47 protein-coding genes (1 of these 47 running past the window's edge) are annotated in these 57671 nt (G+C 71.2%); 29 read left to right on the top strand and 18 right to left on the bottom strand.

What is annotated here, in order from left to right; genetic code table 11:
- The 3 genes from uraH to ACIBSV_RS16790 form a co-directional block, all read left to right on the top strand.
- Positions 1-220 carry the 3' portion of a hydroxyisourate hydrolase gene (gene uraH, locus ACIBSV_RS16800; RefSeq protein ID WP_395863568.1) on the top strand. Its footprint begins 122 nt before the window's first position, so 220 of the gene's 342 nt are visible here — the last part of the coding sequence; its start codon lies beyond the left edge, outside the window; the stop codon is at positions 218-220.
- 5 nt (positions 221-225) lie between these two features.
- Positions 226-1140: a factor-independent urate hydroxylase gene (gene pucL / locus ACIBSV_RS16795; RefSeq protein ID WP_395863566.1), complete on the top strand. Its 915-nt coding sequence runs from the start codon at positions 226-228 to the stop codon at positions 1138-1140.
- Between the two features lie 121 nt (positions 1141-1261).
- Entirely contained in the window at positions 1262-2692 is a 1431-nt protein-coding gene (locus tag ACIBSV_RS16790) for an 8-oxoguanine deaminase (protein ID WP_395863564.1), read from the top strand.
- A 124-nt stretch (positions 2693-2816) separates the two neighbouring features.
- On the opposite strand, the gene ACIBSV_RS16785 is transcribed toward ACIBSV_RS16790, so the two are convergent.
- The 3 genes from ACIBSV_RS16785 to aceB all read right to left on the bottom strand — a co-directional run bounded on the left by ACIBSV_RS16785 (position 2817) and on the right by aceB (position 5558).
- Positions 2817-3182 (bottom strand): SseB family protein, encoded by a 366-nt coding sequence (locus ACIBSV_RS16785; protein WP_395863562.1) that lies wholly within the window; start codon positions 3180-3182, stop codon positions 2817-2819.
- A gap of 146 nt (positions 3183-3328) precedes the next feature.
- Positions 3329-3718: a gamma-glutamylcyclotransferase gene (locus ACIBSV_RS16780; RefSeq protein WP_395863560.1), complete on the bottom strand. Its 390-nt coding sequence runs from the start codon at positions 3716-3718 to the stop codon at positions 3329-3331.
- 220 nt (positions 3719-3938) lie between these two features.
- The gene (gene aceB / locus ACIBSV_RS16775) at positions 3939-5558 is read right to left on the bottom strand and encodes a malate synthase A (protein ID WP_395863558.1); all 1620 of its coding nucleotides are present in this window, start codon (positions 5556-5558) and stop codon (positions 3939-3941) included.
- 107 nt (positions 5559-5665) lie between these two features.
- Here aceB and ACIBSV_RS16770 point away from each other — a divergent pair, with 107 nt between their 5' ends.
- From ACIBSV_RS16770 to ACIBSV_RS16760, 3 genes are all read left to right on the top strand, one after another.
- A complete protein-coding gene (locus ACIBSV_RS16770; protein ID WP_395863556.1) occupies positions 5666-6481 on the top strand; it encodes an IclR family transcriptional regulator in 816 nt (271 codons plus the stop codon).
- Positions 6482-6659: 178 nt separating this feature from the next.
- The gene (gene moaA, locus ACIBSV_RS16765; protein ID WP_395863554.1) at positions 6660-7673 is read left to right on the top strand and encodes a GTP 3',8-cyclase MoaA; all 1014 of its coding nucleotides are present in this window, start codon (positions 6660-6662) and stop codon (positions 7671-7673) included.
- A 4-nt stretch (positions 7674-7677) separates the two neighbouring features.
- Positions 7678-8151: a molybdenum cofactor biosynthesis protein MoaE gene (locus ACIBSV_RS16760; protein WP_395863552.1), complete on the top strand. Its 474-nt coding sequence runs from the start codon at positions 7678-7680 to the stop codon at positions 8149-8151.
- A 13-nt stretch (positions 8152-8164) separates the two neighbouring features.
- Here ACIBSV_RS16760 and ACIBSV_RS16755 read toward each other — a convergent pair whose 3' ends face one another.
- Complete coding sequence (locus ACIBSV_RS16755) at positions 8165-9373, bottom strand: TetR/AcrR family transcriptional regulator (RefSeq protein ID WP_395863551.1); 1209 nt, start codon at positions 9371-9373, stop codon at positions 8165-8167.
- A gap of 218 nt (positions 9374-9591) precedes the next feature.
- Here ACIBSV_RS16755 and ACIBSV_RS16750 point away from each other — a divergent pair, with 218 nt between their 5' ends.
- A complete protein-coding gene (locus ACIBSV_RS16750; protein WP_395863549.1) occupies positions 9592-10371 on the top strand; it encodes an SDR family NAD(P)-dependent oxidoreductase in 780 nt (259 codons plus the stop codon).
- Between the two features lie 204 nt (positions 10372-10575).
- Here the strand turns inward: ACIBSV_RS16750 and ACIBSV_RS16745 are convergent, their stop codons facing one another.
- The gene (locus ACIBSV_RS16745) at positions 10576-10749 is read right to left on the bottom strand and encodes a hypothetical protein (RefSeq protein ID WP_395863547.1); all 174 of its coding nucleotides are present in this window, start codon (positions 10747-10749) and stop codon (positions 10576-10578) included.
- Between the two features lie 160 nt (positions 10750-10909).
- Between ACIBSV_RS16745 and ACIBSV_RS16740 the strand changes: the two genes are divergently transcribed.
- The 7 genes from ACIBSV_RS16740 (at position 10910) to ACIBSV_RS16710 (ending at position 17720) form a co-directional block, all read left to right on the top strand.
- Entirely contained in the window at positions 10910-11944 is a 1035-nt protein-coding gene (locus tag ACIBSV_RS16740; RefSeq protein ID WP_395863545.1) for a glycerophosphodiester phosphodiesterase, read from the top strand.
- 251 nt (positions 11945-12195) lie between these two features.
- Positions 12196-13353: an NAD(P)/FAD-dependent oxidoreductase gene (locus ACIBSV_RS16735; RefSeq protein ID WP_395863543.1), complete on the top strand. Its 1158-nt coding sequence runs from the start codon at positions 12196-12198 to the stop codon at positions 13351-13353.
- Complete coding sequence (locus ACIBSV_RS16730) at positions 13350-13637, top strand: (2Fe-2S)-binding protein (RefSeq protein ID WP_395863541.1); 288 nt, start codon at positions 13350-13352, stop codon at positions 13635-13637. The genes ACIBSV_RS16735 and ACIBSV_RS16730 overlap by 4 nt, the downstream gene beginning before the upstream one ends.
- Entirely contained in the window at positions 13634-14947 is a 1314-nt protein-coding gene (locus ACIBSV_RS16725) for an FAD-dependent oxidoreductase (RefSeq protein WP_395863539.1), read from the top strand. Before ACIBSV_RS16730 ends, ACIBSV_RS16725 begins: the two co-directional genes overlap by 4 nt.
- Positions 14944-15876 carry a dihydrodipicolinate synthase family protein gene (locus tag ACIBSV_RS16720; RefSeq protein WP_395863537.1) on the top strand — a complete coding sequence of 311 codons (933 nt, stop codon included), beginning with the start codon at positions 14944-14946 and terminating at the stop codon, positions 15874-15876. Before ACIBSV_RS16725 ends, ACIBSV_RS16720 begins: the two co-directional genes overlap by 4 nt.
- Positions 15876-16877, top strand: coding sequence for a 4-hydroxyproline epimerase (locus ACIBSV_RS16715; protein ID WP_395863535.1), 1002 nt, complete (start codon positions 15876-15878; stop codon positions 16875-16877). Before ACIBSV_RS16720 ends, ACIBSV_RS16715 begins: the two co-directional genes overlap by 1 nt.
- 159 nt (positions 16878-17036) lie before the next feature.
- Positions 17037-17720: a GntR family transcriptional regulator gene (locus tag ACIBSV_RS16710; protein ID WP_395863533.1), complete on the top strand. Its 684-nt coding sequence runs from the start codon at positions 17037-17039 to the stop codon at positions 17718-17720.
- Between the two features lie 123 nt (positions 17721-17843).
- On the opposite strand, the gene ACIBSV_RS16705 is transcribed toward ACIBSV_RS16710, so the two are convergent.
- On the bottom strand, positions 17844-19115 hold the full coding sequence (locus tag ACIBSV_RS16705) for an alpha/beta fold hydrolase (RefSeq protein ID WP_395863531.1): 1272 nt from the start codon (positions 19113-19115) through the stop codon (positions 17844-17846).
- A 361-nt stretch (positions 19116-19476) separates the two neighbouring features.
- Here ACIBSV_RS16705 and ACIBSV_RS16700 point away from each other — a divergent pair, with 361 nt between their 5' ends.
- Positions 19477-20661, top strand: a complete 1185-nt coding sequence (locus ACIBSV_RS16700; RefSeq protein ID WP_395863529.1) for a lactate 2-monooxygenase — start codon at positions 19477-19479, stop codon at positions 20659-20661.
- A 209-nt stretch (positions 20662-20870) separates the two neighbouring features.
- Positions 20871-22046 carry a low temperature requirement protein A gene (locus ACIBSV_RS16695; protein ID WP_395864057.1) on the top strand — a complete coding sequence of 392 codons (1176 nt, stop codon included), beginning with the start codon at positions 20871-20873 and terminating at the stop codon, positions 22044-22046.
- A gap of 29 nt (positions 22047-22075) precedes the next feature.
- On the opposite strand, the gene ACIBSV_RS16690 is transcribed toward ACIBSV_RS16695, so the two are convergent.
- Positions 22076-22582: an Lrp/AsnC family transcriptional regulator gene (locus ACIBSV_RS16690; RefSeq protein ID WP_395863527.1), complete on the bottom strand. Its 507-nt coding sequence runs from the start codon at positions 22580-22582 to the stop codon at positions 22076-22078.
- Between the two features lie 216 nt (positions 22583-22798).
- Between ACIBSV_RS16690 and ACIBSV_RS16685 the strand changes: the two genes are divergently transcribed.
- Positions 22799-24061: a trans-sulfuration enzyme family protein gene (locus tag ACIBSV_RS16685; protein ID WP_395863526.1), complete on the top strand. Its 1263-nt coding sequence runs from the start codon at positions 22799-22801 to the stop codon at positions 24059-24061.
- 96 nt (positions 24062-24157) lie between these two features.
- Here the strand turns inward: ACIBSV_RS16685 and ACIBSV_RS16680 are convergent, their stop codons facing one another.
- Positions 24158-25396: an FAD-dependent oxidoreductase gene (locus ACIBSV_RS16680; protein WP_395863524.1), complete on the bottom strand. Its 1239-nt coding sequence runs from the start codon at positions 25394-25396 to the stop codon at positions 24158-24160.
- A gap of 209 nt (positions 25397-25605) precedes the next feature.
- Between ACIBSV_RS16680 and ACIBSV_RS16675 the strand changes: the two genes are divergently transcribed.
- Both ACIBSV_RS16675 and ACIBSV_RS16670 read left to right on the top strand, forming a co-directional pair.
- Entirely contained in the window at positions 25606-26214 is a 609-nt protein-coding gene (locus ACIBSV_RS16675; protein ID WP_395863522.1) for a TetR family transcriptional regulator, read from the top strand.
- A gap of 293 nt (positions 26215-26507) precedes the next feature.
- Positions 26508-27497, top strand: a complete 990-nt coding sequence (locus ACIBSV_RS16670; protein ID WP_395863521.1) for a transporter substrate-binding domain-containing protein — start codon at positions 26508-26510, stop codon at positions 27495-27497.
- Between the two features lie 75 nt (positions 27498-27572).
- Here ACIBSV_RS16670 and ACIBSV_RS16665 read toward each other — a convergent pair whose 3' ends face one another.
- The 4 genes from ACIBSV_RS16665 to ACIBSV_RS16650 form a co-directional block, all read right to left on the bottom strand.
- Entirely contained in the window at positions 27573-28271 is a 699-nt protein-coding gene (locus ACIBSV_RS16665) for a response regulator (protein ID WP_395863520.1), read from the bottom strand.
- 414 nt (positions 28272-28685) lie between these two features.
- Positions 28686-29921, bottom strand: a complete 1236-nt coding sequence (locus tag ACIBSV_RS16660; RefSeq protein ID WP_395863519.1) for a sensor histidine kinase — start codon at positions 29919-29921, stop codon at positions 28686-28688.
- On the bottom strand, positions 29918-32032 hold the full coding sequence (locus ACIBSV_RS16655) for an MMPL family transporter (RefSeq protein ID WP_395863518.1): 2115 nt from the start codon (positions 32030-32032) through the stop codon (positions 29918-29920). The genes ACIBSV_RS16660 and ACIBSV_RS16655 overlap by 4 nt, the downstream gene beginning before the upstream one ends.
- Before the next feature lie 738 nt (positions 32033-32770).
- Positions 32771-33196: a MarR family winged helix-turn-helix transcriptional regulator gene (locus ACIBSV_RS16650; RefSeq protein WP_395864055.1), complete on the bottom strand. Its 426-nt coding sequence runs from the start codon at positions 33194-33196 to the stop codon at positions 32771-32773.
- Between the two features lie 309 nt (positions 33197-33505).
- On the opposite strand from ACIBSV_RS16650, the gene ACIBSV_RS16645 reads away from it, so the two are divergent.
- Positions 33506-33922: a cupin domain-containing protein gene (locus tag ACIBSV_RS16645; protein WP_395863517.1), complete on the top strand. Its 417-nt coding sequence runs from the start codon at positions 33506-33508 to the stop codon at positions 33920-33922.
- Between the two features lie 754 nt (positions 33923-34676).
- Here ACIBSV_RS16645 and ACIBSV_RS16640 read toward each other — a convergent pair.
- Complete coding sequence (locus ACIBSV_RS16640) at positions 34677-35600, bottom strand: ADP-ribosylglycohydrolase family protein (RefSeq protein ID WP_395863515.1); 924 nt, start codon at positions 35598-35600, stop codon at positions 34677-34679.
- On the opposite strand from ACIBSV_RS16640, the gene ACIBSV_RS16635 reads away from it, so the two are divergent.
- The 4 genes from ACIBSV_RS16635 to ACIBSV_RS16620 all read left to right on the top strand — a co-directional run bounded on the left by ACIBSV_RS16635 (position 35583) and on the right by ACIBSV_RS16620 (position 42003).
- Positions 35583-36704, top strand: coding sequence for a hypothetical protein (locus ACIBSV_RS16635; protein ID WP_395863513.1), 1122 nt, complete (start codon positions 35583-35585; stop codon positions 36702-36704). The two genes, ACIBSV_RS16640 and ACIBSV_RS16635, sit on opposite strands and share 18 nt — an antisense overlap.
- 1046 nt (positions 36705-37750) lie before the next feature.
- A complete protein-coding gene (locus ACIBSV_RS16630; RefSeq protein WP_395863511.1) occupies positions 37751-38275 on the top strand; it encodes a DUF6643 family protein in 525 nt (174 codons plus the stop codon).
- A 213-nt stretch (positions 38276-38488) separates the two neighbouring features.
- Positions 38489-39301, top strand: coding sequence for an MOSC domain-containing protein (locus ACIBSV_RS16625; RefSeq protein ID WP_395863510.1), 813 nt, complete (start codon positions 38489-38491; stop codon positions 39299-39301).
- Between the two features lie 1604 nt (positions 39302-40905).
- Entirely contained in the window at positions 40906-42003 is a 1098-nt protein-coding gene (locus ACIBSV_RS16620) for an ABC transporter ATP-binding protein (RefSeq protein ID WP_395863508.1), read from the top strand.
- A gap of 158 nt (positions 42004-42161) precedes the next feature.
- Here the strand turns inward: ACIBSV_RS16620 and ACIBSV_RS16615 are convergent, their stop codons facing one another.
- Positions 42162-46160 (bottom strand): helix-hairpin-helix domain-containing protein, encoded by a 3999-nt coding sequence (locus ACIBSV_RS16615; RefSeq protein ID WP_395863506.1) that lies wholly within the window; start codon positions 46158-46160, stop codon positions 42162-42164.
- Between the two features lie 1152 nt (positions 46161-47312).
- Positions 47313-48293 carry an aldo/keto reductase gene (locus ACIBSV_RS16610; RefSeq protein WP_395863504.1) on the bottom strand — a complete coding sequence of 327 codons (981 nt, stop codon included), beginning with the start codon at positions 48291-48293 and terminating at the stop codon, positions 47313-47315.
- 498 nt (positions 48294-48791) lie between these two features.
- Here ACIBSV_RS16610 and ACIBSV_RS16605 point away from each other — a divergent pair, with 498 nt between their 5' ends.
- Positions 48792-49841 (top strand): LLM class F420-dependent oxidoreductase, encoded by a 1050-nt coding sequence (locus ACIBSV_RS16605; RefSeq protein WP_395863502.1) that lies wholly within the window; start codon positions 48792-48794, stop codon positions 49839-49841.
- A gap of 347 nt (positions 49842-50188) precedes the next feature.
- Here the strand turns inward: ACIBSV_RS16605 and ACIBSV_RS16600 are convergent, their stop codons facing one another.
- Complete coding sequence (locus tag ACIBSV_RS16600; protein ID WP_395863500.1) at positions 50189-50812, bottom strand: hypothetical protein; 624 nt, start codon at positions 50810-50812, stop codon at positions 50189-50191.
- Between the two features lie 366 nt (positions 50813-51178).
- Positions 51179-52153, bottom strand: a complete 975-nt coding sequence (corA, locus tag ACIBSV_RS16595) for a magnesium/cobalt transporter CorA (protein WP_395863498.1) — start codon at positions 52151-52153, stop codon at positions 51179-51181.
- A 729-nt stretch (positions 52154-52882) separates the two neighbouring features.
- Here corA and ACIBSV_RS16590 point away from each other — a divergent pair.
- From ACIBSV_RS16590 to mshC, 4 genes are all read left to right on the top strand, one after another.
- Positions 52883-53608 carry a histidine phosphatase family protein gene (locus ACIBSV_RS16590; protein WP_395863496.1) on the top strand — a complete coding sequence of 242 codons (726 nt, stop codon included), beginning with the start codon at positions 52883-52885 and terminating at the stop codon, positions 53606-53608.
- Between the two features lie 310 nt (positions 53609-53918).
- On the top strand, positions 53919-54488 hold the full coding sequence (locus ACIBSV_RS16585) for a DUF3090 domain-containing protein (protein WP_395863494.1): 570 nt from the start codon (positions 53919-53921) through the stop codon (positions 54486-54488).
- Positions 54458-55306 carry an SCO1664 family protein gene (locus ACIBSV_RS16580; protein ID WP_395864053.1) on the top strand — a complete coding sequence of 283 codons (849 nt, stop codon included), beginning with the start codon at positions 54458-54460 and terminating at the stop codon, positions 55304-55306. Before ACIBSV_RS16585 ends, ACIBSV_RS16580 begins: the two co-directional genes overlap by 31 nt.
- Positions 55307-55582: 276 nt before the next feature.
- Positions 55583-56809 (top strand): cysteine--1-D-myo-inosityl 2-amino-2-deoxy-alpha-D-glucopyranoside ligase, encoded by a 1227-nt coding sequence (gene mshC / locus ACIBSV_RS16575; RefSeq protein WP_395863492.1) that lies wholly within the window; start codon positions 55583-55585, stop codon positions 56807-56809.
- A gap of 496 nt (positions 56810-57305) precedes the next feature.
- On the opposite strand, the gene ACIBSV_RS16570 is transcribed toward mshC, so the two are convergent.
- A partial coding sequence (locus ACIBSV_RS16570) for a class I SAM-dependent methyltransferase (protein WP_395863490.1) occupies positions 57306-57671 on the bottom strand: 366 nt, incomplete at its 5' end.

Below are 57671 nucleotides of genomic sequence, written 5' to 3'. Positions count from 1 at the left end.
CGACGGACGCTGCCCGGATCTGCCGCCGCTGGGCGTGGATCCCGCCGCCGGCCCGGTCGACGTACGACTGGTCTTCGACGTCGCCGCGTACCGCCGCGCCCGCGGCGAGACGCCGTTCTTCCCGGAGGTGCAAGTGGTCTTCACCGCCGACCCCGGAACGCACTACCACGTACCGCTTTTGCTCAACCCGTACGGATATTCCGTCTATCGAGGGAGCTGACAGGCATGCCGATGGTGCTCGGCCAGAATCAGTACGGAAAGGCGGAGACCCGCGTGGTCCGGGTCCGCCGCGACACCGAACGGCACGAGATCAAGGACCTCAACGTCAGCGTCGCACTGTCGGGCGAGTTGTCCGACACCCACTTCACCGGCGGCAACGGCAACGTGCTGCCCACGGACACCATGAAGAACACCGTGTTCGCGTTCGCGCGAGAGCACGGCATCGACTCGGCCGAGGCCTACGGCATACGCCTGGCCCGGCACTTCGTCGAGTCGCAGCCCTCGATCACCCGGGCCCGGGTGCGGATCGAGGAGTACCCCTGGAACCGCATCCCCGCCGCCGAGGCGCGCAATCGCTTCGTCGGCGCGGACGAGATCCACCACTCGTTCGTCCGGGACGGCGGCGAGACCCGGACCACCGAAATCGTCTGGGAGCACGGCCGGGTCCGGGTGATCTCCGGACTCAAGGACCTGGTCGTGATGAACACGACGGCCTCCGAATTCTGGGGCTACATCAAGGATCGGTACACCACCCTCCAGGAGGCGTACGACCGGATCCTGGCCACCCAGGTCACCGCGCTCTGGCGGTTCTCCTTCGACGCGGCCGACGGCGCGAGCGAACCGAACTGGGAGCGCTCGTACGCCCAGGTCCGCCGGCACCTGCTGGAGTCCTTCGCCGAGACGTACTCCTACTCGCTCCAGCAGTCCCTGTACGCGATGGCGAACCGCGTGCTGACCCATCGGCACGAGGTGGACGAGGTTCGGCTGTCGCTGCCGAACAAGCACCACTTCCAGGTCGACATGGACCGGATGGGCGTCAAGAACGACAAGGAGGTGTACTACGCCGCCGACCGGCCCTACGGTCTGATCGAGGGCACCGTGCACCGCGAGGGTGTCATTCCGCTGATTCCGGTGGACTGACCTCGCTCGTCGGGCATAACCCCCGGAGGATTCTTCATCCGCCGTCCCGCCTCCGGGGCCCGCGCGCAGGACCAGACGGCGGTTCGTTGGCACATTGGACCGCTGCCGCAAGGGACTGCCCATGTCTGTAGGAAACTCCGCGCGGAACTCCGCCGGCTCCGCCCCCTCCGTGGCGGACTCCGCCCGCGCCGCCGGTTCCGGGCGCATCGTGATCGAGAACTGCGCGGTCGCGACCGTCGACGCGCGGGACACCGAGTACGCCTCGGGCCACGTCGTGGTCGCGGACAACCGGATCGAGTCGGTCGGCGCGGGTGCCGCCCCGGCCGGCCTGGAACACGTCGTCCGCCGGATCGACGGCACGGGCCACCTGGTCACCCCGGGGCTGGTCAACACGCACCACCACTTCTACCAGTGGATCACCCGCGGCCTGGCCCAGGAGTGCAACCTCTTCGACTGGCTCGTGACGCTCTACCCCACCTGGGCGAAGATCGACGACGAGATGTGTTACGCCGCCGCGCAGGGCTCGGCCGCCGCGCTGCTGCGCTCGGGGTGCACCACCTCCACCGATCACGCGTACGTCTTCCCCAAGGACGGCGGCGACATCCTGGGCGCGGAGATCCGCGCGCTGGCCGAACTGGGCATGCGTTTCCAGCCCACCCGGGGCTCGATGGACCTGGGCGAGTCGCAGGGCGGGCTGCCGCCGGACGCGTGCGTCGAGGACACCGACGCCGCGCTGGCCGCGACCGCCGAGGCGATCGACACCTGGCACGACCCGTCCTTCGACTCGATGGTGCGGATCACCGCCGCGCCCTGCTCGCCCTTCTCCGTGACTCCCGAACTCCTGCGTGGTGCCGCTCAGTTGGCCCGCGCCAAGGGAGTGCGACTGCACACCCACGGCTCGGAGACGGTGGAAGAGGAGGACTTCTGCCACGAGAAGTTCGGCATGGGGCCCACCGACTACCTGGAAAGCGTCGGCTGGTTGGGCGAGGACGTGTGGATGGCGCACTGCGTCCACATGAACGACTCGGACATCACCAAGTTCGCCGCCACCGGCACCGGCGTGGCGCACTGCCCGTCCTCCAACGCGCGGCTCGCCGCGGGCATCGCACGCGTTCCGGAGATGCTGGCCGCCGGCGTCCCGGTCGGCCTGGGCGTCGACGGCACCGCCTCCAACGAGTCGGGCGAGTTGGGTACGGAGTTGCGCAACGCGCTGCTGATCGCCCGACTGCGCCGCGGCCCGGCGGCGATGACGGCCCGCCAGTCGTTGCGGCTGGGCACGATGGGCGGCGCCAAGGTACTCGGCCGCGAACGCGAGATCGGCTCGCTGGAGCCCGGCAAGCTCGCCGACCTGGCCATGTGGCGCGTGGACGACGTCCTGCACGCGGGCATCGCCGACCCGGTCGCGGCCCTGGTCCTGGGCGCGGCGGCACCGCTGACCCTGCTGCTGGTCAACGGCCGCGAGGTGGTCGAACAGGGACACCTGTCCCGAGTCGACGAGGAGCAGATCGCCCGCAACGTGGCCCACGCGGCGGCCCGCCTGCGCGCCGAGTAGCCGACGGGAATCCCGGACACACCGTCACGCGGCCGAAGGTCCACCGGACTTCGGCCGCGTTTCGGCGTGTCCGGGGCACTCGGCCGGTCCGGTCGATCCGCCGTGGTCCCGATCCCGGGTGCCGTCAGTCGCGCGTCGTCGCGGCCTTCGCGACCAGGGCCAGCGGTACGGTCGCGCACCGGGTGGCGGACGCCACGGTCATGGTGCGCACCCCGGTGCGCCCGGCGATGTCGACCAGGCGCGCCGCGTCGCACAGGTAGGCCCGCGCGTGCGGGACGTCTCGGGCGCACGTGGCCGCGTCGACGAAGGCGGGCAGCCACGGTCGGCCGTCCTGCCCGTGGATGAAGACCACCGACTCGTCATCGTCGATCGGGACCACCACGCCGCCGGCCACGATCGCGGCGAGCAGGTCGGCGGGATCGGCGGGCTCGGTCCCGCTCTCGTCGGCGCGGTCGAGGAGGGCGGCCAGGGCCGGGTTCGCGGCAGTCATGCCATGATCATATGGGCCCTGATTGTCGGGATTCGGCACCGCCGACCGGCGGGCTCCCGGGGCACGCGAAACGGGCGGGTCCGACCTGGATCGGACCCGCCCGTCACCTTCCGCACGCCGTCCCGACACCTCGGGAGCCGGGACCGCTACGCGTCGCGCCCCAGCGTCCGCAGATACGCCCGCCAGCCGCCGAACTCGGTGATCTCCTTGTGCCTGCCCGACTCCGACTCGCCGCGGCGCAGGATCATCGAGAAGCAGGCCGAGCCGTCCTCGAGCTTGATGATCCCGAACTCCAGTTCGGCTGGCTCGGTGGGCAGCAGGTTGTCGCGCAGCACCTCGTCCGGGACCTCGTACACCTCGCCCGCGATCTGCGCCTCGCTCGCGGGATCGGGCAGCAGGCCCGGGCAGCGGTCGCCGATCGAGAAGAAGCGATAACCGGGCGCGGTACGGGTCTTGGCGACCAGCGGCGCACCCTCCAGGTGGTGGTGGAACGGACCACCCTCCATCGCCTGGCCGTTGAGGAACATCCGTGCCATGTGCTGCCTCCTGTTCGATGCCCGCGCGAGAACCGTCGGCGGCGCTCGGCGCCGCAGACGCAGGCGACGAGGTTTCGCCGTCGCCGAGATATCCCGAGAAGAAAAAGATGTAGAAGATGGGGATGCGGAACGACCGGGCCCGCCCGATTGGACGCGCCCCACGACCGCCGGGGTGGGCCCGGCCGTTCCGCGCTTGTGGGGTTTGTGCGAACGGCCCTATTCAGTCGAGGAGTTCGCATCCCGGCAGGGTGAGGAATTCGACGAACTCGTCGGCGAGGGCCACCTTGAGGAACAGGTCGCGCGCGTCCGTCCAGCGGCCGGCCTCGAACCTGTCGTCGTCGATGTCCTCGCGCAGCGCGCCCAGTTCCTCGACGACCAGACGCCGGACCAGGTCCGAGGTCACCTTGTCACCGGTGTCCGCGAGCACCACACCGTTGTTGATCCACTGCCACACCTGGGACCGGGAGATCTCCGCGGTCGCCACGTCCTCCATCAGGCCGAAGACGGCGACCGCGCCGTATCCGCGCAGCCACGCCTCCAGGTAGCGCAGCCCGACGCCGACCGCCGCGTGCAGCCCGGCGTTGGTCGGCGAAGCGTCCGCGGACGCCACGTCCAGGAGCTGATCCGCCGTCACCTCGACGTCGTCCCGGGTGCGTTCGATCTGGTTCGGCCGCTCGCCGAGCACCGTGTCGAACGCCTCGCGGCAGACCGGCACCAGGTCCGGGTGGGCCACCCAGGACCCGTCGAAGCCGTCCCCGGCCTCACGGTCCTTGTCGTCGCGCACCTTCGCCAGCGCCGCCGCGTTGGCCGCAGCGTCGCGTCGCGAGGGAATCACCGCGGCCATCCCGCCGATCGCGTGCGCGCCGCGCCGGTGGCACGTACGCACCAGCAGGTCGGTGTACGCGCGCATGAACGGCGCGGTCATGGTGACCGCGTTGCGGTCCGGCAGCACGAACGCGTCTCCCGCGTCGCGGAAGTTCTTCACGATGCTGAACAGGTAGTCCCAGCGGCCCGCGTTCAGGCCCGACGCGTGCTCGCGCAGTTCGTAGAGGATCTCGTCCATTTCGAACGCGGCCGTGATCGTCTCGATCAGCACGGTCGCGCGGATCGTGCCGCGCGGGATGTCCAGCAGGTCCTGCGCGTGCCGGAACACGTCGTTCCACAACCGGGCTTCGAGGTGGCTCTCGATCTTGGGCAGGTAGAAGTACGGGCCCAGGCCCCGGTCGAGCAGGCGGGCCGCGTTGTGGAAGAAGTAGAGCCCGAAGTCGACCAGCGCGCCGGCCGCCGGGACGCCGTCGACCAGGATGTGCCGCTCGTCCAGGTGCCAGCCGCGCGGGCGCATCACCACGGTGGCCAACTCGTCGTCCGGACGCAGCGCGTACGTCTTGCCCTCGGCGGTGGAGAAGTCGATCCGCCGGTCGTAGGCGTCGATCAGGTTGAGTTGGTGGGCGACGACGTTGTGCCAGGTCGGCGCCGAGGCGTCCTCGAAGTCGGCGAGCCAGATCTTCGCGCCGGAGTTGAGCGCGTTGATCGTCATCTTGCGATCGGCCGGACCGGTGATCTCCACCCGTCGGTCGCGCAGTGCGGGCGGCGCCTCGGCCACCCGCCAGTCGGCGGCGCGTACGTCGGCGGTCTCCGGCAGGAAGTCGAGCCGGCCGGTGCGGGCGATCTCCTCGCGTCGGGTCCGGCGCAGGTTCAGCAGTGCGTCGCGACGGCCGCCGAATCGGCGTTGCAGGCTCGCCACGAAGCGCAGCGCGTCGGTGGTGAGCACTTCGTCCGCTCGCGGCACGGAGCCGCCGGTCACTGTGCTGTGCTTGACCACGATGGCCGGTGCACTCATGGGTGGCTCTCCTTCGCCGTCGACGCTCTTTTGTAGAGTGGACATTAGTTTCCGGGAAACGGAAGTTCAACAACTTGTTGAATAAATTCTCGACGGAGGATCACGCCGTGGCCGCAGTCAACTCGAGCACCAACGGCACAGCCAACGGCGCGAGTGGTGGTGTCCAGTCGCTGGAACGTGCGTTCGACCTCCTCGAACTGCTCGCCGACGCCGGCGGAGTGCTGACGCTCAGCGAGCTCGCCGCGCGTTCAGGATTGCCCATGCCCACGATCCACCGCCTCGTACGCACGCTCGTTTCGCTGGGTTATCTGCGCCAGGACGCCTCGCGGCGATACACGCTCGGCCCGCGACTGATCCGACTGGGCGAGACCGCGGGCCGGCTGCTCGGCAGTTGGGCCCGGCCGTACCTGGCCGAACTGATGGAGACCACCGGCGAGACCGCCAACCTCGCGGTGCTGGAGGCGGGCGAGGTGGTCTACGTCGGCCAGGTGCCCAGCCGGCACTCGATGCGGATGTTCACCGAGGTCGGCCGCCGGGTCCAGCCGCACTGCACCGCGGTCGGCAAGGTCCTGCTCGCCCACCTGCCCGAGGCCGACGCCGCACGGGTCCTCGGCGGCCGGCCGCTGGCCTCGCACACCGAGCACACGGTCACCGATCCGGCCGCGCTGCTCGCCCAGTTCCCGCTGATCCGGGCGCAGGGCTACGCGGTCGACGACCAGGAGCAGGAACTGGGCGTGCGCTGCGTCGCCGTGGTGGTGCCGGGCGCGCCGACCGCGACCGCGCTGTCCGTGTCCGGACCCGAGGGCCGGATCCGGGCGATGGAGGAGCACTGGATGACCACCCGGATGCGGGAGATCGCGTCCCGCCTGGGGCAACGCCTGGGCGGGACCGAGTCGGACCCCGAGGCGATGCCCGCCCCTTGAGCCGTCCTCGACACCGAACCGGGCCGCCCCCGGCCCGCGCCCGACCGCACCCGGGCACGCCGGACCGCCCGGAGCGCGCCTTCGGACGAATCCACCAGACCGCGCGCGGCGTCGCCGGCCGCCTCTCGTACGTTCCGCCCGTGGACCGTGGGCGGCACGGACGGCTCTACTGACGGGCATGTCCCACCCCATCGCGCCGCCCGCCCCGCTGCTCGACCGGTTCGGTCGGGCGCACACCGACCTGCGTGTGTCCCTGACCGACCGGTGCAACCTGCGCTGTACCTACTGCATGCCCGCCGAGGGTCTGCCCTGGCTGCCCGCCGGCGAATTGCTCACCCGGGCCGAGACCACCCGCCTGATCCGGATCGCGGTGGACCGCCTCGGTATCCGCACCGTCCGGCTCACCGGCGGCGAGCCGCTGCTGCGGCCGGACCTGCCCGCGCTGATCGCCGACCTGGCCGGCCTGGACCGAGCCCCCGAGTTGTCGCTGACCACCAACGGCATCCGGCTGGCCGCACTGGCGCCCGCGCTGCGTGCGGCTGGACTGCGCCGGGTCAACGTCAGCCTGGACACCCTGCGGCCCGAACGGTTCGCGCTGCTCACCCGCCGGGACCGGATCGAGGACGTGTTCGCCGGACTGCGCGCGGCACGCGCGGCCGGCCTCGCGCCGGTCAAGGTCAACACGGTGCCGGTGCGCGGGATCAACGACGACGAGATCGTGCCGATGCTCGAGTGGGCGATCGAGCGCGGCTACCGGCTGCGCTTGATCGAGCAGATGCCGCTGGACCCGCAGGGCGCGTGGGATCGCGACCTGATGGTCACCGCGGCCGAGGTACTGGAGCGGCTGGCCGCCCGGTTCACGCTGACCGCCGTCCCGCGCGACGACGCGTCCGCGCCCGCCGAGGAGTGGCATGTCGACGGAAGCGCCGCCACCGTCGGGGTGATCGCGAGCGTGACCCGGCCGTTCTGCGGCGCGTGCGACCGGGTCCGGCTCACCTCCGACGGGCAGTTGCGCACGTGCCTGTTCGCCCGGGACGAGTCCGATCTGCGCACCCTGCTGCGCTCGGGCGCGGACGACGCCGAGATCGCCTCCGCGTGGCGGATCGCGCTGTTCGGCAAGGGCCCGGGACACGGCATCGACACGCCCGGCTTCCTCGCCCCGGACCGCCCGATGTCCGCGATCGGCGGCTGACCCGATGACCGCCGAAGCCGTACGCCGGCCGTCCGCGACCACATCCGCCGCGCCGGTCGTGCGCCTGTGCGCCATCCGCGACACCGCGCCGAGCGTCGACGAGGTGCTCGCCGCCATCGCCCACCCGGCGGCCGGCGGCACCTCGGTGTTCGTCGGCACGGTGCGCGACCACGACGCGGGCCGCGCCGTGCGCGCACTGTCCTACTCCGCCCATCCCCTGGCCGTCGACCGGCTCCGCGAGGTGGCAGAGCGCCTCGCCGCCGAGGAACCGGACATCCTGGCCGTCGCCGCGCTGCACCGGATCGGCGACCTCGTGGTCGGGGACACCGCGATCGCGGTGGCGGTGGCCACGGCGCACCGCGCGCGGGCCTTCGCCGCGTGCCGTGAACTGGTCGAGCGGATCAAGCACGAGGTACCGATCTGGAAGCAACAGACCTACACCGACCACTCTCGGGGCTGGGTCGCCTGCGAGCACTGACCGACGGGTTCGACTACCCGACCGGATCCAGTCCGAGCACCGCGCCGGCCACCGCCGCGAGGGTGGGCGCCACACCGGCGGTGTCCCGCAGATGACGCGTGCGGGCCACGTCGTTGATCGCGGTCAGCGCCGCGTGCACCCGGATCCGGGCCTGCGCCGCGCCGTACTCCGGTCGTACCGCGCACAGCAGGTGCGCCCACTCCATGAGGTAGTCCGCCTGCGCCTGGCGGGCCCGATGCCGAGCCTGCGTCGGCAGGTGCGACACCTCCGCGAGGAGCAGTGTGACCAGGTCGCTGTACTCGGCCGCGAACCGGATGTACGACCACAGCAGTACCCGCAGCGCGCCCTCGTCGTCCTCGGCGCCGGCCAGCGCGCGGGTCATGTCCATCGACAACCACTCGATACCCCGGGTCACCGCCGCCGAGAGCAGGTCCGCCTTGCTCTCGAAGTGGTTGTACACGCTGGGGCCGGCGATCCCCGCCGCCGCGCCGATGTCCTCGATGGCCACCCCGGCGTACCCGTGCTCGGCGAACATCCGTACGGCCGCGCCCAACAGCGCCTCGCGCCGGGAGCGCAGCACGATCCCGGTCGGCCGCGTCGGCGTGCGCGCGATCGACACCAGCTCGGCGGGCCGCGCGGTGACCGCGGCGCGGCCCAACTCCACGAGCAGCCGCACGTACTCCGGACGGGGTAGCTCGATCCGGTGGAAGGAGGGGCTGAGCAGTACCCCAAGGCCGCACCACGCGAGCAGTTCGGCCTGCCCTGGCGACAACTCCGGGCGGGCGTCCCGGATCAGCTCGGCGACCACCGCGGTGACCGCGTGGATCTCGCGCCGCACCTCGGCTCGCTCGGCCGCGGGCAGCAGTCGGCCCTCGCGCTGCCACAACACGCCGACTTCGCGGTGGTCGAGGGTGGCCGCGACCACCGCGCGCAGCACCGTGTCCGGGTCCTCGACCGCGCTGCGGGCCAGCGCGTCGCGCACCGGCGCGACCCCGTCGAGCACGACCTGCATGAGCAGGTGCTGCTTGCTGCGGAAGTGCCGGTACAGCGCGGAGGGCCCCATGCCCACGGCGTCGGCGATGTCGCTCATGCCCACGTCCGCATAGCCCCGGCGGTGGAACAGGTCGGCCGCGGCGGCCAGGATCAGCGCGCGACGGTTACGCGGTCGCGTCCCCCGGGCGGGCGGCACCTGTCCACCGATCTTGCGCACCGCAGCCGCCATCGCGTACTTCCTTCCGGGATCCGCCCCCGCGTCATTGTTCCAGCCGGCATGGCCCCGGGGGTGTGCCTTCGACACGCCCCCGCATGCCCCCGCCTTTGCCCCGCGTGCCCGCTGCGTCCCCGAGCCGGCTCCGCGTCGGGCACACGTCGGGCGCACGTCGAGCCGGACGCTGCACCGGGGAGCCGGCCGGCATCGGCCCGGTTACTACGCTGGGTGGCATGACGACCTCACTGATCACCGGCGCCACTTCGGGCCTCGGCGCCGCGTTCGCCCGACGGCTCGCCCACGAAGGGCACGCCCTCGTCCTGGTCGCGCGGGACGAGGAGCGATTGGCGCAGTGCGCCCGCGATCTGCGCGAGGAACACGGCATCACGGTGGAGGTGTTGCCCGCGGATCTGTCCCTCGACGAGGGGATCGCGGCCGTCGAGACGCGGCTGGCCGATCGGTTCGCGCCCGTGGACGTGTTGGTCAACAACGCCGGCTTCGGCAATCGGGGCGGTTTCCTGGACGCATCCACGGCGGACGAGGTGCGCATGCTCAAGGTGCACTGCGAGGCGGTGCTGCGGCTGACCACCGCGGCGAGTGCGGCGATGCGCGAGCGCGGTCGCGGCTGGGTGATCAACGTGGCGTCCGTCGCGGCCTTCCTGCCCCGCGGCACCTACGGCGCGAGCAAGGCATGGGTGGTCAGCTTCACCGAGGGCGCCGCCCGCGAATTGACGGGCAGCGGTGTGCGGTTGATGGCCCTGTGTCCGGGCTTCGTACGCACCGAGTTCCACCTGCGGGCCGGGATGGGCACATCCAACATCCCCAACTGGATGTGGTTGGACGCCGATCGGGTGGTGGCCGCCGCGATCCGCGACCTCGCGGTGGGCAAGACTGTCAGCGTGCCGGATCTGCGCTACAAGGCGGTGGTCGGGCTGGCCAAGCTCACCCCGCGCGGCCTGTTCGGCAGCGTGTCCACCAGGACTGGTCGGGTGTACGGGCCGACCCGCCCGTAGCCGGCAGGCCACGCCTACCCGCCCGCAACCGGTGCTCGGCGCCGACCCGCTCGGTGCCCGGCGGCGCCCGGTCACGCCGAAGGCCCCGTCGACATGGGGTCGACGGGGCCTACGGGCGCGCACCGGGCGGGGCGGTGTCACCGTCACGCCCCTCCCCCGGGCTTCCGCGAGGTCCGCTGCTCGGCGTCCGGGGACGCCGAGCCGTCAGCGCCTCGGGCGGCCCTTGGGCCGGTCGCTCTTGCCGCGTCGGGCGGCCTTGGGGGACTCGAGGGTGTCCGTCGCCTCCGCTGCCGGCGCCGCTGCGGAGTCCGCACGCTCGGCTTCGACGAACAGCGAGTTCTTGTTCTGCATGTGGGGTTTCGACTTCTGCTTGGCCATGGCCGTTTCCTCCTACGGAGAACCGATGGTCGGTCTCGTCCACTCTCACACCGTTCGTCACGGTGCGCATGTCGAGCGTCACATGTCGTGATGACCGGCTGTCACACGCCGTGATGATCGAATTCGAATGGCAGCTCGAGATTGCTTCTACGATGCCGGAATGCTCCTTGACCAACCCGAGCGCCCACCTCGGCCCCGGCCCCGCCGTGTCAAACGGCGGATCGCCGGCCTGCTGGCCGGCCTGGGCATCGTGTTCGGCTGCGCACAGTGCCTGGCCCCGGCGGACGTCCACGACGCCACCGCGAAGTCCTCGCTGTCCAGCAGTGCGCTCAGGGCCCCCGAGCCGCCCCAGGCCGCCGCCGCGCACCCGCCGTCGGAGACGCTGGACACTCGACGGGGCACGTCGCCGATCGACGGGCGCAGCTATATCCGTGCCCCGGGCACCCGGATCACCGTCTTCGCGCATCGGGGCGCGCCCACGGTGGCACCGGAGAACACCATGCCCTCCCAGGAGGCGGCCCGGAACGTGGGTGCGGACTGGATCGAGAACGACGTGCAGCCCAGCACGGACGGTGTGCCGCACATCATGCACGACGCCACCGTGGATCGAACCACCAACGGCAAGGGCGCGATCCGCGATCTGACGTCCTCTGACCTGGCCACACTGGACGCCGGGGCCTGGTTCAAGCCGGAGTTCGCCGGCACCCGCGTGATGACGCTGCGCGAACAGCTCACGGACCTGCGCACGCGCGGCGGACGACTGCTCCTGGAGATCAAGAATCCGCACTCCCGCGACGAGATCGCCCGGATCGTCCAGGAGGTACGCACCGCCGGGATGGCCGGTCGGGTATTCGTGCAGAGCTTCGACCAGGAGTCGTTGCGGCTGACCCGCGAGCTCGCCCCCGAACTGCCGCTGGGCCTGCTCAGCGATCAACTCGACGCCGATCCGGTCGCACTGGCCAAGGAGTTGCGGCTGACCTCGTACAACCCGTCGTACCACGGCCTGGCCCAACGCCCGAACGTGGTCCAGGAGTTGCACGCGGCCGGGATCGCGGTGCTGGCCTGGACGCCGGACGACCCGCGGGAGTGGGCCGCGCTGAACGACGCGGGGGTGGACGGGATCATCACGAACCGGACCGCCGACCTGGTCGCGTGGAACGCCGCGCACACCACCAAGGACGGCGCCCGCCCCTGACCCGCCCCGCCGGAAAACGGCCCGCGACCGACCCGGCCTCCCGGGTCGGTCGCGGGCCTCTTCGTAGCACGGGCCTTTGCGTGGACGGGCTTCTCCGCCGCTGGGCCTCTCCCCCCGCGGCCTCTCGGTCGACGAACCGAACCCGCGTTCGCGCGGAACCCGGTCGCACGTGCGCCGATCGGCTCCGGTCGTCCACGGAACCGCACCGGCAAACCCTTTACCTCGTGAGGGCAATGTGACATTTTACTGATGTGAGCGAACTCCGTCCCAGTGATGTCGTCGTCATCGGCGCGGGCGTGGTCGGCGCCGCGTGCGCCCACTACGCCGCGCGTGCCGGGCTGTCGGTCACCGTGCTCGACCGCGGCCCGGTCGCGGGCGGAACCACCGGCGCCGGCGAGGGAAACCTGCTGGTCTCGGACAAGCGTCCCGGCCCGGAACTGTCCCTGGCCCTGCTCTCGCTCCGCCTGTGGGCCGAGCTGGCGGCGGAGGGGCACGACTTCGAGTACCAGGCCAAGGGCGGCCTGATCGTCGCGCGCACCGAGGCCGAGGCGGTCGCGATGACCGTCGCGGCCGAGGCACAACGCGCCTGCGAGGTCTCCGCCCACACCATCGACGCGAAAGAACTGCACTTCTACGAACCGCACTTGGCCCCAGACCTGGCCGGCGGCACGCACTACCCGCAGGACGCGCAGGTGCAACCGGCCCTGGCCGCCGCCGCGTTGCTGCGCTCGGGCGTACGCCTGCACACCGGCGTCACGGTGACCGGCTTCCGGCGCGGGCGCGGCGATCGGGTGCTCGGCGTACGCACGTCGCACGGCGACATCGCGGCCGGTGCCGTGGTCAACGCGGCCGGCACCTGGTCCGGTGCGATCGCCGAGCTCGCCGGCGTGTCCCTGCCGATCCTGCCGCGCCGGGGATTCGTGCTGGTCACCGAGCCGCTCCCGCGGATCGTGCGACACAAGGTGTACGCGGCGGCCTACACCGGGGACGTCGCGAGCGACGACGCGGACCTGGCCTCCTCGGCCGTGGTCGAGGGCACTCCGTCCGGCACCGTGCTGATCGGCGCGAGCCGCGAACGGGTGGGCTTCGACCCCTCGTTCCCGGTACCGGTGCTGCGCCGGCTTGCCGCCCAGGCGATCGAGCTGTTCCCGATCCTGGCCGGCGTCTCGGTGTTGCGCGCCTATCGCGGCTTCCGGCCGTACTGCCCCGACCATCTGCCGGTCGTCGGCCCGGACCCGCGCGCGCCCGGCCTGCTGCACGCGTGCGGCCACGAGGGCGCGGGCGTGGGCCTGGCCCCCGCGACCGGCCTGCTCATCGCCCGAGCCCTGACCGGCGACGCCTCCGGGCCCGATCCCGGAGTCGACCCCACCCCATTCGCCCCGACCCGCTTCGCGGAGGTGTCCTCGTGACCGGCGTATCCCGACCCACCCCGGTCCACCCGCCCGACGAGGAGCACTTCCGGCTGAGGGTGGACGGCCGGAGCATCCCGGTCGAGGCCGGTCAGACCGTCGGCGCCGCGATGCTCGCCGCCGGGATCCGGTCCTGGCGCACCACCCGGTTCGCGGGCAAGCCGCGCGGGCTGTTCTGCGGCATCGGCGTGTGCTTCGACTGCCTGGTCACGGTCAACGGCACGCCGTCCCTGCGGGCCTGCCTGGTCACCGCCCGGCCCGACGACGAGGTGACCACGACATGATCCACGACCTGGTCGTCGTCGGCGCCGGCCCGGCCGGACTGACCGCCGCCGTCACCGCCGCCCGGTTCGGCCTGCGCGTCGCCGTTCTCGACGCCAACTCCCGGGCGGGCGGCCAGTATCACCGACACCGCGCGGGCCGGCCGCCGGCCTGGCCGCCGCTCACGCGCCTGCACACCGTCGAGCACCTGGCCGAACATCGCGTCTGGGCGGTGGAACGCTCGGCCGAGGGTTTCACGGTGCACGCCGTGGCCGGCGAGCGGGACACCACCCCGGTGACCGTCATCGGCCGCCGACTGCTGCTGGCCACCGGGGCGTACGACCGGCAACTGCCCTTCCCAGGCTGGGACCTGCCCGGTGTGTTCACCGCCGGCGGCACCCAGGCGCTGATCAAGGGCAACGGCGTGCCGCCCGGTCGACGTGCGGTGGTCGCGGGCACCGGCCCGTTCCTGCTGCCGGTCGCGGTCGCGCTGGCCGACGCGGGCGTCGAGGTGCGGGCCGTCCTGGAGGCGTCCCGGCCCACGCCGCGCGCCGCCGCCCTCGCGCCGCACAGCCCGGCCCGCGTGGTCGAGGCGGCCCGCTACGCCGCCGCGCTGGCCCGGCGGCGGATCCCCTATCGCACCGGCCGGGCCGTGATCGCGGCAACCGGCGACCACACCGGACTGACCTCGGTCACCGTGGCCCGGCTCGACGCGAACTGGCGCGCGCGGCCCGGCACCTCGACCGAACTGGCCTGCGACACGCTCGCGGTCGGCTACGGCTTCACCCCGCAGCTCGAACTGGCCGGCCAACTCGGCTGTGCGAGCACCCCGGACGGTTTCGTCGCGGTGGACGCGCGGCAGACCACCGACGTACCGGGCCTGTTCGCCGCCGGCGAGAGCACCGGCATCGGCGGAGTGCATCTCGCGTCGGTCGAGGGCGAGTTGGCGGCCCACGCGATGGTCGGCCGGACGCCGCCGCGCGCGTTGCTGCGCCGCCGGGCCGCGCTCACCCGGTTCGCCGACGGGCTGCGCGCGCTCTATCCGGTCCGACCGGGCTGGTTGTCCTGGTCGGACGCGCACACCCCGATCTGCCGCTGCGAGGAGGTGCCCCGAGGGCTGATCGAGGACGCGGCCCGCCGAGGAGCCGACGACGTGCGCTCGGTCAAGCTGCTCACCCGCGCGGGAATGGGCTGGTGCCAGGGCCGGATGTGCGCCGAGGCCACCGCGTGCGTGTTGTCCGACGTGCTGGACCGACCGGTCGCCGCGCCCCCGCCCACCCGTCCGATCGGTGTGCCCATCCGTCTCGGAGACCTAGCCCAAGGAGCCCCATGAGCCCACACCCCGCCACTCCTCCCCGCTCCGCCCCGGACCCGGCCGACCGCAAGCCGTGGCACGGAATCGTGGTGGCCACCGCGCTACCGCTGCGCGAGGACCTGTCCGTGGACTTCGACGCGTATGCCGAGCACGTGCGGTGGCTCGTGGATTCGGGCTGCGACGGAGTCTGCCCGAACGGCTCGCTCGGCGAGTACCAGTCGCTCACCCCGGACGAGCGGGCCCTCGTGGTGCGGGTCGCGGTCGAAGCGGTGGGCGGCGACCGGGTACTGCCCGGCGTCGCGGCGTACGGCGCGGCCGAGTCACTGCGCTGGACCGAACAGGCCGCCGAGGCGGGCGCCCGAGCGGTGATGCTGCTCCCGCCCAACAGCTACCGCGCGGACACCCGCACGGTGCTCGACCACTACCGCACCGTGGCCGGCGCCGGCCTGCCGATCGTCGCCTACAACAACCCGTTCGACACGAAGGTCGACCTGACCCCGCGACTGCTCGCGGACCTGTACGAGGAAGGGCTCGTGGTCGGCGTCAAGGAGTTCACCGGGGACGTACGGCGGGCCTACGAGGTGGCCGAACTCGCGCCCGGTCTCGACGTGTTGATCGGCAGCGACGACGTCGCGCTGGAGTTCGGCCTGGCGGGCGCGGTGGGCTGGATCGCCGGCTACGCGAACGTCTTCCCGCGCGCGAGCGTCGAGTTGTACCGCGCGGCGGTCGGCGGCGACGTGCGCGCCGTGTTGCCGCTGTACCGACTGCTGCATCCGCTGCTTCGGCTGGACTCGCGCACCGAGTTCGTGCAGTCCATCAAGTTGTCGATGGACCTGGCCGGCCTCCGGGGCGGCCCGTGCCGCCCGCCGCGGCTCCCGCTGCTGCCCGAACAGGAAGCCTCGGTGCGCGAGTTCACCGAGAAGGCACTCGCGGAGGGACTGACCTGATGCGCTCACGACACGTCTTCCACGCGGTCGACTCGCACACCGAGGGCATGCCGACGCGGGTGATCACCGGCGGCGTCGGGGTGATCCCCGGCACCACGATGGCCGAGCGACGCGTGCACTTCATGGCCCACCTGGACCACCTGCGCACGCTGTTGATGTACGAGCCGCGCGGGCACGGCGCGATGAGCGGCGCGATCCTGCAACCGCCGACGCGACCGGACGCGGACTACGGCGTCTTGTTCATCGAGGTGTCGGGCTGCCTGCCGATGTGCGGGCACGGCACGATCGGGGTGGCCACCGTGCTCGTCGAGACCGGCATGGTCGAGGTGGTCGAACCGGTCACCACGGTGCGGTTGGACACGCCCGCCGGTCTGGTGGTCGCCGAGGTCGAGGTACGCGACGGCGCGGCCCGTTCGGTGACCCTGCGCAACGTCCCCTCGTACGCACACACCCTGGACGCGACCGTGGACGTGCCCGGGCTCGGCGCGGTCGGCTACGACATGGCGTACGGCGGCAACTTCTACGCGATCCTGCCCATCGAGAAGGTCGGCCTGCCGTTCGACCGAACCGAGGCCGGACGCATCCTGGACACCGGGCTGGCCATCATGGCCGCGATCAACGAACAGGCCCGGCCGGTACACCCGGAGGATCCCGAGATCGCGGGCTGCCACCACGTGCAGTTCCTCGCCCCGGGCTCGGACGCCACGCTGTCGCGCAACGCGATGGCGATCCACCCGGGTTGGTTCGACCGCTCGCCGTGCGGCACCGGAACCAGCGCGCGGATGGCCCAGTTGGCGGCGCGCGGCGAGTTGGCGGTGGGACAGCAGTTCGTCAACGAGTCGTTCATCGGGACCCGCTTCCACGGGCGGATCGTGGACCGGACCGAGGTCGCCGGATATCCGGCCGTGCTGCCGCTGATCACGGGACGGGCCTGGATCACCGCCACGGCGCAGTATCTGCTCGACCCGGAGGACCCGTTCCCGGCCGGGTTCCGCCTATGAGGAACCGCCCGGGGACCGGGGCCGGGACCGGGCCGGGCTCCGGTGGGACCGGGCGGGAACCCGGGCGACGGCTCTCACGCAGCGTGGTCGAGCGTACGCACAGTTCCGATCCCACCCCCAGGGTGACTGACCGTCAGTAGCATGGCGGGAGGAGGCACCATGGACACGGGACACGGAGCGCTCGCGCTGCCGTCCTTCGACGATCGGCCGATCCTGCGGGATCGGGTGGCACGAGAGCTGCGCGCGGCGTTGATCGCGGGCGAGATGCGGCCCGGTGTGGTCTATTCCGCGCCCGCGCTGGCCGCGCAGTTCGGCGTGTCACCGACGCCGGTGCGCGAGGCGATGCTCGACCTCGCCAACGAGGGACTGGTCGAGGCCGTACGCAACAAGGGCTTTCGGGTCACCGAACTCTCCGACCGCGAGTTGGACGAGTTCACCGAGGTCCGCGCGTTGATCGAGATTCCGGTGGTGGCCCGGCTCGCGGGCGTGGTCACCCCGGCCCAACTGGCCGCGCTGCGCCCGGTCGCCGAGGAGATCGTCGCGGCGGCCGAGGTGAGCGATCTGATCCGGTACGTGGAGGCGGACCGTCGCTTCCACCTGTCGCTGCTCGCGCTCGCGGGCAACGAACACCTGGTTCGGGTGGTCGGCGATCTGCGCAAACGCTCGCGCCTGTACGGTCTGTCCCGACTCGCGGAGAACGGCCGACTCGTCGCGTCCGCCGCGGAACACCTCGAACTCCTGGACGCGCTCGCCACCGGCGACCCGGCCCGGGCCGAGAGTGTGATGGCGCGGCACATCGGCCATGTCCGCAATCTGTGGGCGGACCCGAACCAACCGGGCTGAGACCGGGGCGGGGTGGGGCCGGGGGCCGAGACCGCCTTCCGATCCCGGCTCCGGCGTCGGCGCCCGAGTCCTCGGACTTCGGGCGCCGAGCCGCTGCCGGACGGGGATGAGGGTGGGAGTAGGTCAGATCTTGCCGGCGACCATGTCCATCAGCCGGTCCAGGACCGCGCCACCGGAGGCGTGCGAGCCGTCGTGCTCCCACTCGTTGGTGACCCACGCGCGTACGTTGGCCACCTCGCGCACCGTCTCCAGGGACAGGTCCGCGTCCACGTACATGTCGTCGAAGTAGACCGCCGCCGCGACCGGGACCGGATTCGTCCGCAGTCGCTCGATGTCGTACAGGACCGGCCAGTCGTCGTGTCGGGCGAGCAGGTCGGCCGCCTCACGGAACGGGCGCAGGGCGGCGATCTCCTCGAACATCCAGGGGTACATCATCTCGCCGGTGAACAGCAGCCGGTCGGCGTTCTCGGCGAACTCCGGCAACCCCGCCCGCACCTTCTCCGCGGCCCAACCGGTGGCGACCTTGCCCTGGCCGTAGATCGGCTCCTGGAGCACGGCCCACAGGGGGTTGTCGGTGAGCGCGGTGGCGTGCATCACCGCGGCACGGAAGGTGTCCGAGACCTGGTCGCCGTCCCACGCCTCGTCCAGCATCCAGTGCACGCGCTCGTAGCCGTCGCCCATTCCGAACGCGTTGCCGAGGAACTGGAGCCGGCGCGGGGTCAGTCGGTCGCCGTCGGGCAGCCGGACGTCGTGCGCGGTGAGATGGTCGGCGAGCCGACGCACCTGCTCGACGTCGTCCGGGTAGCGGGCGTAGTACTCGGCGTTCTTGTCCCGCACCCGGGGATAGGTGCGCCGATAGACCTCCTCCGCGGTCACGTCCAGACCGATCAGCCCGCCGGTGACGTAACAGGACTTCAGCCCCTCGGGCGCCGTGGAGAGGTAGGCGAGGGTGATGAAGCCGCCGTAGCTCTGCCCGAGCGTCTCCCACGGCTCGTCGCCGCACAACCGCCGGCGGATCAGCTCGGCGTCGGCGACGATCGAGTCGGCGCGCATGTGTCGCAGCAGCGTGGCGAGTTCCTCGGGTGCGGTACGGGCGGCCAGGCTCGGCGTGATCGGCGTGCTGCGGCCGGTGCCGCGCTGGTCGAGGAGCAGGACGCGGTGCGTGCGCAGCGCGCGCTGGAGCCAGCCGGCGGGGCGATTGGGCCGGGCCGATTTGCCGCCCGGGCCGCCTTGGAGGAAGCACAACCACGGCCGCTTCTTGTCGACGGCGGTGGGATCGACCACCTCGCGGGCGAAGACCTCGATGGTGGGCCCGTCCGGACGGGAGTGGTCGAGCGGGACGGTGAATGTGTGATCGGTGAGGGCCATCCCCGGGATCCGGGTGATGCGGGTCATGCGGATTCCTCTCCAGCCTCTTGTCCGTGTCGTACGCGGGGCACTTTAGTGCCGTGTGACATTTCACAGGAGAGATGGGCTTCTTGTCTCGCCTCCCGGCGAAGCAATATCGGCACGACCCCGGGGTCCGGACGCACACGAGTGGGTCTGCCCTGATGTCGGGAGGTCGACTCGTTCGATACGTTCGGCTTGGTCGGATGGTTCGGCTTGCTCGGTTGGCTCGGCCTCCTCCAGGGGTTCGGGCCGCCGTTCGGCCCGTTCGGCTCTTCCGCGTGCTCGCTCGGTGCGGGATCGTCGTCGGGTCCGCGCGAGGATTCTCCGTTCCGCGAGGCGAGACGAGGCGAGGCGAAAGGTGGCAGTCGTGGCCGATGGTCCCAACGTTGCCGGTCCGTTTTCCGCGTTCCAGGACTCGATCTACCTCGATGGCCTGTTGACCGGGGAGACCCCCGCGTACCCGATCGACGCGTCCGACCTCGAGGCCGCCGCCGGAGAGCTGCTCGAACCGGGTCCGCGCGGATACGTCCTGGGCGGCGCCGGCGGTGGGGCGACCATGCGGGCCAACCGGGCGGCGTTCGAGCGGCGTCGGATCCTCCCGCGCATGCTGCGCGACGTGGGTGGGCGTGACCTGTCCCGCTCCGTGCTGGGCACCGACCTGCCCGCTCCGGTACTGCTCGGGCCGGTCGGCGTGCAGTCCATCGTGCACCCGGAGGGCGAGTTGGCGACCGCGCGCGCAGCCGCCGGCCTGGGGGTGCCGATGGTGGCGAGTACGGCGTCCTCGTACACGCTGGAGGAGATCGCCGCCGCCTCCGGCTCGGGTCCGCGCTGGTTCCAGCTCTACTGGCCGCGCGACAACGACGTCACCGTCAGCCTGCTCGCCCGGGCCCGGGCGGCCGGTTACACCACACTCGTGGTCACCCTGGACACATGGTTCCTGGGCTGGCGGCCGAGCGACCTGGAGCGGGCGTACCTGCCCTTCCTGCGGCAGGTCGGGATCGCGAACTACCTGAGCGATCCGGCCTTCCTGGCCGGTCTGAGCAAGCCGATCGCCGAGGATCCGACGGCGGCGATCGCGCACTGGGCGGGGATGTTCTCCGACCCCACCAAGACCTGGGACGACCTGGCGTTCCTGCGCGAGAACTGGATCGGTCCGATCGTGCTCAAGGGCATCCTGCATCCGGACGACGCGCGCCGAGCGCGCGACGCCGGTCTGGAGGGGATCGTCGTGAGCAATCACGGCGGACGCCAACTCGACGGCGCCATCGGCGCGTTGGATGCGCTGCCGAGTGTGGTCGAGGCGGCCGGCGGGGACCTTACGGTGCTCTTCGACAGCGGCGTGCGCACCGGCGCCGACGTACTCAAGGCGCTTGCCCTGGGTGCCCGCGCGGTCCTGGTGGGCCGCCCGTACGTGTACGGCCTCGCGCTGGGCGGTGAGGCGGGTGTCCGGCACGTACTGCGCTGCCTGCTGGCCGAGTTCGATCTGTCCATGGCGCTGTCCGGACACGCCGCTCTCGACGGACTGGACACGTCGGCGCTGGCCTCGGATTGACCTCGGGCCTGCTCCGGGCCGGCCCCGACGAACCTCGCACCGACTTCGGACCGGGTCGGTCGTATTCGCGCTGACGGCCGCTCGATATAGCCCTGTTTGCCCGCTGGATTCGGATACTCTCCGCGCATGATCATGCCCGGAACGAGAGGACCCAGTTCGTGAGCGATCCCGCGCGTCCCGCCGCCGGCCCGCACGCCATCCTGCGCCGGATGACCTCGCGCGACACGGCGGAGCCGCACCGCGCGTCCACCCCGCTCGAGTTGTTCTTCGACCTGACCTTCGTGGTCGCGGTGGCCCAGGCCGGCAGTCGACTCGTGCACTCGCTGGCGGACGGGCACCCAGGACACGGGATCTTCGGGTACCTGTTCGTGTTCTTCGCGATCTGGTGGGCGTGGGTGAACTTCACCTGGTTCGCGTCCGCCTACGACTGCGACGACCCGCTGTACCGGGTCGCCACGCTCGTACAGATCACCGGCGTCCTGGTCCTGGCCGCCGGAGTGCCGCGCGCGTTCGACAACAGCGACTACGCGGTCGCCATCGTCGGGTACCTGATCATGCGCGTCGCGCTGACCTTCCAATGGCTGCGGGCTGCCCACGACGAGACCGACCCGGCGGCCCGGCGCACCGCGCTGCGCTACGCGGCGGGGCTGGTGCTGGTGCAGATCGGCTGGGTGGTCCTGCTGCTGCTCCCGGATGCCTCGTGGAAGTGGGGCTTCGTACCGCTGGCGATCGCCGAGATGGCGGTGCCGGCGATCGCCGAACGCCACCACACCACCGCCTGGCATCCGCATCACATCGCCGAGCGGTACGGGCTGTTCACCATCATCATGCTCGGCGAGAGCGTCTCCGCCGCGACCATCGCGATCCAGACCGCGCTCGACGACGAGGCCGCGCTGGACGAACTGCTGCCGATCGCCGCCGGCGGGCTGCTGATCGTGTTCGCGGCGTACTGGATCTACTTCGCGGTGCCGATCCACGACTTCCTCGCGTCCAATCGCCAGGCCTTCCTGTGGGGGTACGGCCACTATGTGATCTTCGGCTCGGCGGCGTCGATCGGCGCGGGCCTGGAGGTCGCCGTCGAGCAGGCCGTGGGCGAGGCGCACATCTCCCGGATGGCCGCGTCGGCGAGTGTGACGATCCCGACCGCGCTGTTCCTGCTGACCACGTACGCGCTGCATTCGCGACACCACAAGAACGGCCTCGCGCAACAGTCGCTGCTGCCGACGGCCGCCGTATTGGTCCTGCTCTGCACGTTCCTGGGCGCGGCGGCCGTACCGACGGCCGGCGCGGTGGCGGCCTTGACGGTGGCGATGGGGATCGTGCTGTCGGCGCGGCAGGGCGAGGGGGATGTACGGCCGCGCACCGGGCGGCGGGCCGAGGGGTGAGGTGCCCCCGGGGGCACGGTGCGGCCGGGTCAGCCGGCCGTCAGGCGCCGGGCCGGGCCCTGGGGTTCGGGTGGGAGGAGCGGACCGCCCTGCCATTGTTGGAATATCAGCATGGTGTGCACCTGGGTCACCTCGGTGCGTGCGGTGAAGCCGTCCACCACCAGCCGTTGCAGTCCGGTCGCGTCGGCGACCGCGACGTGCACGAGGAAGTCGTCGGGTCCGGCCAGGTGGTAGAGCGCGCGGGTCTCCGGCAGCTTCAGCACGTGCCCCACGAACGGGTTGAGCACCACCCGGTGATGCGGCCGCACCCGAACCGCGAGCATCGCCTGCAACGGCCGGCCGAGCGCCGCCGCGTCGACCTCCACCGTCGCCCCCTTCACCACCCCGGCCGAGCGCAGCCGGGCGACCCGGTCCAGGCACGTCGACGGCGCGATCCCGACCTCGGCGGCGAGCGCCTTGTTGCTGATCCGGGCATCGTTCTGGAGGGACCGGAGAATTCCGAGATCGATCGGATCGAGGGCGATGGATTGGCTCATCGGGCGATCATAATTCGGGCCATCGGCTCATTTGCCGGGGGTCGGCGCACGATGGCGGGCATGGATGACCTCCGTGTGGATCTTGACGCAGTGAATGGGACGACGGGCGTGGATGGCGGGCTCGCCGTGGGCGGGGTGCACGGAGCGCGTCCGGTGGACGGCGTGCGTGCCGTGGACGGCGTGCGCGGCGAAGGCCGAGTGGGCGGGGTTGGGCGGATGTTCGAGACACGGGCGGTGCACGCGGGTCGCGACGACCTCGCCGCCCTCGGTACGCACGCCGTGCCGATCGATCTGTCCACCACCTACCCACTCCCGGACCTGCCGGCCGCGGCGCTCGCCCTGGACGCCTACGCGGAGGGCGCGCTGCCGGAGGGCTCGCCGATCTACGGCCGGTTGACGAATCCGACGGTGCGCCGCTTCGAGGTCGCGCTGGCCGAGTTGGAGGGATGCGCCGACGCGGTCGCGTTCGCGAGCGGCATGGCAGCGGTCACCGCGTGCCTGCTCGCGGCCGCCGCGCAGGGCCGCCGGCACGTGGTGGCGGTCCGCCCGCTGTACGGCACCACGGACCACCTGCTCACGAGCGGCCTACTCGGCACCGAAGTCACCTGGGTCGAACCGAGCGGGGTGGCCCGGGCGTTGCGACCGGACACCGGTCTGGTGATGGTCGAGACACCGGCCAATCCGACCCTGGCCGAGCTGGACCTGGCCGACCTCGCCGCCCAGGCGGGGGACGTTCCGCTGTTGGTGGACAACACGTTCGCGACGCCGGTGTTGCAACAGCCGGCCAGGTCGGGCGCGCGGATGGTGCTGCACAGCGCGACCAAGTTCCTGGGCGGGCACGGCGACGTGATGGGCGGCGTGGTCGCTTGCGATTCGCAATCGGCCGACGTACTGCGCCAAATTCGTTTCGCCACAGGAGCTTTGCTGCATCCGTTGGCGGGCTACCTGTTGCTGCGCGGCCTCTCGACGCTGCCGATCCGGGTCGCGAAGGCGTCCGCGTCCACCGCGATCCTGGCCGAACGGCTGGCCGCCCACCCGGCGGTCGAGCGGGTTCACTACCCGAGCATCGGCGGCGCGCTGGTGGCCTTCGAACCGGCCGGCGACCCGATGGCGCTGGTGGCCGCACTCCGGCTGATCACGCCTGCGGTCAGCCTCGGCGGCACGGACACGCTGATCCAGCACCCGGCTTCGCTGACCCACCGGGTGATCGACGACGCGGCGCGGGACGAGGGCGCGATCGGACCGAAGTTGCTGCGTTTGTCGGTGGGTCTGGAGCACGAGGACGATCTGTGGGGGGACTTGTCGGCGGCTTTGGAGCGGAGCTCGGCTACTTCGGCCTCGGCTTCGGCTGCGGCTGCGGCTGCGGCTGCGGCTGCGGCTGCGGCTTCCAACTTGGCTTCCGCTTCCGCTTCCGATTCCGCTTCGGTTTCGGTCTCGGTCGTGATGCTTCATCAGGAGACGTCTCCGGCGCACGTTTGAGTGGCCCGGTCGGGGTCGAGCCGGGTGGGCGCGCTCCGGACCTCGTGACGACCGACCGCCGGTCCGGAGCCGCGCGCCCTGCGGCCCGAACAACGCTCAGCGGTACGTCAGGCCGGAGAGACGCAGCGCAAGGTCGCGGCGTACGGCGGGGATTCGGGTGATCGTGCGCAGCACGACGTTGCGCAACGGGCGCAGTGCCGGGGTGATCGTGGCGACGCGGGTCATCCGGTCGGCGAGCCGCACGATCTGCTCGGCGATCGGACGGCGGGTGGCGCCGTACGCGTCCAGGGCCGAGGTCGCGCCGCCGTCGAGCACCGAGCCGAGCGCGTCGGCCAGCGCCACGGCGTCGAGAATGCCGGCGTTCATGCCTTGCCCACCGGCCGGGCTGTGCACGTGTGCGGCGTCGCCGGCCAGCAGGATCCGCCCGGCCCGGTAGGTGTCGGCGACGCGGTGGTGGACCCGGAACCGCGATCCCCACACGACCTCTTCGACCACCACCCGGCCGGTCGACGGGCCGCGCTCGTCGATGAGTTCCTGTACGAAGGCGAGCGACGGCTCGTGCGGCGCGTCGGCGACCGGCGCGACGACGCGGTGCCGACCACCCGGGAGCGGAGCCACCACCACGAGACCGGCGGGTGCGAAGTACAGGATCACCTCGTCGGCCGACACGGCACCACCGAGCCGCACGTCGGCCAACACGAACGACTCGCCGTACGTACCGCCCTGGAATCCGATGCCGGCCTGCTCGCGCACCGTGCTGTGCATGCCGTCGGCGCCGACCACCCAGGCGGCACGCACTTGTTCGCCGTGCTCGAAGGTCGCGGTCACGCCGTCGACGTCCTGGTCGAGCGCGGTCACCGAATACGGCCGCAACACGGTGCCGCCGAGCTCGGTCAACCGAGCCGACAGGGTCGCCTCGGTGGTGGCCTGGGACACCATCAGCGAGTACGGGTAGTCGGTGGGCAGCCCTTCGAAGTCGATGCGGACGACCACCCGGTCCCGGTCACGAATGGTGAACGTCGGTGACTGGATGCCCAGTTCGACCAGCGCCCCGGCCACGCCGAGCGGGGCGAGCACCTCCAGGGTGCGGGCGTGTACGACGGCGGCCCGCGAGGTGTGCTCGGCGGCGGCGTGCGCGTCGACGACGGTGACGTCGCGCCCCTGGGCGACCAGGGCGAGGGCGAGGGTCAGCCCGGCGGGACCGGCGCCGACGACCAGGACGTCGGTGGTGGCCGGCAGTCGCGGGGGCGAGGAGGGCTGCGGAAACGGCTGAGGGGTGGCGGGAGTGGTCGGGATGGCGGGAGTGGCGGGGGTGGTCGGGGGCTGGGAGGTCACGGCGGGCTCCTTCGGGGCGATGGCGTGCGACGGGCTGCGATGGGGTGGCTCGGTGCGGTGCGATGCGATGCGGTGCGCTGCCGGATCGGGCGCGGCGTCGGGTTGTACGGGCCTACATTCTTGTCAACACTTGTTGGCCAACGGCTGTTGACATAACCATGACGCGACCACCTCTGATTGTCAACAAGCGTTGGCCTACAATCGTTGACATGAGTACTCCGCGAAGGTCATCAACCGAGACCAAGGCCGTGATCCTGGCCGCCGCACGCGAGCGGTTCGGGTCCGACGGCTACGAGCGCGCGACGATCCGGGCGATCGCCGCCGACGCCGCGATCGATCCGGCCATGGTCATGCGCTACTTCGGCAACAAGGAGAAGTTGTTCGCCGCCGCCGCCGATGTGGACCTGCGCCTGCCCGCTCTCGAATCGGTCCCCCGCTCTCGACTCGGAGCAGTGCTCTCGGCCCATTTCCTGGATCGCTGGGAGGACGACGAGGCGATGATGATCCTGCTGCGCACGGGCGTCACCAACGAGGAAGCCGCCGAACGCATGCGCGCGGTCTTCGCCGGACAACTCGCGCCCGTCGTGCGCCGTGCCTGCCCGAACCCCGAAGAGGCCCCCCGTCGCGCCGGCCTGGCCGCCACCCAGGTTCTCGGCCTCGCTCTGTGCCGCTACGTCCTACGCCTCCCGCCGATCGTGGCCATGACGCACGCCGAGGTCGTCGGCTGGCTCGGCCCCCAGCTCCAGCGCTGCCTGACCGGCGATCTCGGCACTCCCGAAGAAGCCCCCAAGGAAGCCGCCGAGGAAGCCCACGGGTAACCCGCGGGCGCCCGCGGAATCGGGGGGATTCCCCCCAGTGGCCGCCGAGTTGGTTCCGGTAGCGTCCCGATCAGGCCCGAACCGGCCGAGCCGAGCGGTGTCCCGCGCGCCGCCACCGGAGGTGATGCGTCATGTCCACACACGCAGTTCCACCGCACCGCACGGCCCGGCGCCCGCTCCGCCGGCCGGATCGCCGTTCCAACCGCCGCCCGGAGCCCCGGTACACGGTCGGGCGCCCCACCTCGGGTCGGCCGCCGCGCGGCCGGCGCGCCGTCACACCGGCTCTGGCGCTGTTGGCATCCCTGATCGTGCTGGTGGCCTGTACCTCCTCGACCTCCACCCGGAGCCCGGCTGCCGTGCCCATCGGTCCCGCGCCGCCCGCGGCCCTCCCGGGCGGAACCGCGCCCGGTGCGACCAACGACCCGTCCGCCGCCTCGTGCGGCAATCCGACCGCGAGCCTGCGCCCCAAGTCGGGGCCGCCGCGTGCCGCCGACTACACGACCGACGGCTCGCTCGCACGCATCCTCAGCCAGGGCTACCTGACCGTCGGGATAGACCAGAGCACCTACCCGTTCAGCTACGCGGACGCGACCGACCACAACAGGCTCAAGGGCTTCGACATCGATCTGGTCCGGGAAATAGCCGCCGACCTGTTCGGCGACTCGGACCCGAACCGACTGCGCTTCCGCGTCGTGCCCAACAGCATCCGCGAACAGGCCGTCGCGCACGGTCAGGTGGACATCGTCGCGAAGTCGGTCACCGTCAACTGCCGGCGCCGAACCGTGGTCGACTTCAGCTCGATCTACTACGAGTCGGGACAGCGCGTACTCGTGCTGCGGGGCAGCCCCGCCGCGGCAGGCGACCACTCGAAGGGCCTGACCGGCCTACCGAGCGGAACCCGTGTCTGCACGGTCGCCGGCACCACCGCGGCCGACGCGGTACGCGCCACCAGGTCCCTGGCCCCCGTCACCGGCGACACCTGGGCGGACTGCCTCATCCACATCCAACAGGGCCAGGCCGACGGAGCGGTCGGCGACGACACCGTCTTGGTCGGCCTCCAGGCCCAGGACCGCTTCGTGGAACTGGTCGGTCCCAAACTCACCCGCGAGCCATACGGCCTGGAAATCGCCAAGAACAACCCGGACCTGGTGCGATTCGTGAACGCGTCGCTGGAACGCATCCGCCGCGATGGAACGTGGCTGCGCCTGTACGACACCTACGTGGCCCGCTTCATCCCCGGCACCGAGGCGGCGACTGCGCCGGAGGCGGTGTACCAGGACTGAGACCCGAAACGGCGTCGGAACCTGAAGGACATCGGAACCGGTGGAGCAAAGGAGGGTTGGAGGCGGCGGCACGGCCTACGTCGGCGACGGGCCGTCACCGGGGACGATCAGGCCCGACTCGTAGGCGATGACGACCAGTTGCGGTCGATCGCGCGCGTCGAGCTTGGCCATGATGCGACTGACGTGCGTCTTCGCGGTGAGCGGGCTCAGCCCGAGAAGCGTGCCGATCTCCGCGTTGGTCAAACCCCGGCCGACCAGCGTGAGCACCTCGCGTTCGCGCCCCGACAGGTCCGCGACCCGGACCGAACCCGGCTCGCCCACCGTCGGCGTGGTCGGCATGCGCAGTACGCGCGAGATCAGCCGCGCCGTGGGCCCCGGTGACAGCAGTGCCTCACCCGCCCCGATCGTACGGATCGCCGCCAGCAACTCGGCCGGGCGGGTGTCCTTGACCAGGAAGCCGCCGGCGCCGGCGCGCAACGCGGCCACCACGTTCTCGTCGTCCTCGTAGGTGGTCAACACCAGAACCCTGACCCGCGACAACTCCGGATCCGCGGCGATCAGCCGAGTGGCCTCGATCCCGTCCAGGATGGGCATCCGGATGTCCATCACGATGACGTCCGGCCCGGTGGTGCGGGCGAGTTCGATCGCGGCCCGCCCGTCGGCGGCCTCGCCGACCACCTCCATGTCCGGGGCCGAGCTCACCAACATCGCGAACGCCGACCGCACCAGGTGCTGGTCGTCCGCGAGCAACACCCGCAACTTGCCGCCCGTCACACGCTCCCCCACTCACCCGACACCGCCACCGGCGGCCATCCCGTCCGAATCCGCCGCCCGAAGGGCATGACATCACGCGCGGCGGTCCGCCGCTCGCGCACCCACCGCACCGGTCGCACCGGTTGCATCGGGCGCATCGGTTGCACCGGGCGCATCGGTTGCACCGGGCGCATCGGTCGCATCGGCTGCGTCCGTATCGCCGCGTCGGCCCGTACGCCCGCCGCTCGCGTGCCCGGGCGATCGGGCCGACGCGGCCCGCGCCGCCGGATCGCGCAGCCGTCACCGCACCCGGAGGACCGCGTCTCGCACACGCCGCCGCAGGGCGTCAGGCCCTCACCGCACGTTGATCATCGCGCGCCCCGCCCGACCGGCGCGGTACCCCACCCCGAAGCTCCGCGCCTCCCCATCGCCGGGTCATCCCGCCCCCGCCCGCTCGCCCATCGGCAACACGGCCTCCACCTTGAACCCGCCTCCCGCTCCGGGCCCCGGCCCCGCGACCAACGTCCCTCCCACGCTACGGGCCCGTTCGGTCATCCCGAGGATGCCGAACCCGCCCTCCCGCCCGGCCTCGACGTCATTCCCACTCCCGCTCTCGCTCCCACTCGCGATGCCGCTCCCGATCCCGACTCCACGGCCGTCATCTCGCACGGCGACCCGCAGTTCGGCATCCACGACGACGAGTTCGACCCGTGCGGAACGTGCCCCTGAATGCTTCACCACATTCGTCAGCGCCTCCTGCACGATCCGGTACACGGCAACGCCCACCTCGGGCGCCGGCGGTGGTCCGTCGTGGCCGACGAGCGTGACCTCGATGCCGGCGGAGCGGGCCGCGCTCACCAGCGGCACCAGGCCGTCCAACCCGGCCAGGCCGGGCACCGCCTCGTACGACGCGACCTCCTCGGCATCCCGCAACACGGACAGCGTGGCTCGGAGTTCGTGCCTGGTGTCCCGGCACGTCTCGGCGATGGTGTCCAACGCACCGACCAGCACGGCGCGTTCCACCGGCGGCTCCTGGGCCGCGAGGTGCGCGGCCACGCCCGCCTGGACACCGATCAACGTGATGCTGTGCGCGAGCAGGTCGTGCAGGTCGCGCGCGATCCGCAGCCGTTCCTCGGCCACCCGCCGCCGGGCCACCTCGTCCCGCGTACGCTCGGCCCGCTCGGCCCGATCGATGATCGCGCTCATGTGCGCGTGATGGATGCGCCACGCCTGCCCCGCGACCAACGCCGCGAACACCCAGCCGGCCATCCCGCAACGATCCCGCCACGACGGCGCGTCCTGGCCGCCGAAGGTCATCGCCACGACGACCACGGTCAACGCCACGAAGGCGAGCACGATCGCCTCCTCGCGCCGGATGTACGCCGCGTACGTCCCCAGCGCAAGCAGCGCCAACGCTGCCGCGCTCTCGTGCAGGTACTCCCGGTTGTGGTACGGCACAGTCAGGATGAACGTCACCAACAGCGCGGTTCCCGGCCGCGTCCGACGCCAGGCCAGCGGGATCGCCGCACCGACCAGCAGCGCCACGCCGATCGGGTCCATCGCCCGTTGTCCCGGCCACATCCACGCCGAGCCGATCGCGCACGCCGCCAGCAGGGACGCGAGCAGGGCGTCCCAGAGGGACGCCCCACCCCAAAACGATCGCTTCGTCACACCGCCATCTTCCGGGACGACGCGGGCGGTTCCACCGGCCGGGTCCCCGCCGGCTCGGGCGCGGGCCGCCGAGACAACGGCCCCGGCCACCAGATCCGCCGATCAAGCGCCACGCTCGCGGCGGTGACCAGGAACGTACGCACCAGGAACGTGTCGATCAACACGCCCATCGCGACCACGAATCCGATCTCCACCAGGGAGACCAGCGGCAGCAGCATGAGCACCGAGAACGTCGCCGCCAGCACGAACCCGGCGGACGCGATCACCCCGCCGGTGGTCTCCAGTGCGGCCGGCGCGGCAATCCTGACCGAGTCCCCGCGCAGCGACATCTCCCGCACCCGGTGCATCAGGAAGATGCCGTAGTCCACCCCCAGTGCGACCAGGAACACGAAGGTCAGCAGCGGGGTTTGCGCGTCCACTCCCGCGTATCCGAAGCCGTGCTCGAAGATCAGCCCACCGATGCCCAGCGAGGCGGCCCACACCAACGCGACGGCCGCGACCAGGATCAGCGGCGCGATCAGACTCCGCAGCAAAACGATCAGCACCAGCAACACCGTGAGCAGCACGAGCGGGACGACGACCCGGCGGTCCCGCGCCGTGGTGTGCGAGGTGTCCATCTGCTGCGCGGTGGACCCGCCGACGCGCGCGTCCGGCACGGTGCGCAACCGTTCGATCGTGGCGTGTTCCCCGGCCGACTCCGGCCGATCCTTCGCGAAGGCCAGGATTTCCGTCCAGCCACCCGCCGTTCGCGCCTGCCGGGCGTGACCGACACCCTCCGTCGTGGAGACCGCCGCGAGCACTGCCGAGGCCCGTTCGGTACGCGCCATCACCGCGATCGGCGCACCCGACTGCTCCGGGAAGGCCGCACTCAACGTCGCCTGCGCCGCGATCGACTCGGGCTTCGAGGTGAAGCCGTCACCCTGCCGCAGCGGGTCCGGCAGCGCGAACGCAGTCAGCGCACCCGCCCCCAGCAGTACGACCCCCGCCACCAACACCGCGATCGGCCGCCGGGAGACCCCCGTCCCGATCCGCGCGTACGCCCTGCGGCCACGCTTGGGCTCGCTGCCGAACGCGGGCACGAACGGCCAGAACACCCGCCGCCCGAGCAACACCAGCACCGCCGGCAACAACGTCGTCATCACCGCGAGCGCACACGCCACGCCCACGGCGCCGACCGGCCCCATACCCCGACTGCTGTTCAGATCCGCGGCGGTCAGGCACAACAGCCCCACCACGACCGTCCCCGACGAGGCCACAATGGCCGGCCCACATCCGCGCAGGGAGGCAAACATCGCGTCCAACGGGCGTGCGTGGACTCGTAGTTCCTCGCGATACCGGGCCACCAGAAGCAGCGCGTAATCGGTACCCGCACCGAACACGAGCACCGTCAACACACCCGAACTCTGTCCGGTGACGGTGATCCCGAACGCCCGCACCAACCCGTACACCGCCGCCGTCGCGACCGCCACCGCGACACCGGCGCACGCGAGCGGCACGAACCACAGGTACGGGCTGCGATAGGTCAACATCAGCAACACCGCGACCACGATCACGCTGGCCAGCAACAGCGTCCCGTCGATCGAGTCGAACACCTCCCCCATGTCCGCCTCGATCCCACCGGGCCCACCGAGTCGCACGCTGAGCCCGTCCGGATGCCGATCGAGCACCTTGCGAATGTCCGGGACGATCTCATCCGGCTCGGCGCCACGCCGATCGACGGACAACGCGTAGCGCAACGTCGCGTGGTCGACCGACTCCTCCGCCACCGGCCCCGGACCAGCCACCAACGGATGCCGAGTCACCACCTCGGCGACCTGACCGGCCGCCAACTCCCGGTCGGCGACCGTCAATCCGCCGTCCCGGTGATACACGAGCTGCACGTCCATCGCGTCACCGCCGGGCAACCCTGCCTGAACCTTGGCCACTTGGGTCGACTCGGCGTTCGCCGGCAGGTAGTCCACGGCCTCGTTGCGCTGCACATCGGCGAGCTTGGACGCGAACATCCCGGCCACCAGGACGACAAGAATCCAGCCGCCCACGACGGCCCACGGCACCGCCCACAACCGCCCCCGGCGGGCCGGGGCGGTCTCTTCCTTCGAGAGTGTCTCCATGCCGTCAAGGCTCTCGGCCGCCCGGGTCGGAGGCGTCCGGCGGACGGCCGATGTCCGGGTTACTCCGGGCGATGTCCGGGGGTGGTGACTAATCCCGTGGGAGTAATGGCGGGGAGTAGGGCGGGGGTTTGGGGCAGGGGTGCTTACATCCCGACACCTTCCCGACCCGACACCTTCCCGACCCGACAACACCACCGACGCAGCGAAGTTCCGGACGCCGGCGCAAAAGAAGGAATCGCGCCTCGGCCTCGGTGCCGGCCGCCCGCCCTGCGGGCGACCCCTCCGGCTTCGGCGCCCCGACACGCGGACCACCCACGAACTCGACCACGAGCTCGCCCGCGCCGACCGAACCGCCGGCCTCGTACGGCCAAGGGCAACCCCGGCCCCCGGCGTCGCTCCCGTACGGCAACCCCTCGGCCGAGCAGCCGCCGCCGACCCGCCGAGCACACCCGCCCGGGCGCCCGCCCCGGAGTCGCGACGCTGCGGCAAGCGGGCAAGTGCGTCGGGGGTGCCAGGCAGCGGGGCGCGCCGGTCACCGAGGCATCACGGCCGGCCGGTTCGAGGTGGTGCGGCGTCGGCTCGCCTGACGCCCGAGGCAGGCCGAGTCGATCCACTTCTGCCTGGTCCGGCCAGCCCGGTTCGGGTCCGCTCCGGGCCGGGCTGGGCTGGGCCGAAGCACTCCGAGGCCGCTCCAGAACCGCTCCGCTCCGACCCGGTCCCGCCCGACCCCTCCTGCGTTCACCCGCCGCCGAACCAAGCCGGCATGTCGAAGTGGAACGAGTCCCCCGGTGTCATCGTCCGGAGATCCTCCTCCAACGCACGCAGTCGATCCATGCCGAGCGTCTCACCCCACTTGGCACGCAACTCCTCGAAGACCGCCGCCGACTTCGCGAGCGAATCGACTCCGCGCACGGTGAGCCGAACCACCTTGCGCCGCGCGTCACTCGGATCTACACCGCGTTCGACGTAGCCCAGGCGCTCCAGGCCATCGATCGTCTTGCCCGCCGCCTGCTTCGAAACGCCCAGCAGGCGGCCGAGTTCCACAGCCGTGGTGCCGTTCGGACCGATGGCCTGGAACACGAAGCCATGCATCGGACGCAGGTCGGGATGGCCCTGCCGGGCGAGTTCCGCGTGAACCTCGTCGATGAGCATGCGAAACGCCATCAGCAGGCGCAACGGCAGCTCGAAGCCGGGCGGGTCCGATTCGGGCTCACCGCCGCCGTCCGCACTCGCCGAAACGCGCTCGCTCCCGCGATCGCCCACTCCGTCCGTACCGCCCACTCCGTCCGTACCGCCCCCGCCGCCCAGACCACCCACTTCGCCCGGACCACCCACTTTGCCCGGACCACCCACGCCGTGCGGACCGCCCATACCGCCCGCAGGCGAATCTGTTGACATGAATAGACAACCTGGTTCACTATTTAGACAACGATGTTGTCGAGTTGCTCACGAGTCTACCGAGGAGATCAACGTATGCCCGTCATTCGCAGTGCCGACGCCCGCGTCACCACCACCCCGAACGCCGTCATGACCACGTACGCCTCCCCGACCCAGGGCGGCACCGAAGCGGCCCTGTGGCGCGTGGACATGGCCGCAGCAACCTCCGGCCCGTACCACGCCATCGACGCCGACCAGATCTGGACCGTACTCACCGGCAGCCTCACCGCCGACGTCGACGGCGAAAAGCTCACCGCAGCCACCGGCGACACGCTCGTCCTCCCGGCCGACGTCCCGCGCCAACTCCACTCGGACACCGAATCCGGCTTCTCCGCCATCGTCACCTGCCCCGCAGGAGCCCTCGCCTACAACCCGAACGACATAACCCCGCCCGGCGCCTGCGGAATGGCCCCCAAGGAGGCCGAACGCGTCCTCCCGCCCTGGATCGCATAACCCACACCCCCGCAAGCCCAACCAGCCTCCGGCCCACCCACCGAAACCAACCGTGAGCCCGCCGGCCACCCTCGGCCGACGGGCTCACGTCGTCCGGACGGTCACTCCACACCCTGTGCCGCTGCCCTTCGCCACCCGCCCCACCAACGCATCCAGGTCCAGCACCAGAGCAACCCCCAAAAATCGCCACCAAACAGCAGCAACAACGCCGGACTCCCGGGGGCGGCCGGTGAGGGCGGCGGCCGGCGGCGGGGTCGCTGACAGCGGGAGGGCAGCGGCGGCCGGCGGTCGGTGACGGCGGTGGGCGGCGGCGTGCGGGCGGTGGGCGGTGGGCGGTGGGCGGTGGCCGACCGGAAGCGGACCGTGGCGGGCTGCGAAGTCCGGCAGCGAACGGGTTGGCCCTGTGGCCACCGGGCCCGCAGATACCGGAACTCCACAACCATCCGCCGCTGTTGGCCCCTAGACACTTGGCGGATCGCCACGAAATCGCCTCCGCGGCGCGCACCCGTCACCTCAGCGCCGCCCAGCCCAGCCCCGCACAAGACCGGCCCAACTCCTGGCACATGAACCAGAACCACAGGACCGAGCGGCGAAGCCGAGCACCATGACGCTGAAGCGGAAGCGCCAGAGCGCGACCCCGTAGTCCGGCCGCCCCGCCGCCCCGCAATCCACGCAATTCGTCAACGCCACCGCGCTTACGTGGCCCTCATCCAACTCTCACCAAGCCCTCATCAACCGCGCCTCCACCCATCCCTCACCACAAAGGCGCCTCCGCGCGGGTCACCGCAAGGGTTCGCTGCGCCAACTCCGCCAGTACGCACGCCTCTTGCCCCGGCAGCCCGGTCCTGACCCGACTCGGCGCCATCGACGGCCAGCCCGCCTCCGCGCCATACAGGGCGCCGGCGATCGACCCCGCCACCGGCGCGGTGGTTTGGATATCCAAGCCCCCGCGTACCGTCAGGCCGATCTGCCGACACGGATCCCCATCGCCCCAGAGCAGCCCCGCCGCGACCAGGCAGGCGTTCCCAAGCGCATCCCCCCGCGTGGTGGTTCCGTAGCGCTGATGCACCTCGGCCGCCGCCTGCTCCCAGGTCCGCCCACGCGTATAGGCGACCAGAACACCCTGAATCGCGCCCGACAACCGCGATTCGAGGGGCACATGCCGCAACGACACACCGACCGCCTGCGCCGCATTCCGCGCCGTGAACGCAGCCGCCGCAAGCGCCGCACTCCACATCGCCGCGTACAGCCCCTCACCCGCGTGCGAGACAACCGCGTCCTTACGCGCCAACCGCGCCGCCCGCCTGGGATCGCCGGGAGCCACGTACCCGTACAGATCCGCTCGCGCCATCGCCTCATCGGTATCACCGCGAGCACTCCCGGCAGACACCGTCGCCGGCGGCAACGCACCACCCAGCAAGGCCAGATACGCGGCCTGCTCCGCCGGACGTGGACGCAGGAACGGCAGCGTCAGCAACCACAACGCCCCGACCTGCGCACTCGTGAATCCCGGCCCGTGCAACTCCAACACCCGCAGACTCAGCACGGCTCGATCGATCGCGTCGCTACGGTCCTCCGCGCGAGCGACATCCGGCACACCCGACCCGCCCGGGATACGCGCCGCCTCATGGGCGCCAAGGCAACGTCCGATCCAGCCTCCGTGGATGCGGTCCAGCAACGCGACACCGGGTGGCGGTGGGTCGATGGCCCCGGCCGGGGGAAGCGCGTCGTCCAGGAATCGATCGGCGTCATCCGGGCCGCCGTTGCTCCGATCCGCCCGGACCGGGACACCTTTCGGCGATCGCCGCCGCTTAGGCTCGCCTCGAGCCGGCTCACCTCGGGCAACTTCGCCCCGATTCAGCTCGCCTCGATTCGGATTGCTCGCATTTGCTTTGGCGCGACCGGTTTCGTCTCGCCCAAGACGCTGCCGTTCCAGACGGTCTCGACCAAGACGACTTCGATCCACCCGATCTTGCACAAGACGATCTTGAGCAAGACGGCCTTGGGCAGCATCTTCCGGAGCGGCACCGTCTTGAGCAAGACGGTCAGCGGAAACACCATCCCGAGCAACATCGTCTTGATCAAGACGATATTGAGCAAGACGGCCTTCCGCAATGCGCTCTTGATCAAGGCGGTCTTGCCCAAGAAGCTCTCGCCCCGGACGGGCTTGGTTCAGATGATCTCGATGAAGATGATCTCGGCCGATGCGATCCCCCTCCAGACGGTCTCGGTCGCGACCATCCTGCGCCCGCCCACCCTGAACTCGGTCGCCCAAAGTCCCACTCCCGCCGGTTCGACCACCATCGATTCGTCGATCTCGAGCCGTACCATCGCCGTTCCGATCATCTCCCGTCAGACAATCTCGCTCGCGATCATCTCGCGCCCCGCCACCCTGGTCTCGGTCAGCGCCTACCGCCCCACCAGCTCGAACTCGACCTCCGTCGGAGGGTTCGCCCCGCTCCGCAGGATCTCCCTCGCGAACATCTCGTCGCCCATCATCCGAAGCCCGAACGTCATGGGTCGGATCATCTTGCGGCTGACGATCTGGCGCTCGACGATCGCCAGGCCGATCGCCGGGCAGGCGCGAGCCACGGCCCCCGTCGTCGTTGTCGAACCGACCATCGCCGAGCCGATCGTCTTGCGACAGACGATCTGGGCGCCGAGGAATTCGCGTTCCGTCGCCGAAAGCCGGACCGTCACGATCAACGCCGGCTCGCACGCGATCGCCCGCGGCTCCGGCGTCGCGAACCACGACTCGGCGGCCCCGCCCATCGCAGGCTAAGTCACTCGCGCCTAGTTCGGAGTCGGCTGCCGGAGCCTCGCCGATGCCACCGCCGCCGGCGCCAGTTCCCCGCCCACCCCGGTCATCACCACGAGGACCGCTTGCGAGCCGAGCGTCGCCGCCCCAACCCTTGTCCGCACGGCCGGCCCCAATCCCGGCCCCGCCTCCGGCTGCGGCCTCACCCTGGCCCTCGCCCGCCGCGCGGCCTCGACGCCGGCCGCTCCCGCCCGGCCTTCGACCAGCCCGCCTTCGACGGCCCGACCCAAAGTCGTCCGAATCTCGACCCCCCTCGGCCCGCAGCACCGACCGCGGCACCAGCAACTCCCGCACCGGTTCCACTACGCCCCGATCACCGGAACCGTCCGCCGTCCCACCCACGCCATCGCCGGCACGCAACCCATCACCCACGTCACCCAACACCCCCGACGGATCAGCCACATCCGCCGCACCCGAGGCCTCCGACGAAGCACCCCCATCCGGCCGCACTGCCCGCGCCGCCGCTGCCGCCGCCCTCGTCGCCGCCTCCGCAACACCCTCCGCGTCCCGCGCCGCCGGCCCTCCCCACCGACCCCGCCGGATGCGAGCCCGCTCCCGTTCCCCATCCCGATCGTGCGCCCGACCCAGTGCCTGCACCTGCACCTGTCCCCGCGCCTGTTCCGGCGCCTGCTGCCCTTCGCCGCGCCCGTCCTGCGCCTCTTGCGAGTCGTACCGCACGTAGTCCTCCCCGGCCGGGTGGGCAGGCCGGCACCGACCGGCGGGCGGCACTGCCCGGGACGTTCATGGCCTTGCCACCGGCAGCCGATCGCGACTGCGCGTGACGAAGCCCGCTCGTACCGCATCATGCGCCGGCCGCTTGGTGAAAGGCCAGACGCCCTACACGGCTGATTCGACCCAAATGTGACGCCCTATCACATGCCCTGCGCAGGCTACGGAACCGCCCCGGCCGAGGCCATTGGCAAGGCTTGACGAAGTCCAGACGCGACCCGCTGAAATTCGTCACGACCCAGGGGGTTCGCAAGCGCCGCGAATCGCGTACCTTATCGGCCATGACCTCGGCTCGCGCCTATGACGGCGGCATCTACTCGCCGTATTCGGAGACCCCGATCTACGACCGGCTGGTGGCCGAACGGGGCCGGCCGGAGATCGGCCCCTTCAACCTCCCCATGCCGGACTTCGCCATGCACCCGCTCTTCGGCGAACGACCGGCGCTCCCCGCCCTCCCGGCCCTCCCGTCCTCGTACTCGTCGCCCGCTCCGGCGTACGGCGCGTCGGCCCCGGGCTACGGCTACAACACGCCGGCCCCGATGCCCTCGCTGCCCGCCCCGCTGCCGGTGCCGGCGCAATACGGCGGCGGTTCCCCGCAGTACGGCGGCGGTCAGTACAACAACGCGCACCTGTCGGGCTACGCGTCGATGGCCCCGGCTGCGCCGCAGGCACCTCAGCAGGCCGTGCACCAGGCGCCGCAGCCCGGCGCCGGGCAGTACGCCGCGCAGTACGTGCAGCCGCCCCAGGTCCCGACGCCGCGCGTGCCGAACATGGGTGAGCCGGGCCAGTTCCCGCCTCGCTACTGATTCGCGCACCGGCCGTAGGACACTGCCGGTCGAGTACCCGAGCCGTACGTACTCGACGACTCGCGCGGATCCGACCCGTCGCCACGTGCACGAGTCGGGAATCGCGTCGAGCATCGAGTCGCTCCACCGCACGTCGTGTGGCACCTCCCGAACAGGGCGGCGTCGCACCGATCCCCCGCCGGCCTCCCCGGACCGGCGTGAAAAAGTGAACGCATGCACCACCTCGCCTCCTTGCACGTGTATCCGATCAAGTCCGCACGCGGTATCGACCTCTCCGAGGCCGTGGTCAAACCCTGGGGTCTTGCCGACGACCGGCGTTGGATGCTCGTGGACGAGACCGGACGGTTCGTCAGCCAGCGCAAGCAGCCACTGCTCGCGACCGTGACGGTACGTCAGGAGGCGGACGGGCGACTCGCCGTAAGCGCGCCCTCGATGGACGAACTGTGGATCGAGCCGACTGCCGAGGTCCGGCTCGTCCCGGTGACCGTCTGGAACGACGAACTCGAGGCCGCTATCGGTCCGGACGACGCGCACACGTGGTTCGGAAAGCTGCTGGGCATCGACGTCCGACTGGTCCATCTCGATGACCCGACCCGACGAACGCCCGATCAGCGCTTCGCGGATGCATCCGATCGGGTGAGTTTCGCGGACGGATTTCCGCTGCTGCTGACCACGACGGGTTCACTCGAAGCACTGAACACCGTCATGGACTCGCCGCTGCCGATGAACCGCTTCCGCCCCAACGTCGTCATCGACGGACCCGAAGGCTGGGCCGAGGACAACTGGCGCCGAGTCCGGATCGGCGACGTCATCTTCCGTGTGGTCAAGCCGTGTTCGCGTTGCGTGATCACCACGACCGACCAACACACCGGCGCCCGTGGCCCAGAGCCGCTCAAGTCCCTCGGGAGACACCGTCGATTCGGCAACAAGCTCATTTTCGGCCAGAACCTGATCCCCGAACTCTCCCCGAACACCAAGGCCATCCTCCACGTCGGCGCCCTCGTCGAGGTCCTCGAAACCAACTGACCCACCCACGAGCACTCGACGCCCGGCAGGCGAGACCACCCGACACCGGAAACGCGCATCGACTGGGATGGGCCAACATCACGACCGGCCCGGCTCGGCTTCTGCACGTCCATTCGAGGTCAGGCCAGACATCGCTCGGCGAACTGACCGCGTACGGAGGGGCATCTCGCCGGCGGGCCCGGTCCGTGCGCGCCGTTGGGTGAAGACGGCAGTGGGGCGGCGGCGTTCGGACCGCTCCGACGAAAGTCCGCCCACGGCACACCACCGCGCCACACGCAACCATCCCCTCCGAGCCGACGCCGGCAGGAACGACCGGATGGTACGGAGGCGCGAGTTCGGGTGTCATCGGCCTCGCGGCTTGGCGCCGACGGAGGGCAAGCGGCCCGCGGCCGGTGACCCCGTGGTCGGACGGCCGGGCGCCCGGCGGCGACGCATCGTTTCGCGCCGGGTAGCGCAACGCCCGCGGCTCAAGCGGGTGACGGCTCCTCAGCCCGGCAAGGTACCCCCGTACGACTTGGCCATCCATCGCCGTGCCGGCGCGCGGAGGTGGCCATTCGGCGAGCGCGCTGGTCGTAAGTCGCACCCACCGTAAGGACGTCCGTCCAGCTCGATCGTCAGGACAGGCCCGGTGCCGATGGGTGCTCTTATCGCCCAAGAGGTCCACGACGGGAGGGCAGCCGATGAGCCGGACTCGACGAACGTCCAACGGCGAGTGGACGCCACGCTTCGCCGCTGCGGGCGGCGGCAGATATCGGCACGCGAGGGGCGCCGGCCCGGCGGGCGGCCGGCGGTCAACGGAGGAGGCCGCGAGGTGGCACGCAGCGGTGTCGCCGCGACGACGCAAGCGAACCGTCATTCGGTGTCCGGCATATCGCCACCGTGGACGGCACCTCCTCACCCGATGGAGCACCGACGCACCCCCTTCAGCACACCGGATCCGCCCGCCCAACCCCGCACCGGCAGCAGCGCCCACCCGCCCGCGCAGGAGAGTTCAGCCCGAACAAAGCACGTCCACACCCGGCCGAGCGGCGACAGCCGGCTACCCACGCGCGGGCGGCCATACGCCCGCTCGTCGAGCCGTCACACACGCCATCGCTCGACGCGGAGCTGACGTCCACGCGGTCTCACGTAGCCACCCATCGACACACGAAGGCAACTGCGGGACAGAGATGTTCGACGCGGGGGGCGACCGTCCGTCCCCGGCTCTCCGTCGCACGGCCCCGCCCGCCCGCACGCTCGGCCGTCACGTCCGGCAGCGGGAAGCTGAGCCTTCGTCGGACAAGGCCGTCGGCCGGCCGGGGCCCATGGTGGGCCCGCCAACCGACGCATCACCCTACCCATCGCCCCACCCACGCCGGTTCGACGTCACGGGCGCCGGCGCGCACAGCCGGGTGACACCTGCCTCGTCCGCCCCTGCGCCCACAGCGCCTTGCTACCCCGCCGTGCCGTACCGCCACTTGGCGCACTACCGTCACCCGCGCGGGCGGCTCCTCCCGCGCGCCTCGATCCAGCGCCGTTCCGGGTCGCCCCGCGCCGGGCACGCTGAATCCCCCACTACCTCGGACCGTCCGGCACGTTCCTGCCGGGTGAGGGGACACGACCACATGGCCACCGTCACGTTCGACCGCGCCACCCGTCGGTACACCAAGGGCGACAGGCCCGCCGTCGACAACCTCTCGCTCGAAATCGGCGACGGGGAATTCCTGGTCCTGGTCGGCCCGTCCGGCTCCGGCAAGAGCACCGCTCTCCGCATGCTCGCGGGCCTGGAGGACGTGAACTCCGGCGCGATCCGAATCGGCGACCGGGACGTCACGAACCTCGAACCCAAAGAGCGCGACATCGCGATGGTGTTCCAGAATTACGCGCTCTACCCGCACATGACGGTGGCCGAGAACATGGCCTTCGCGCTCAAGATCGCACATCAGTCCAAGGACGAGATCGCCCGGCGGGTCGCCGAGGCCGCGAAGATCCTCGACCTCACCGAGTACCTCGATCGCAAGCCGAAGGCCCTCTCCGGCGGCCAGCGGCAACGCGTCGCGATGGGCCGCGCGATCGTACGCGAGCCCCGCGTATTCCTGATGGATGAACCCCTGTCCAACCTCGACGCCAAGCTCCGCGTCCAGACCCGCATCCAAATCGCGGGTCTACAAAGGCGGTTGGGTACCACGACGGTTTACGTGACGCACGATCAGGTCGAGGCGATGACCATGGGCGACCGCGTCGCCGTACTGAAGGACGGCATCCTCCAGCAGGTCGCGACACCACGCCAGATGTACGAGCGCCCGATCAACGTATTCGTCGCCGGCTTCATCGGCTCACCATCGATGAACCTGATCGACACCGAACTGACCGAGGGCGGCATCCGTTTCGGCGACGTCCTGGTCCCGCTCACCCGCGAAGCGCAGGCCACCACCCGAGCCGAGAACGCCGAGCGAATCACGGTCGGCATCCGTCCCGAACACCTCGAGGTCACCTCGGGCACGGATGCGCGCGGCTTGGCCATCACGGTCGACGTCGTCGAGGAACTCGGCTCCGACGCCTACGTATACGGCACCGCCCAGGTCGGCGGCACGCCCACCACACTGGTCGTCCGTGTCGCCGGCGCCAATGTTCCCCAAAAGGGCGAGACCCTGCACCTCACCCCTCGCGCCGACGAGATCCACAAGTTCTCGAAGTCCACGGGCGAACGCCTCACCGACTGAACCGACTTCTTCCCCACCCGGCCCCTGCCCGCATCTTTTCCGACCCCTTCCCGCATCCGCCCCGGCGCCTTCTCGCACCGGCCGGTCCGCCCGTCAACCCGGCCCCGCGTCCGAGCCGCCGTCCCGCACGGCCCGGACGCGGGGTCACGGATGTGTGCTCAGCCCGCCGCCTCGCGCAATGCCTGCTGAAGGTGGGTGGTGCGCAGACGGGTCGGGTCGGCGGCGACCGCGGCAGCGAGTGCGGGGCCGGCCGCGTGCACGATCGAGACGTGGCGTTCGCCTCGGGTGACAAGCGTGTACATGAGGGCCCGGGTGTAGGCGTCGGCACCTTCGGCGGGGAGTACGACGACTGCCGCCGGGCGTCGGATGCCAAGGGATTGACGGGCCGTCAAGGCCCAGCCGTGACGCAGCTCGGCTCGCCGAACGGCCTCCGGAGCGGCCGTGCCGAAGGCCACCACCACCCGGCCGTCGGGAAGCGCCTCGCGGACAATTCCCTGAACCACACCGCCACTTGCGTCGGGCATGGCCCGAATCACGCAGTCCCCGACGTCGATCGCACCGGTCACGCCGTCGCCGGACACAGCGGAACTCCCCGCCCCAGGGCCGATTTCCCGACCGGGGTTGAGCCTGACCTTGAGCGCGGCGTTCAGCGCCGTCGCGCCGGCGGGACCGGTCGCAAGGGGAGCGACCACGAGTACATCCCGGGCCGCGATCCCGATCGCCCGCGGAATCGAGTCGGCGACCAGCTGCGCGCACCGATGGGCTGCCTCCTCGCCGCTGTGGGCGGGGATCAGAACGACGCGGCGTTCGGGATCCTGGATCGGAGGCAGCCGGCCGTCCCGAATGCCGTCGGCGAGCGCCGCCGGCGGATCGTCGGGAACCGTCGGAGCAACCAGGGCGCGGATCGCACCGGTGGCCGCAAGGTCGGTGAACACCCGTCCCGGACCCGTCGATTCGAGGCCGGCCGGGTCGCCGGCCAACAGGATCCTGGCACCGTCGGGTACGGCCTCGAAGATCGCGGCGGCGGCGGTGACGTCGAGCAGCGTCGCGTCGGTGACGACGAGGAGGTCGAGTTCGAGGGTGCCGTCCGGGCCGCGCTCCATCGCGGCCAGTTCCCGGAGTCCGACCGCACCCGCGCCGAGTCGGTCCCGGCCGTCGATGGTCGGTGCGACAACGGCTACCCGCAATCCGGCGTTCCGAGCGTTCGCGGCGACGGTCAGGACCGCGGCCGGCGGTTCCTCGCCGGGGCCCGCGGCGTACAGAAGGACGCCGTTCGTACCCAGCGCGCGATCGAGCTTGGTGTCGCCGGTCTCCGGCCACGGTTCGACCGTGGACATCAGCCGGACGACCGCTTCGGCAATAGCCTCCTCGGCGAGGGCGTAATCGTCCAGGGCGAGCAAAACGCCGCCCACGGCGGCGAGTTCGTCGGGTTCTTCGAAGCCTTCGTCGAAATCGGCATCGAAGTCGTCGGCGGGTTCACCGATTTCGTCGAAGTCGCCGTCAGCGTCCGCAAGCCCCGCCAGCGCTGCGGCGAAGGCCATCACACGGCCCTCGGCGAGTATGGCCCGCAGCGCGGTATCGGGGTCGCCGACCTCGAAGTGCGCGAGCGCCGCCCGGGCGGCATCGGCCTCGATCGCGGTATCGCCCTGTCGAGCGGCCCGCCGCAGCAGCCACAACACGATCGCGCGCACCCGTCGAGGATCGTCGGCGATCCATCCGGCGCCGAGCGCCCCACGGGCAAACAGGTCGGCCTGCTGAGGGGCGATCCCGGGCACCGCGAGCAGTGCCCACGGATCGGCCGCCAACGTCTCTGCGGCCTCGCTGCCCAGCGCAGTGGCCACCTGCGGCGCCATCCGCTCGGGCGCCCCGGATGCCGCCAAGAGCCGGGCGACGTCGGCAACGACTGCGGCGAAGGGCCGCCGAGCCGGGTCGGGTAGCGGCGGCGGCGCTGTTGTCGCCGCACCTGCTGCGGATTCCTCGGTCGCAACTACCTTCGCGGCGCCTCCGATTCCGGGCCCTACCCAACCACCATCGCCGGCAATGTTGTCTCCACGCGAACTCGACCCACCAGTTCCGCCCCCCGAAGCCGGGCCGGCGTGCGCCTCCGCCCCACTCCCTGGTTGCCACCGCTCTCCACTCAGAGCACCGCTCTCCCGCCCCGGCCTTCCTCCGCTCTCGCTGGTCCCCGAATCACCGAGAGCACCGCTCTCGCTATCCGGCATCGGCACCGCGCCGCCGGCACCCGACTGTTCGAGAGCATGGCTCTCCGTTTTCGGATCGGGCATTGCGTCTGGCTGTGAGTGGGCGCGGGGATCGGGGCCCGAACCAAGACCGGCACTGCGGCTGCCGGGGCCACCGGGGCCACCGGGAACAGGGCTGTGACCAGCGATGGAACGGAAGTCGGAGCCGGAGCCCGAGACATGGCTGTGGCTGGCGTCGGAACGAAGGTCCGAGCCGGGGGCCGAACTCGAATCGGAGCTGAGGTCAGGGCCGAGGCCGGGGCCGGGACCCGAGCCAAGGTCAGAGCCGGGACCGGAACCCGAGCCGAGGTCAGAGCCGGGACCGAGATCAGCGCCGGGACCCGAACCCGGGCCGAAGATGGGACCCAAGCCGGGGCCCGAGCCGAAGTCAGAATCGGAGACGGGATCGGAGCCCGAATCAGGGTTGAGGCTGGAGCTGGAGCTGGGGTTGGGATTGGGGTTGGAGCCGGGGTTGGGGTTGGGGTTCACCCCGGGATCGAGCCCCGGGCCGGAGTTGCGGTCGCGATCGAAATGGGAATCGGGACGGGGGGCTGCCGAATGAAGAGCACTGCTCTCGGCTGGCGATTCCGGCGCGTCGCTAACACCGCCTCGACCGTCGAGAGCGCTGCTCTCGATCTTTGGCTCGAATTCGTCCCGCTCGCTGCCCGAGACGGCGAGAGCGGTGCTCTCGGCTTCTCGACTCGGGACCGAACCGGTTTCGATCGCATCCGCGTAAGCACTGCTCTCGTTTTCCGAGATTGCCTCAGAAGCGGATGAAGCTTCGAGAGCGGTGCTCTCGGGGTCCGGGCTCGATGTCACTACCGAGCGGTTTCGGTCGGCGAGAGCACTGCTCTCAACATCGGGCTTCGACTCACCGCGATCAGCCGCCGAATTGTCGAGAGCAGTGCTCTCAGGGTGGCGGGCTTGCACTTCGGCAGATTCGCCACCAGCTAGCGAGGCCGGTGTTGCACCAGCAATTTCCGACGAGGCGAGAGCAGTGCTCTCGGCAAGGGGGCCCTGCGCCTCACCCGGTCCGTCGCCGGCGGCGGGTGGCGAAGGTGGGCCTGCGGCATCCGAAGCGGCGAGAGCAGTGCTCTCGGTTCTTCCGGTCTGCGTCCCACCGGATTCATCGCCGACAGGTGCGGCCATCGCTGCCTTCGCGACATCAGAAGAGGTGAGAGCGGTGCTCTCGGCGAGGCGACCCTGCGCCTCACCCGGACCGTCGACAGCGGCCGGGGACAGAGATGCGCTCGCGGCGTCCGAGGCAGCGAGAGCGGTGCTCTCGGTGGTTCCGTTTCGCGCCGCGCTCTGGTCGTTGTCGGCGGGTGGGGCCGCAGGTGGATTTGGGGCGCTCTCAGGGGCGAGAGCGGTGCTCTCGGCGGCGTGATTTGGCGCTGCGGTGGGGGTGTTGTCCGTGGTTGAGGCTGTGGGTGAAGGGTTGTGAGTGGTGGCCTCGGTGTGTGCGGTTGGTGGCAGTTCGACGTCGCGCATCGGGCGGGAGTGGAGAGCGGTGCTCTCTTCGTTGGTCGACGATGCGTTGGTGGCGTTCTCCTCGCGCGCGGCGGTTTCGGCGGCGGCGAGGGCTGCCGCTTCGGCGGCCAACGCGCTACGTCTGCGGGCGCGCTCGGCGCCGTCCCCGTGTGGGGTATCGATGTGGTCGACGCCGCCGACGACTGTCGGGGCTTCGCCGCGCGCCAGTCTTGCGAGTTGATCGCGTAGGAGGGCCACCGGATCAGGCTTCGGACGAGCCTCGGGGGCATCAGGGGCATGGGCCGAGGCGGCCTCCGGGTTCGTGAGCGCGGAGTCAACGGTCTGGGACGTTCCCTCGCCGCCGGATCGGCCTTCGGTCTCGCCTCGTTCATCGGCCTTGGACTCGACGGCGTCCTGCGGGCCGCTTTCCATGTCGCCGTCGCTCATGCCGACACCACCTGCACCACCAACGCCACCCGTACTCACGTCAACCACACCCGACCCAAACTCGTTCGCTCGAACGCCCCGAAGCACCACCGGCCACGCCGGCATCACCGGCCCGCACCGGGATCGATGATCCCAAACTGCCTCACCCCACCCTCCCGCCGCTCCGAAGGCCCGGCCCGACACGTACGAATCCACCGGACGCTCGGCCGCCACCTCGACTGGTCAAGACCATGGTCGGGACCGCCGACGCCTCAGCAACGTACCTACGGTCTACCTCACGCGCGGGACGCACCCGGCCTCCGATCCAGGCGAGGCAGCCCTTCGGGGTGGACCCCCGTTCCGCCGACGGCCGAACCTTCGTCCCTGGCGCCGGGCCCTCCCCGGGCGACGAACCGGGCCGCCCTCCGCCCCGGCGCCCCGCCCCGACGTCGCCGACGCCGACGAAAGCAGCCAAGCCTGATGCCACCCGCGTTTCAAATGGCCCGCCACCACACACATCAACACGCCCGCGCCCGCGCCACCTCGCCTCAGCGAAGCCGAAACGCACCTCAACCCCGCTCCTCCAGCCATCCCCGACCACCGCCGCCATTCCAAGTCCGGCTCTCGCCGAACGTGCCCCGTCCGACCCAGCCCAGTTGCCGAACCACCCGGCCACCCCCGTGCTGACGTGCGCCGTCCGACGCAGCCCAAACCAGCCCAGACGCGGAACCCCGAGCCGGCATGCGCCGTTCGACGCAGCCCGGCCCGGCCTCGCCCCATACCGGCCGCCTCGCGCAGGCCGGCGTCGATCGAACCCCGCTCTCGCCGGCGCGCCCCGTCCGACCCAGCCCAACCCCCGAACCACCGGGCCACCCCGCGCCGGCATGCGCCGTCCGACGCAGCCCGGCCCGGATCCGGGACCCCGGGCCGCCGTGCGCCGTCCGACACAGCCCAGCCGGGACCCGTACCGGCCGCCTCGCGCAGGCCGGCATCGATCGAGCCCGGCTCTCGCCGGCGCGCCCCGTCACACCCAGCCCAGCCCGGACTCAGGCCACCCTGGGCCGGCGTGCCCGTCCGACCCGGCCCAGGCCGGCCTCGCCCCGTACCGGCCGCCTCGTGGGCCGGCGTCGGTGTCGATGGCGGCTGTGTTTGGTGGGGGTGGTTTGGGTGGGGTTAGGCCTGGCTCCAGGTGTGGTCGGGGTAGCCGGTCATGGGTTGGGAGACGTCTTCGAGGGCGGAGCGGATTTCGGTGGGGAGGACGACTGCTTCGGCGGCCAGGGAGGCGCGGAGTTGGGTGGCGTTGCGGGCGCCGACGATCGGGGCGACGACGCCGGGGCGGTCGCGGACCCAGGACAGGGCTACCTCGATGGGGGCGGCGCCCAGGCCGTCGGCGGCGGTGGCGAGAGCGTCGACGATGCGGCGGGAGTGGTCGTCGAGGTAGGGGGCGACGAAGGGGCCCATGTGGGCGGAGGCGCCTCGGGAGTCGGCGGGCATGGCGTGGCGGTACTTGCCGGTCAGGACGCCTCGGCCGAGGGGCGACCACGGGAGCAGGCCGACGCCCAAGTCGAGAGCGGCCGGCAGGACCTCGCGTTCGATGCCGCGTTGGAGCAGGGAGTACTCCATCTGGGTGCTGGCCACGACCACCCGGCCCGGGGCGGCGGACTGCCAGGTGGCCGCCTTCGCGAGTTGCCAGCCGCAGAAGTTGGAGACGCCGACGTATCGGGCCCGGCCGCTGGTGACCGCGAGGTCGAGTGCGTGCAGGGTTTCCTCGAGCGGCGTCGACGGGTCGTACGCGTGCAGTTGCCACAGGTCGACGTGGTCGGTGCCGAGGCGGGCCAGCGAGTGGTCGAGGGCTTGGAGCAGGTGTCCGCGCGACCCGTCGAAGCGGCGTTCGCTGTACGGCACGCTCGCGGCCTTGGTGGCGATGACCAGCTCCGAGCGCGGGATGTACCCGTCCAGGAGTCGGCCGATCATGTACTCGGCCTCGCCGTCCGCGTACACGTCGGCGGTGTCCACGAGGTTGCCGCCGGCGTCCAGATATGCCTTCATCTGGTCGGCCGCGTCGTGCTCGTCCGTGTCTCGTCCCCACGTCATGGTGCCCAGGCCCATGCGGGAGACCCGCAGGCCGGTGCGGCCGAGATGTCGCTGCTCCATGGCACCGGAGACTAGCCGTTCCCTCCCCCGCGCCGCCGTTGGCGGGGCCGTTCGGCGGTATGCCGGCCGAGTAGGTTACCGGCTGGTAGCTCACACGATATGGTCGGCCGAGACGAGCTGCTCGGCTTGCCCGGATCGTCCGGTGATTCGGCCGTGATCCGGGCGGTAATCGTCCGGTGATTCGGGCGGGGATCGTCCGGTGATTCGTCCGTTGATCCGGGCGGTGATCGTCCGTTGATTCGGTCGGTGACCGGGTGGCGATCCAGGCGGTGATCGGGATGGTGATCCGGCCGGTGTCGCGAGGGCTGGATGCCTCCAGGGGCCCGCTCGATGCCGGACGGTACGCCGTCCGGGTATCAGTCGGGAAACGGTCGACAACGAGCAGCAACAAGCGAAACCGAGCGGCAACGAACACCGCGACGTCAATACGAAAGCAACCGAACGCCGCCCAGGCGTGAGAGAGACGTCGGACAGACGTCGAACAGGGGGTCCGCGAATATGCGACTCGGTATCAACCTCGGCTACTTCGGTGCCGGCAACGACGCCGACAACCTGGCGGTGGCTCAGGAGGCCGACCGTCTCGACTACGCGGTCTGCTGGGCCGCGGAGGCCTACGGATCGGACGCGGCCACGGTGTTGTCCTGGGTCGCCGCGCAGACCACCCGGATCGATGTCGGCTCGGCGATCTTCCAGATCCCGGCCCGGACGCCCACCATGACCGCGATGACCGCCGCGACCCTGGATGTACTCTCCAACGGCCGGTTCCGACTCGGGCTGGGCGTGTCCGGGCCGCAGGTGTCCGAGGGCTGGTACGGGGTCAAGTTCGACAAACCGCTCGCGCGCACCCGCGAGTACGTCGAGGTGATCCGGAAGGCGATGCGCCGCGAGCGGGTCGACCACCAGGGCGCCAACTGGACGCTGCCGCTGCCCGGCGGCCCGGGCAAGCCGCTCAAGCTCACCGTGCACCCGGTACGCGAGCACATCCCGCTGTACATCGCGGCCGTGGGCCCGAAGAACCTCGAACTCAGCGGCGAGATCGCCGACGGCTGGCTCGGCGTCTTCTACGCGCCGGAGCACGCCGAGGAGTCGCTCAAGCACATCCGCGCGGGCCGGGAGAAGGCCGGCGCGTCGATGGCCGACTTCGACGTCGTGCCCACCGTTCCGCTCGTGGTCGGCGACGACCCGCGGCAGGCCGCCGACCAGGTACGCGGTTATGCCGCGCTGTACGTGGGCGGGATGGGCAGCCGAGACCAGAACTTCTACAACCGGCTCGCGGTCCGGATGGGCTACGAGGCCGAGGCCAAGGAGATCCAGGACAAGTTCCTGGCCAAGGACTACGCGGGCGCCGGCGCGGCCGTCCCGTACGACTTCATCGACAAGACCAGCCTGCTCGGTGGCAAGGAGCGGATCGCGGAGCGGATGCAGGCGTACGCCGATACGGGTGTCACGACGCTGACGATCGCGCCGAACGGCAACACGCTCGACGAGCGGATCGCGGCGCTGCGGCTCGCGGCGGAGGCGTTGGAGTTGTCGGGCACGGGGTCCTGAGGCGAGCGACCTACGGGTCTTGGGAGCTTCGGGCGTCTTGGGCGCCTTGGGCACCTTGGGTGCTTTATGTTCTTCAGCGACCTATACGTCTTGCGTGACTCTCTCTACGTCTTGCGTGACTTCGGCGACTCGGTGACGTCGGCGACTCGGTGAAGTCGGTGACTTGGTGACGTCGGTGATTTCGGCGACTTGGGCGACTCGGTGTCCTGGCTCCGCGCCTGCCCCGGCGGGGACGGCCCCCGGTCGATGGCGCGAGCCGGGTCGAGTAGCGCCGGTCGGTTCGAGTACCCCGGCGGCGGGTTCCGCGATGTGGGACCCGCCGCCTACCGGTGCGTCGTGCGCACTCGTCAGCGCGGGCCGGGGACGCGCGCCGCGATCACCTCGGCGAATTCCAGGAGGCGGCGGATCTGGCCCGGGCCGCCGTCCTCCAGCGACTTGCTGAACCGGTAGGCCTCCTGCCGGAAGCGGCCGGTGGACGCGCCGTCCTCGCCGCGCACGGTGGCGATCTCCTGGAGGGTCGGCGTGGCCAGGAACACGAACGCGCCGCGCAGCTGCCGCCGTCCGTCGGTGTCGGTGCCCACCAGGGTCCGTATCCCGACGTGCGACACCGAGCCGAGCGGAATCACCTGCACGGAGGAGTCCAGCACCGTGCCACCGGGGGCGGACGGGTCGGTCATGTCCTCGCTGTGCCAGAGCACGAGCCGCCGGTCGTCGCAGACCGCGGCCTCCTGCCATACCGAGGTGCCGTTCGCATTGATGTCCACGACCCGTTCGAGGGTGAACCCGCGCACCGGACGCCGGCCGAGCACCGAGCCCAGTGCCTCCATCGCCACGTCCGGGTGCAGCAGGTAGGACCGCACCGCGTCCTCGAGCTGGGTATGCGAGGACCAGTCGGCCCCGGCGGCTCCGGCCCCCGGAACCTGGGCCGGGCGCGTCCCCGATGTGCGCTGCCTGCCCGACTTGCCGAACATCCCCACCTGCTTCCGCCGCGTCTGTACAAGCAGAAGCCTACGAGAGTCCGGCGTGGGCGGCGCCAGGGTCCACCGCTTGATCGATCACAGAACGAAATCAGGCCGCGGCGGGGGAGTCCAGTGCGTCCCCGCCACGGCCGGTACAGAGGTCAACGACCGTACGCGGCAAAGGACACGAGCGATGGGCATGGGGCGGGAGAGCGGGGCGGGGCGGGAGCGCGAGGCGACGCGGCGAGGCCGGGTCCGGTGGGTGAGGCGGGTGAGGCGGGTGCGTTGATGGCGGTGGATGCGCCGGCTGTGGCGGGTTCGTTGTCCGGGGCGGGTGCGCCGGCTGTGGCCGGTTCGTTGGCTGTGGCGAGTCCTTTGTTACAGCCATCCGCTCTTGCGGAACATCCGGTGCAGTACGAAGCATGAGGCCACCATCAGGGTGACCGCGCCCGGGTAGCCCCACACCGATCCGAGTTCCGGCATGTGGTCGAAGTTCATGCCGTACACGCCGGCGATCATCGTCGGTACGGCGAAGATCGCCGCCCATGCGGAGATCTTGCGCATGTCCTCGTTCTGCCGGACGCCCACCTGCGCGAGGTGCGCGCCGAGTACGTCGGACAACAAGCGGTCGAAGGACTCGATCTGTTCGGTGACCCTGGTCACATGGTCGGCCACGTCCCGGAAGAACGGCCGGGTCTCGGGGGGTACGAAGGCGACCTCCACCGTGGCCAGTTTCCGTATCGGCTCGATCAGAGGCAGCGCGGCGCGCCGGCACTCCAGGACCTCGCGCTTGAGCAGGTAGATGCGTTCGGCGTCGTTCTCGCGGCTGGGCGAGAAGACCCGCGCCTCCAGTTCCTCAAGGTCGGTCTCGAGTTCGCCGGCGATGGCCAGGTACGCGTCCACCACGGCGTCGGCAACCGCGTACATCACCGCGCCCGGGCCGTGCTTGAGCAGTTCGGGCTGCTTCTCGACTCGGCGACGGACCGACTTCAGCTCCGCACCCGGCCCATGACGCACCGTCACCACGAACGAGTCGCCGACGAACATCATCAGTTCCCCGGTCTCCACGGAGGAGGTCTCGTCGTAGTAGTGCAAGGTCTTGAGCACGAGAAAGATCGAATCGTCGTATGTCTCCAGCTTTGGCCGCTGATGCGCGTGCAGCGCGTCCTCGACGGCGAGCGGGTGCAGCCCGAACTCGCTGGTCACCAGATCGAACTCGCTCGGCGTCGGCTCGTGCAACCCGATCCACAAGAACGAGTCACCGACCCGCCGAGCCTCGTCCAAAGCATCCGAGAAGTCGGCGGGGCCTTCGGTCCGGCGGCCGTTGGTGTAAATGGCGCAGTCGACGATCACTGGGGCATTTTAGTTGTGACGGCTGCGGTGTCGGCTCGCGAGGCCGGATTTTGTGTGGGGAGGGCTGAGTCGGGGCGGTGTGGGGAGAGGTGGGTCGCAAGGGCGACGGACCGGAAGACCCGAGCCGCAAGGGCGACGGGCCGGAAGACCCGAGCCGCGGAGACAGCGGGCCGACGCGCCAGAGTCGTGTCCCGTGGCGTTGCTGCTTGTTGGGCGACTTCGTCGCCGGCTCGCGAGGCACCGCCTTTTTTCTCTCCCCCGCTTCGCTCCTCCGAGAAAAAAGGCGGTGCCTCGCTCGGGGCTTCGTGTCCCTCCGCTTCGCTCCGGGGCACGAAGCCCAAGCTTGCGGCTCCGCCGCTCTCCGCGCTTCGCGCGTCGATCACTGGGGTGGGCCGGGGTCGGGGGCGCTGACGCGCCAGGGTGCGGGCGGGTTCGGCGGCCTGGGGGAGGCCCGGGTCGGGCTCGTGGCCGGGGTGCCTGCCGTCGGTCGGGCGTGCCGGGGGCTGTTGGGTGGGCCGGCCCTATCCACCTCCAGGCCCACGCCCGCGGCTCGGGGCCGCCCCGAACCCCTGGCCCACGCTGCGCCTCGGGGTCTCCGCCCCCGTCCCGGATCCCCGTCACGCGCCCCGGGTTCCCGCCCCGCACCCCCGCTCCGCGGCCTCGCGCCGCGGCCGCGTCGCAGCCGGCCGGCGGAAGGGGCGGATTCCGGGGGCGCATAGGGTTGGGGGTATGACGACGGTGCTCTTTGTGCGGCACGGGCGGACCACGGCGAACTCCTCTGGGGTGTTGGCCGGTTGGACGCCGGGGGTGTTCCTGGACGATCGGGGCGAGGAACAGGCCGCGGCGTTGGGTCGGCGGATTGCCGAGGTGCCGCTCGCGGCGGTGGTGACCAGTCCGTTGGAGCGGTGTCGGCAGACGTCCGAGGCGGTGTTGTCGGCCCGGGCCGGCACCAAGTTCGCGTTGGACACCGGTGCGCAGGTGGACGAGCGGGTCGGCGAGTGTCGGTACGGCGACTGGACCGGGCGGGAGCTGAAGAAGCTCGCCGAGGAACCGCTGTGGAAGACCGTGCAGATGCATCCGAGTGCGGTCACCTTCCCCGGCGCGGGGGGCGAGGCCCTGCGCACCACGCAGGCCCGGGCCGTGGACGCCGTCCGGGAGTGGAACGAGCGGATCGCCGCCGAGCACGGGGCGGACGCGATGTACCTGGTCTGCTCGCACGGCGACGTGATCAAGGCCCTGGTCGCGGACGCGCTCGGGATGCACCTGGACCTGTTCCAGCGCATCCAGGTCGACCCGTGCTCGCTCACGGTGATCACGTACGGCGCACACCGACCGAGCGTCGGACGGCTCAACGACACCGGCGGCTCGGTGGCCGGGCTGCTGTCGGCGCCGGACGGTCGGCACGCGCCCGCGTCGGGTGACGCGGTGGTGGGCGGCGGAGCCGGCGCGCCGTAGGGTGCTTGGGAGGGCGCACTCCCCCCGCGCGCCCTTGCCCGACCCGGACCGCCCCCGCTGGGGCGGGATCATTCGGGCAAGATCGAACCCGTGGAAACGGGCAGGATCATCCGGGAATACCACTTCGGATCCGGCGGATATAACCGTGCGGGACCCGGATAGGCCGGATGAACGGATACGACCGGGTAGGACACCGGTCCGCGCCACACCAGCTCCACCGCCATCCCATCGACAGACGACTTCCGAGACAGACCAGCCCCGAGACCGCCACCCACCCCGTCCCGCTCTCGACAGAAACACGGAGCAGCTCGTGCCCCGCCAGGTCTTCCTGTACGACCCCCCGGAGCGGTTCGTCGCCGGCACCGTAGGTGAGCCCGGCCAGCGAACCTTCTTCCTTCAGGCCTCCGCCGCCGGCCGCGTGACCAGCGTCGCCCTGGAGAAGACCCAGGTGTCCGTACTGGCCGAACGCGTCGACGAATTGCTCGACGAGCTGGTTCGCCGCACCGGCGGCGAAACCGCCGTGCCGGCCGTGACGCCGACCGAACTCGAGGACTCCGGCCCGCTGTTGCCGCCGATCCTGGAGGAGTTCCGGGTCGGCACGATGGCGCTCGCGTGGGATGCCGACGACGAGCGTCTCGTGGTCGAGGCGCAGGCCCAGGTCCCCGACGACGACGCCCCCGAGGACACCCTGCTCGGCGATGACGACGACGAGGACGGGCCGCCGTTGCTGCGGGTCCGGCTCACCGGTGGTCAGGCCCGGGCGTTCGCCAAGCGCGCGCTGCTCGTGGTCGCGGCGGGCCGCCCGTCGTGCCCGTTCTGCGGGCTGCCGATGGATCCCGAGGGCCACATCTGCCCGCGCGCCAACGGGTATCGGCGTTGACCACGGTCCTCGACGCCGCCGCCGTCCCGGAGCTGTTGCGCCGGGGCGAGCTGACGGTGCAGGCGCGCCTGGAGGACGCCTCCAACGCGACGCTGTACTGCGTGGCCACGCTCGACGGGGTGTCGCTGCCCTGCGTGTGGAAGCCGGTCGCGGGCGAGCGGCCGCTGTGGGACTTCCCCGACGGCACGTTGGCGGGGCGCGAGATGGCCGCGTACGAGGTGTCCGAGGCGCTCGGCTGGAACATCGTGCCGACCACCGTGTTGCGCGAGGGTCCGTACGGCACGGGCATGTGCCAGGTGTGGATCGACCACAAGCCCGCCGACGACGAGCCGGAACCGGTGGCGATCCTGCCCGCCGTGGACCCGGGCCCGGCCTGGAAGCCGATCGCGCACGTGGTCGTCCCGGACGAACACGGCAAGGAGCAGCCCGCGCTGCTCGTGCACGCCGCCGCCGACGCACTGCGTCGGATCGCCGTCTTCGACGCGGTGATCAACAACGCCGACCGCAAGGGCGGCCACCTGCTGCCCGGCCCCGACGGGCACGTGTACGGGATCGACCACGGCATCTGCTTCCACGTCGAGGACAAGCTGCGCACGCTGCTGTGGGGCTGGGCCGGCGAACCGCTGGCGGCCGACGCGCACGCGGCGCTGACGTCGCTGTCGGCCGAGTTGGCGGGTTCGCTCGGTGCCCGGCTGGGTGAATTGATTACGCCGGACGAGGTGACCGCGACCCGCGAACGGGTGAGAGTTCTACTCGCCGACGACCGGCTTCCGAAGCCGGATGGTCGCCGGCATGTGATCCCATGGCCGCCGATCTAGCGTGATCGCCGATCCGACCGCGGCCGGCTCCGGGCTCGGTCCCCGGCTCGGGCGGGGCTCGGATCCCGGTTCGGCGAAGACGTCCGAGGGGACGACGAAGTCGGAGGGGACGACGAGACGGCGTCTGGATCGGAGCGTCGGACGACGAGACGGTGTCCTCGACCCGAGCGCCGGGCGACGACGCGGTCCCCGACCGGGGCGTTGGGCGAAGACGCGGAAAATTGGTCCGTCAACCCTGGAAGATCTTCCACCCCTGCGGACGTTAGTCTCATACGTATGTATGCCTGGCCTGCACCCGAGCTCCCCGTTCTCCCTGGTCAGGGTGCGTCCCTGCGCGTGTACGACAGCTCCGTGCGCGATCATGTGACGATCACCCCGGGACCGGTCGCGCGGCTGTACGTGTGCGGCATCACCCCGTACGACGCAACCCACATGGGGCATGCCGCGACCTATGTCGCGTTCGACCTGCTCCAGCGCGTCTGGCGGGACGCCGGCCTCGAAGTCGACTACGTGCAGAACGTCACCGACGTCGACGACCCGCTCCTGGAGCGGGCCGAGCGGGACGGGATCGACTGGGTCGAGCTGGCTCAGCGCGAGACCACGCTGTTCCGTGAGGACATGGCGTCGTTGCGGGTGCTCCCGCCCGCCAACTACATCGGCGTGGTCGAGGCGATCCCGCTGATCGTGCCGCTGATCGAGGATCTGATCGCGAAGGACGCGGCCTACTCGGTGGATGGCGACATCTACTTCTCGATCGTTTCCGACCAACGCTTCGGCGGAGTTTCCGGCTACACCGCCGCCCGAATGCTGGAGATCTTCGGCGAGCGCGGCGGCGATCCGGAGCGGGCGGGCAAGAAGGACCCGCTCGACCCGCTGCTGTGGCGCGCGGCCCGGCCCGGCGAGCCGTCCTGGGACGCGTCGTTCGGCGCGGGCCGGCCAGGTTGGCACATCGAGTGTGTGGCGATCGCGCTCAAGTACCTGGGCATGGGCTTCGACGTGCAGGGGGGCGGCAGCGACCTGGTCTTCCCGCATCACGAGATGGGCGCGTCGCACGCGCACGTGGTCACCGGCGAGGTGCCGTACGCGAAGGCCTACGTACACGCCGGCATGGTCGCGCTCGACGGCGAGAAGATGTCCAAGTCGCGCGGCAACCTGGTGTTCGTCTCCAAGCTGCGCCGCGAGGGCGTGGACCCGATGGCCATCCGCCTGGTCCTGCTGGCCCACCACTACCGCAGCGACTGGGAGTGGACCGACGAGGTCCTGGCGGACGCCACCACCCGGCTCGCCACGTGGCGCGCGGCGGTCGGCCGTCCGGACGGGCCGGACACCACCGAACTGCTCGCCGGCATCCGCGAACGCATGGCCGACGACCTGGACGCCCCCGGCGCACTGGCCGCGATGGACGCGTGGGCGGCCCGGCAACTCGCCGAGGGCGGCGACGACATGTCCGCTCCGGGCGTGGCCTCTCGCGCCCTGGACGCAATCCTCGGCGTGGCCCTCTGACCCTCGGGCCACCCGCCCGAAGGCGCAGCGAGCGCCGGCCCCCGACGCTCGACCCGACGCCTCGCCTCGGTCGAACACCGCCACGATCGCCCGTCGCCGTCCCCGGGCCGGCCACAACCGGCCCGACCACCGCACGACCGAAGCCCCGAGCACCACGAAGGCCCCGACCGGCAGTGCCCGGTCGGGGCCTTCGGGTGCGGCGAGCCGGGTGATCCCGGCTCCTCGCGGCGGACGTCGAACAGGTACCGCTCCGGCCGGCCACACCCCCGCGACGGCCGACCGGAACGGCTCCTCGTCCACGACCCCAGCAGATCACGCGGGCCGGTCCCGGCACTTCAGGGGAAGCCCTCACATTCCGAGAAGTGGGTGAGGGGTACCCGAGGGAGTCCGGGGCGGCCGACCGCGATCCGGGGTCGGACCGGACCCGATCGGGCCCGGTCACGCCGTCGACGACAGACGACGGACGCGGATGACCGATGTGACGGACGACAGGTGGTCATGCCTCCATCAGCAGGTATTGCCGCACGTCCAGGTAGCCGGACCGGAAACCGGCCTCGGACCAGGACAGATACAGGTTCCACATACGCCGGAACACATGGTCGAAGCCCAACGAATCGACCTCGTCCGCGCGCCGGTTGAAGCGCTCGCGCCACAGCCGCAACGTCTCGGCGTAGTGCGGGCCGTACGACCTGCTGTCGGCGACCCGCAGCCGGGTGGCCGAAGTCGCCTTGCGGACCGCGTCGTCGGAGGGGATCAGGCCGCCGGGGAAGATGTACTTGTGGATCCAGGTGTACGTGTCACGGCTGGCCACCATCCGGTCGTGCGGCATCGTGATCGACTGGAGCGCGACCCGTCCGCCCGG

The organism is Embleya sp. NPDC050154 (assembly GCF_044460165.1).
Classification (GTDB): Bacteria; Actinomycetota; Actinomycetes; order Streptomycetales; family Streptomycetaceae; genus Embleya.
This window is presented reverse-complemented; position numbering and strand designations above follow the sequence as displayed.

What these genes read in the sequence shown, in the direction of transcription:
- ACIBSV_RS16695 (WP_395864057.1), top strand. Translation starts at nt 20,871, where the DNA reads ATGACCTCGCGCGACACGGCGGAGCCGCACCGCGCGTCCACCCCGCTC.
- ACIBSV_RS16715 (WP_395863535.1), top strand. Translation starts at nt 15,876, where the DNA reads ATGCGCTCACGACACGTCTTCCACGCGGTCGACTCGCACACCGAGGGC.
- ACIBSV_RS16790 (WP_395863564.1), top strand. Translation starts at nt 1,262, where the DNA reads ATGTCTGTAGGAAACTCCGCGCGGAACTCCGCCGGCTCCGCCCCCTCC.
- ACIBSV_RS16710 (WP_395863533.1), top strand. Translation starts at nt 17,037, where the DNA reads ATGGACACGGGACACGGAGCGCTCGCGCTGCCGTCCTTCGACGATCGG.
- ACIBSV_RS16745 (WP_395863547.1), bottom strand. Translation starts at nt 10,749, where the DNA reads ATGGCCAAGCAGAAGTCGAAACCCCACATGCAGAACAAGAACTCGCTG.
- ACIBSV_RS16625 (WP_395863510.1), top strand. Translation starts at nt 38,489, where the DNA reads ATGCACCACCTCGCCTCCTTGCACGTGTATCCGATCAAGTCCGCACGC.
- ACIBSV_RS16750 (WP_395863549.1), top strand. Translation starts at nt 9,592, where the DNA reads ATGACGACCTCACTGATCACCGGCGCCACTTCGGGCCTCGGCGCCGCG.
- ACIBSV_RS16740 (WP_395863545.1), top strand. Translation starts at nt 10,910, where the DNA reads ATGCTCCTTGACCAACCCGAGCGCCCACCTCGGCCCCGGCCCCGCCGT.
- ACIBSV_RS16605 (WP_395863502.1), top strand. Translation starts at nt 48,792, where the DNA reads ATGCGACTCGGTATCAACCTCGGCTACTTCGGTGCCGGCAACGACGCC.
- moaA (WP_395863554.1), top strand. Translation starts at nt 6,660, where the DNA reads ATGTCCCACCCCATCGCGCCGCCCGCCCCGCTGCTCGACCGGTTCGGT.
- ACIBSV_RS16675 (WP_395863522.1), top strand. Translation starts at nt 25,606, where the DNA reads ATGAGTACTCCGCGAAGGTCATCAACCGAGACCAAGGCCGTGATCCTG.
- ACIBSV_RS16785 (WP_395863562.1), bottom strand. Translation starts at nt 3,182, where the DNA reads ATGACTGCCGCGAACCCGGCCCTGGCCGCCCTCCTCGACCGCGCCGAC.
- ACIBSV_RS16780 (WP_395863560.1), bottom strand. Translation starts at nt 3,718, where the DNA reads ATGGCACGGATGTTCCTCAACGGCCAGGCGATGGAGGGTGGTCCGTTC.
- aceB (WP_395863558.1), bottom strand. Translation starts at nt 5,558, where the DNA reads ATGAGTGCACCGGCCATCGTGGTCAAGCACAGCACAGTGACCGGCGGC.
- ACIBSV_RS16655 (WP_395863518.1), bottom strand. Translation starts at nt 32,032, where the DNA reads ATGGAGACACTCTCGAAGGAAGAGACCGCCCCGGCCCGCCGGGGGCGG.
- ACIBSV_RS16720 (WP_395863537.1), top strand. Translation starts at nt 14,944, where the DNA reads ATGAGCCCACACCCCGCCACTCCTCCCCGCTCCGCCCCGGACCCGGCC.
- ACIBSV_RS16690 (WP_395863527.1), bottom strand. Translation starts at nt 22,582, where the DNA reads ATGAGCCAATCCATCGCCCTCGATCCGATCGATCTCGGAATTCTCCGG.
- ACIBSV_RS16645 (WP_395863517.1), top strand. Translation starts at nt 33,506, where the DNA reads ATGCCCGTCATTCGCAGTGCCGACGCCCGCGTCACCACCACCCCGAAC.
- ACIBSV_RS16610 (WP_395863504.1), bottom strand. Translation starts at nt 48,293, where the DNA reads ATGGAGCAGCGACATCTCGGCCGCACCGGCCTGCGGGTCTCCCGCATG.
- ACIBSV_RS16705 (WP_395863531.1), bottom strand. Translation starts at nt 19,115, where the DNA reads ATGACCCGCATCACCCGGATCCCGGGGATGGCCCTCACCGATCACACA.
- ACIBSV_RS16630 (WP_395863511.1), top strand. Translation starts at nt 37,751, where the DNA reads ATGACCTCGGCTCGCGCCTATGACGGCGGCATCTACTCGCCGTATTCG.
- pucL (WP_395863566.1), top strand. Translation starts at nt 226, where the DNA reads ATGCCGATGGTGCTCGGCCAGAATCAGTACGGAAAGGCGGAGACCCGC.
- ACIBSV_RS16725 (WP_395863539.1), top strand. Translation starts at nt 13,634, where the DNA reads ATGATCCACGACCTGGTCGTCGTCGGCGCCGGCCCGGCCGGACTGACC.
- ACIBSV_RS16615 (WP_395863506.1), bottom strand. Translation starts at nt 46,160, where the DNA reads ATGAGCGACGGCGACATGGAAAGCGGCCCGCAGGACGCCGTCGAGTCC.
- ACIBSV_RS16620 (WP_395863508.1), top strand. Translation starts at nt 40,906, where the DNA reads ATGGCCACCGTCACGTTCGACCGCGCCACCCGTCGGTACACCAAGGGC.
- ACIBSV_RS16650 (WP_395864055.1), bottom strand. Translation starts at nt 33,196, where the DNA reads ATGGCGTTTCGCATGCTCATCGACGAGGTTCACGCGGAACTCGCCCGG.
- ACIBSV_RS16755 (WP_395863551.1), bottom strand. Translation starts at nt 9,373, where the DNA reads ATGGCGGCTGCGGTGCGCAAGATCGGTGGACAGGTGCCGCCCGCCCGG.
- ACIBSV_RS16760 (WP_395863552.1), top strand. Translation starts at nt 7,678, where the DNA reads ATGACCGCCGAAGCCGTACGCCGGCCGTCCGCGACCACATCCGCCGCG.
- mshC (WP_395863492.1), top strand. Translation starts at nt 55,583, where the DNA reads ATGTATGCCTGGCCTGCACCCGAGCTCCCCGTTCTCCCTGGTCAGGGT.
- ACIBSV_RS16590 (WP_395863496.1), top strand. Translation starts at nt 52,883, where the DNA reads ATGACGACGGTGCTCTTTGTGCGGCACGGGCGGACCACGGCGAACTCC.
- ACIBSV_RS16685 (WP_395863526.1), top strand. Translation starts at nt 22,799, where the DNA reads ATGTTCGAGACACGGGCGGTGCACGCGGGTCGCGACGACCTCGCCGCC.
- ACIBSV_RS16600 (WP_395863500.1), bottom strand. Translation starts at nt 50,812, where the DNA reads ATGTTCGGCAAGTCGGGCAGGCAGCGCACATCGGGGACGCGCCCGGCC.